We start from the raw sequence: 57,671 nt of genomic DNA, 5'->3' as shown, positions 1-57,671 counted from the left end.
CGGCAGCTCCAGCGTAAACTCCGGAATGAACTCGAACCGGCTGCCGTCGCGAGTAAAGCGGATATGCAGGGCGTCATGCCGGGCAACTATGGTTGCGAGCGCCTTGCGGAAGGCGGTCTCGTCAAGCGTGCCGTCGAGGGTGAGCGAGAAGGATTCATTGAAGGCGCAGGAGGCTTCGTCGCCGGCCTGGGCCGACAGCCAGACCTCCTGCTGTGCTTCGGTAAGGGGCGTGGATGCCGGCAGCGAGGGGGAGCTGCCGGCATCCGTCCCGCGCCAGCCGGGCGCGGCGGCGCCTCCGGCCGGAGCAAGAATGCCGACTGCTTGAAGCGAGTCGGCACTGTCGCGGAAGGCGGCGGCGATCGCCTGGAAGTCATCCTCGCTGTGAGCCGTCGTCAGGAAGCAAGGATAGCCCTCCAACGCATGAATGCCGCGCATCCGCAACTCCGGGAACATCAGGGCACCGAGCGGGTCGGCGTCCGCAAAGCGGGGGGTGAACCAGCTGGTGTAGCCAGGCAGCGTGCTCTGGATACCGCGGGCGGCCAGATCGTCCTCGATCTCCGTCACCAGCCGTCCGGTCCGTTCGGCAACCCGGCCATAGAGCGCGGCGCCTTCGCCCTGAATGTGCTGCAACACGGCGCGGCAGGCTGCCAGCACCACCGGATGGCGCACGAAAGTGCCGGCGAAGAAGGTCGGGGCGGTCATCGGCGCGCTGTCGTCGCCGTAGCGCCAGCAGCCGCCATCAAGCGCGTCCATATAGCGGCTGTCGCCGGCCAGGATGCCGATGGGCATGCCCCCGCCGACGACCTTGCCGTAGGTGGCCATGTCGCCCTTGATGCCCCAGATCGCCTGCATGCCGCCGGGGTGGACGCGGAAGCCGGTCACCACTTCGTCGAAGACCAGGGCATAGTCCCCTTCGGTAGCCAGGGTCCGCAACTCGCACACGAACTCCACCGGGCGCAGGTCCGGATGCCGGCTTTGCACCGGTTCGATGATCACGGCGGCCAGGTCGTCGGCGTTTGCGCGTACCCAGTCGAGGCTCTCCGGCGCGCCGTATTTCAGCACGATCATGTTGCCGACCGAGGTTGCGGGAATGCCCGGAGCAATCGGCAGCGCCACCGGTTTGTCGAGCCGGTTGCGGCCCTTGACCAGCACCTCGTCGAACTGGCCGTGGTAGTCGTTGGCGAAGACCACGATCTTGTCGCGCCCGGTGACGGCACGGGCAACGCGCATGGCCGCCATCACCGCTTCGGAGCCGGTATTGCAGAAGGTGACGCGCTCCAGACCGACCATCTGTGAGATCAGCTTTGCGACCTCGCCGGCCAGCGGCGTTTGCGGACCGATGGCAAAGCCGTCATCGAGCTGGGCCTTGATCGCCTCGACGACAAAATCGGGAGCGTGACCGAAGGCGGTCTGGCCCATGCCGTTGACCAGATCGATGTATTCGTTGCCGTCGATGTCCCAGATACGCGATCCCTTGGAGCGGTCGGAGACGACCGGGAACACCATTTCCTTCCAGTCGGGACGGAACCCGGATGCGGTGCGCGGGTCGGCCAGATGCGGCCGATTGGCGTCGGTAAAGGCCTTCGATCCGGCATTGCGGGCTGAGTAGGCGGAAATCAAACCCTCAATGTAGCGGATCTTCTCCGGCGTCATTTCCGGCGCGCCCGACCGGGTGCCGGGGCGGTAGATCTTGATGCGGTCGGCGCCGATCTCGGTGTCGTCGCCCGCTGTCGTCGTGGCCGGGGCGGGGGTGGCGTCTGCCGCTGCGGCCGAGGTGGGCGCGACGGGCACCGGGCTTGTCGGCTGCGCGAGTTGGGGGGTGGCCGACGGCTGAGTAGCGGTGCCCTGCAGCGCCTGCAACTGCTGGGCAAAGACGGCCTGCATCATCTGCATCTGCATGTGCATCACTGTTTCGACGCCGTTTGCCGAGCCGTTGGCAGCGGGAGCCGGACCGGACGGGGAGGTCATTGCCGGCTGGGCCGGAGCCATTGTCGCAGCGGCAGCCGGTGCTGCGGCAGGAGCGGGCTGCGCCACCTCCGGCGGCAGCTCGTGATCGAGATGGGCGGCAAGATCGGCGACACTGGGAATGTCGCTCAACAGCTCCCGGAACGAGAGCTTCACCTTGAACTGCTTTTCCAGCTTCTGGGCAAACTGGCCGATGAACAGGGAATCAAAGCCGAGTTCGAGAAAGCTTGCGGTCCGGTCCTCGGGTCCGAGGTCCTCGCCGGACATGTCCGTCAGCAATTCCAGCAGGGTCGTCTCAAGGCCGGGAATGCGGTCGGCGGCTGAAGTATCGATTCCACTCATGAAGGCAACTCCCTGATCGGGCAGTATGTTTACCGATGCGGTCGCAGCCGCATCCGCTGCGCCGTCCGGCATGGTCGGGGCCGGGATGGCGGTGGCAGTGGCAGACCCATCGCCGGCCCGCCGGGTCGGGGCGGGGGCGTCGATCCAGTGACGCTGGCGCTGGAACGGGTAGGTCGGCAGCCAGGTCTTGCCGGTGCCGGCCGGCAGCTCCGGAAAGGGCAGGGTGCAGCCGGCCGCCCAGAGCTTGCCGTGGGCCTGGGCGAGGGTTTCGGCGGCCTCTGCCGCCCGGTCATGCTCGGGCAGCGACTGGACAACGGCGGCCAGATCCGTGCGGGCAACGGTCTGGGCGGCGAAGACCGACAGGGTCCGTCCGGGACCGACCTCGATCAGCACCGGCTTGCGGTCGGCGCACAAGGTGGAAAGCCCGTCGGCGAACCGCACCGCGTCGCGGCAATGGCGCGCCCAGTAGTCGGGCGAGGCGCCCTGTTCGTCCGTCTGCCAGGTGCCGGTGACGCAGGAAATGTAGGGGATCGTCGCGGTGCCGTAGGTGACCTTGGCGGTTTCCGCGCGCAGGGCCTCGGCGGCGCCGTCCATCATCGCCGAATGGAAGGCATGGGAGGTGTGCAGGCGGCTGAAGGCGATCTCCGCCTTTTCCAGCGCGGCGCAGGTGGCGTCGATTGCTTCGAAGGTGCCGGAGATGACGTTGAGCGTTGGGGCGTTGATTGCCGCGATTTCCACACCGTCCCGCAGATGCGGGGCGATGACATCGGCAGCGGCGCGCACCGACACCATGGCGCCCTGGGGCAGGTCCTGCATCAGACGGCCGCGTGCGGCGACAAGGGCCAGCCCGTCCTCGAAGCCGATCACATTGGCGAGGGTCGCGGCGACGAACTCGCCGACGCTATGGCCGATCATCGCATCGGGCCGACACTTCCGGCTCATCCAGAGCTGTGCCAGCGCATGCTCGATGATGTAGAGGCAGGGCTGGGCGATGCGGGTTTCCCGCTGGGTCTCGGCCATCGCTTCGGGCACGGGGCCGGTGTGGCAGAGGTAATCGCGCAGATCGAGCCCGAGCGAGGGCTTCAAGAGCTCCGCGCCCCGGTCGATCCAAAGAGCGAACACCGGTTCGCAGGCATAAAGGGCGGCGGCCATGCCCACATATTGGGCGCCCTGGCCGGGGAACATGAAAACGACCGGAGGCGGGCTGTCCTCGGCGGCGGTGACCTCCACCCGGGCGGCGGAGAGGCGCTCGACCGCCTGTTCGGTGGAGGAGGCGACGATGGCGGTGCGCCGGGCGAAGGCGCGGCGGCCGCTCTGGAGGGTGCGGGCGACCTGCGAGAGAGGCAACTCAGGCTGGGCGCGCAGATGCTCCGCCAGCCGGTGGCGCATCGCCTCAAGCGCTTCCGGGGTGCGAGCGGACAGCGGCAGGATCAGCGGACGGGAACCGTCCTCGTCAAGGGCCGGTGCGGAGACCGCCGGCGCTTCTTCCAGCACCACATGGGCGTTGGTGCCGCCGACGCCAAAGGAGCTGACGCCGGCCCGGCGTGGGCAGCCGCTGTCCGGCCAGGGTTCCGCTTCGGTCAGGATGCGGAACGGGCTGTCATCTAGAGCAATGCGCGGATTGGGGGCCGCGTAGTTGGCCATGGGCGGCAGGGTGCGGTGATGGAGGGCGAGTGCCGCCTTGATCAGGCTGGAGACGCCGGCGGCGCAGTCCATGTGCCCGGTATTGCTCTTGAGCGAGCCGAGGGCGCAGTTTCCGCGTGGCAGCTCAGGGTCGGAAAAGACCGTGTTGAGGCCGTTGAATTCGATGGGGTCGCCCAAGGGGGTCGCGGTGCCGTGGCATTCCACATAGGCGACCGAGGCCGGGTCGCACTCCGCCTCCGCGAGCGCCATGGCGATGGCATCCGCTTGGCCCTGGATGCTGGGCGCGGTGAAGCCAATCTTGTCGGCGCCGTCGTTGTTGAGGCCGCAGCCGCGAATGACCGCGAAGATCCGGTCGCCCTCGGCCACCGCATCGTCATAGCGCTTGAGCAGCACCACGCCGGCGCCGCTGGCGAAGACCGTGCCGGAGGCATCGGCGTCGAACGGCCGACAGACGCCGTCGGCGGAGGCCATGCCGCCTTCCTGATAGATGTAGCCGCGCCGCTGGGGGATGGTGATCGACACGCCGCCGGCAAGCGCCATGTCACAGCCATAGGCCTGCAACTGCCGACAGGCCTGGGTGACCGCGACCAGCGAGGTGGAGCAGGCCGACAACATGGTGACGGCGGGGCCGCGCAGGTCGAGCTTGTAGGCGACCCGGGTGGCGAGTGCGTCCGGCAGGCCGCCCATCGACTGATTGAAACAGCCGATCTGATAGTTGGATGTGAAGTCTTCGACCTTTGCCCGGTCGGACAACACATTGTTCAACAGGTAGGTGGGCATCGAGGCACCGGCGAAAACCCCGATCAGGCCGGGATAGGTCTTGGGATCGCAGCCGGCCCCCTCCAGAGCTTCCCAGCAGATCTCCAGAAAGATGCGGTGCTGAGGATCGGTAAAGGAGGCCTCGCGGGGAAACATGCCGAAGAACTCGGCGTCGAACTCCTCGATTCCCTCAAGATGCGGTCGGGCTGCCACATAGTCGGGCGATGCCCGCTCCTCATCGGTAAAGGCGTCCTCGATCTCTGCCGGGGTGAGGGGCGCGAAGGCGTGGCGTCCGTCGCGGACCATCCGCCACAGATCATCGACCGAAGGCGCATCGGGGAAGCGCCCCGACATGCCGACGATGGCGATGGCGCCTGTTCCTGCAAGCGCATCGCCGACTTGCGGGGACCTGTCCCGTCCGGTGGTTTCGGTCATGACCTGTTCCTGCTGATCTGCGAAAGGGACTGGCGGCGGATGGCGGCGCGGTGCGTTGCGGTCATGGCCGAACGGGCGACCGGTCCCCTGCCTTCAAGAAAATTCGCGAGGCCGCGAATGGTCGGATGCGTGAACAGGGCCATCACATCGACGCTGCGCTGAAGCGCGCCCTCCAGCCCGACATGCACCCGCATCAACTGCAGCGAGGTGCCGCCAAGATCGAAGAAATTACGATCCAACGGGATCGCGTCACGGCCAAGGACATCGGACCAGAGGCGGGCAATCGTTGCCTCGATGGGGCTGCGGGAGGACGCCCTCGGCGAGGCCGGTGCATCATCCTGCAAGGAAATGGGGGCAAGCCTTGCCCGATCGACCTTGCCCGCCTGGGTCATGGGAAAGGCGTCAACGGCGACTGCGGCGCTGGGCACCATGAAGGCGGGCACCGCTGCGCGCAGCCGGGTCAGGGCCGCGCTGGCGAATGCCGGATGCGACGTGCCGGCGTCCCGTGGCTTCAGATAGGCGACGATCCGTTTCGAGGTCGGCGTCGCCTGGCAGGAGACGATGGCATCGTCGATCTCCGGATCCCGCCGCAGGGCCGCTTCGATCTCGTCCAGTTCGATCCGCTTGCCGTCGATCTTGACCTGGCGGTCGGCACGCCCCTTGAACGTGATCGTGCCATCGGGTTCGACCCGGGCGAGGTCGCCGGTCAGATAGCAGCGGCGCGGCCCCTGCCGGGTCTCGACCGTCCTGAACTTCTCATCGGTCAGGTCGGGTCGTTTGAAATAGCCGAGAGCGAGACAGTCGCCGGAAATGGCAAGCTCACCGACCTCGCCATCGGACAGTTCCCGGTTGCCTTCGCCAATGATGTGAATTCCGGTGCGGGCAATAGCCTTGCCGATCGGCACATCCGTGCCGGCGAAGTCGGGCGGCGGCGAAAAGCAGGTGACCATGGTGGTGGCTTCGGTCGGGCCGTAGCCGTTGGTGACGCGGCAGTGCGGATAGATCCGGTGGAACTTGCGGATATGGGTCGCCGAGGCGACCTCGCCGCCAAACAGAACGTGCGTCAGGCTCGGCATCGACCCGTCGACGGAATCGGCGAACAGGTTGAAAAGACCTGTCGTCAGGACGACGAAGTTCACGTTTTCCCGGCGGATGACGTCGCACAGCCGGGAAACGGAGAAGGTGGGGTCGGGCAAGCCTGCGAGGGTGCTGCCGTTCAGCAGCGCGCACCAGATCTCCATGGTGGCGCCGTCGAAGGAGATGGTCGCCGCATTGAGGACGACATCGCCCGGACCGACATTGACGTAGCTTTGCTCAAGCGCCAGGTCGGCAATGGCCCGGTGCGGGATCATCACCCCCTTGGGCCGGCCGGTGGAGCCGGAGGTGTACATGACGTAGGCCATGTCGCCGCCGCCGACGGGCACAGAGGGTGGTTCAATGTCGCGGTCCTCGATCTGGCGCAGCGCGTTGCCGAGTTCGACGATCTTGCCGCGAACACTGGCAATGGCCGCAAGCTTCGCGTGATCCGTGGCGGTGGTGAAGATCACCTTCGGCGCGCAATCGCCGATCACATAGTCCAGATGCTCAGCCGGATAGACCGGGTCGATCGGGGTGTAGGCGGCTCCGGCCTTCAGGATCGCCAGCATGGCGATCACCGTTTCCGCGGACCGGGGAAGGAACAGGCCGACCACGTCGCCCTTGCGCACCCCGAGCTCCAGCAGCCGGTGGGCGAGGGCGGAGGAGAGACGGTCGGCCTCGTGGTAACCGTAGGGCCGGTCGCCGAAGGTCAGGGCGACGCGGTCGGGCTGCGCGCGGGCGTGTTGGTGAAAGACGTCCTGAAGACTGCGGTTGCGGTCATACGCAACCATGTGATTTGAACGCGGTACGCAAAACGGATCGTGCTGCGCCGTGAGGGGATCCTTGCGGTTCATATCCATGCTCCGGGCCCGGTTTCCCCGCACCGGTCGGTGCGGGCCAAGGGAGAGAGCGAGATGGCCGCTCACCCTCTACACTTGCGGTTTTCCTCTCCGACAATTTTTCACGTGGGCCAAAAATGGATAGATGATCAAAGGGATGTACCGTGGGTAGGCGGCGTTGATCGATGGCTGGACGAAGGGCGGGAAATGACCGAAAGGCCGAGTTTGGCTAATCCGTCGTTCGACCAAAAGGATTAGCGGCCTGTAGGATGTCCTGCCGATGGGAGGGCGTGTCCCGACGCTTCGGGACGACCTGCGGCCACCGCTCGAACCGCGTTGGTATGGTTGCAAAGAGGGAGACGTGCGGAACGCCCCTTCGCCGACCTCCGCCCTTGCATGGCCGGATCGCGACCTTATATTGGCGCGGCAAGTGAGGACGACCTCCCCCGGCTCGGGACAATTCGTTCGGGACGACCCGAAGCAACACAGGGGAACCCATATGCGAACCACCGGGGATCGGATCCGTCACGCCCTCAGCTTCGAGATCATCGGACTGTTTACCATCGCGCCACTGGGTGGCTGGGTCTTCGGTGTCCCGCTGGAGGCCATCGGCCTTGTCGCTCTTGTCAGCGCGACCATCGCGACGCTGTGGAACTACGTCTACAATTTCCTGTTCGACCACGCGATGCTGCGGATTGCAGGCGATGTGCGCAAGTCGTTGGCGGTACGGGTGGGCCACGCCATCCTGTTCGAAGCGGGGCTGCTGGCACTGCTGATGCCGTTCATTGCCTGGTATCTGGACATCAGCCTGCTTCAGGCCTTCAAGATGGATCTGTTCTTCGCGCTGTTCTATCTGGTCTACGCCTTCATCTTCAATTGGGCCTATGACCTGATCTTCCCCATCCCCGATCCTCGACGCGCGGAAAGCCCGGCAGCCTGAGGCAGGCAGCCGGGCAGACTGCCTCCCGGCAATGCGGGAGGCATCGCTGGTGACGCTGAGGCGGCGCTACTTCTTGACCTGCAACGGGGCGGTCTGGTCATCAAGGCGGAAGGCCTTGACGTAGTCCACGTACATGAAGGACGGGTTGGGCACCGGGAAGGTTCGGGTGTTTTCCTTCAGCGCCAGATTCAGCAGCATGAACATCGGCTGGCGGGCTTCCGGCGGCGTCTTGGTCTTCCACATCAGCTTGCGATTGAAATACATGCGGATGAACTGGGCATCGACCTTGACGCCGTAGGTGTTGAACTCCTCCGGATCGTTCTCGGGAAAGACCTTGATGCGGTCGAAGTCCGAGTGGTGCCGCCCGTCCCGGTGCCAGACATGCACGGAGGCGGAATAGCCGTCCGGCTTGTAACCGTAATACTCCAGGACATCGATCTCGGCGGTGTATTTCGACCGGTCGATGCCGATCAGCCAGAACGCCGGCCAGACACCATCGCCCAGGGGCAGGCGCGCCCGCATCTCGAAGTAACCGTATTGCTGCTTGAAGCCGCGCCCCTTGGTGTCGACCGAGGCGAGCAGGCCGGAGGCCCAGACGCCGGTCGAGGTCCGCCGCGCCTCGATCCGCAAGACACCGTTCAGCAGGGTGAACGGGAACCCTTCCTTGGGGTTGGAAAACCGGGCGCCGCCGAAGTCTCCGGACCAGGGCGTGTGTGCGATCCAGCGCGTGCCCGGCCCCCAGGCCGAGACATCCAGCGTGTCGAAGGGCTCATCGAAACTGAGGGTCATGCGCTCGAAATCGAGCGCGTCGCCGGTGTCTGGTCCCGCCTCATTGGCGGAAGCCGACAGGGTGGCCAGCAGGAGTGTGGCGCCGGCAATCGCATCGCGAATGCAGGCGGTGGGGGAAGGGGGGAGGTTGTGCATGGTGACGGCTTCCATGTCAGTGGAAAATCAAGCCAAATTCTATTCCTCCGTGTAAATCTCAGCATATTCGTGAATTCGGGTATGCCGCTACTTCAAAATGCTTATGGGGCGATGGAATTACACCTGTAGGTGGCCATGCTACGATCCTGAAAGTCCATCGGGGAGCATCATGGCATGAGCCTGCAAGTCATGGGAATCCTGACATTTGCACTCGGTCTGCTTCTGATGGGCCGGCGGCCACACTGGATGTTCCTGTTCATGGCTGTGTCGACGGTGTTCGGGACGGCGGCGGCCATCAGCCTGCCGGCGCTGGGCGGCGCGTCCATCCTGGTGCCGAACTTGTTTCTCGTCTTCTTCTTTCTGCGCATGTACACGGGCTACGGGGAGGGGCCGATCTTCTCCGCCTTCGCGCCGCCGGGGCCGGGCTTCTGGCTCTTGCTTCTCACCGTCTTCGGCGTATTGAGCGGGATCTTCCTGCCGCGTTTGTTCGCCGGCATGACCGAGACCATATCGGTCACGCGCATGTTCGGCTCACGCAATTTCATATCCATGGTGCCCTTGCGGCCGACCGCGAGCAATATCACCCAATCGGTCTATGCCATCGGCGGTCTTTTGTGTTTTGCCGCCAGCTACACCTTCTTTCGGCAGACACGTTCGGTCACCGCGCTGATCAATGCCATGCTGGTGCTTGCCGCCATCGATCTGGCCTTCGCTCTGGCCGATATCCTCACCTACTTCTCCGGAACCGCGTGGCTGATGGATTTCTTCCGGACGGCGAACTACGGGATGCTGACCGATTCCGTGAAAGGCGGGCTGAAGCGGATCTCCGGCACCTTTTCCGAAGCCTCCGCCTTTGCGTCCTATACCCTTGCCCTGTTCGCGGTGGTCGCCAGCCTGTGGCTCGACCGGCTGCGGAACGCCTATGTGGGGCTTCTTGCCGGCGCCCTGTTCCTGGCGGTGCTCTTGTCCACCTCGGCAACGGGACTTGCCGGGCTTGTGGTTGTCGTCGGCTTCCTGGGCGTCCGGTCCCTTGGCGCCTCGCTGACCAACCCGCGCAACGGGCGTCCGAGCTTTCTTGTGATGGGGGGCATCGTCGCGCTGTTGGCCGTGCTCGTTGTCATGGTCGCGATGCCGCAGTTCGTCGATCGGATCGAGGCGTATCTGGACGAGATCCTGTTCTCCAAGGCCAACAGCCAGTCGGGGCGGGAACGGTTCCAGTGGAACGCGGCGGCCTTCCAGACGTTTCTCGATACCTCCTGGATCGGAGCCGGTCTCGGCAGCTCGCGGGCATCAAGTTTTCTGCTGGTGCTGCTGTCCAACATCGGGGTTGCCGGGGCATTGCTGTTCGCGGTGTTCGCTGGTTCCGTTCTGATGGCCCCGACAGGTGTCCTTGGTGCCGATCAGGGAGCGGGGGACGCGATCCGCGCGGTGCGGGCGGCGAAGGCCGGGTTCGCCGCGAGCCTGACGACCGCGATGATTTCCGGCACCGTCTACGATCTGGGGTTGCTTCCCTACCTCCTGGCCGGCGGGGCGGCGGCGTTGTCCCGCTCGGCGACCGAACGACAGCAAACTGATGCACGGGTGCCGCCTCTGGTGCCCTTGAACGGCGCGGCCTGGGCAAGCGGTGGCGGAACGGAGGGGCGCGGCGAATGAAGCTCGTTCTGTTCAACGTCAAGCATAGCGAGAACCTTGGCGACGGATTGCTTGCCAGCTGTCTGGAGGCGGCCTTGCGCCAGTGCGGCGACGATGTGGAGGTGGAGACGGTCGATCTGGCGGGGCGCAGCGAGGTCGGAACCGCCGTCCGGGCGAGGGGGTACGTTCTGGCGCTGCTCGGCTGGATGCCGGCGCCGGTGCGCCGTTTCGTGGTGCGCAAGGTGCTGGACCGCAGGCTTCAAGCCGTGTTGCCCGAGTGGAGCGCCCGGATCGCATCGGCGGACGTGGTGGTGGTCGGTGGCGGCAATCTGTTTCAGGATGACGATCTGAATTTTCCGCTCAAGGTCGGTGCGGTGCTGGGCTGTGTCCAGCGACAAAACCGCCCCCTGGCGATCTATGCGGTGGGGGTGAGCCGGACCTGGTCGTCGGAGGCCGCTGCGCTGTTCGGACGGCTGCGAAACCTGGATCTGGTGCATGTTTCGGTCCGCGACGAGATCGCGCGGGAAAACTGGATGCGCCACTTCCCCGAAGGCGAGCGTCCCCACCTGGTGCCCGACCCGGGGTTGCTGGCGGGTTCCCTGGACCTGCCGCGCCCGCTGGAGCGCTGTGTCGGCAACAATGCGGGGCTGTGCGTGACCAGCCCGGCGATCCTGCGGCGGCACGCGGACAAGCCGGCGCGCGACATTCCGATGCTGCGTATTCGCGATTATTGCGAGGTGATGCAGGTTCTGGAGACCCGGGGCTGGTGCATCACCCTGTTTTGCAATGGTGCACGCGAGGACGCGGCCTTTCTTGAGGCGATCCTGGCGGTGCCGTCCGTTCGCAAGATGATGGCCTCGGGGGTAGTTCAGGTCGCGCCTCGCCCGCAAACCGCCCGGGAGCTGATTTCGACAATCGACAGCTTCGATGCGATGGCCGCGCATCGCCTGCATGCCTGTATCGCCGCTTATGCGCTGGGCGTCCCCGTCGTCGGTCTGGGGTGGGACAGCAAGGTGGAGGGGTTCTTTCGCTCCACCCATCGGGAGGCGTTTCTTGTCTCCGACCGGCGTACGTCACCTGAGGAGATTGCCGGGCTGATCGATCAGGTCGCGACCAATGCGGTCGATCCGACGGAGTTGCGCGCGACAGTGGCCAGAGCCCGGGAAGGGGTGGCTCGGCTCCATGCCGATCTCAGGGCATTCCTTGATGCGGGAAGCTTCGTTTCTTAACCATGTCACTATATTCCTCTAGGGAAGTTTCCGTCGCTGCGGTGGCGCCTCCGAGCGGCTTCCGGTGCCCTGGAGGGCGGCCAGCGCCAGCCTCATGGCGGCGGATTCTGACCAATTGCAGCGGATGTCAGATCCGCTGACAAGAGTTTTGTCTTTGTTTCTTCGAGAGATTTTGCAAGGAGATGTGGCGGGTGCCAGAGATCTTGAGCATGCTCACGCGCGTGTGAATGGAGTTCACGGTTCGGTGAGAGAACGAATCGCCAATACCTGATTCTGCGTCGAAAACAAGAGTCTTTTTATATATATTCACCATTTATTAACCCATGTTAATGGGCGTTTTCGGCGAAGGCTGTAAAAAATACTGAAGTGGCGGTGGGCGGATGATCTCTCACGAACCGTGATTTTCGGTCCTGCGCCTCCTGGTCGAGGCGGGGTTTCCACGTTGGTGGCCTCGGTTTTAGAAGAAAATGACTGTGCAAAATAAAACAATCCAGGAGTATTCTCTATGGATGCGCAATACTTGAACCAAAATCAGAAAGATGTCGAAGCTCAACTGGAGGCGGTCTCCAGTTTTTGCAGTGCCTCCGCTGAGGAGCAGGCGGCTCCGATTTCAGGCGGTGAGGCGCGTGATTGCGCGCTCCTGATCGACCGGCGTGCGCTGGATCGGGATTGTCTGGCGAGGAGCCTTTCGGAACACGACCCATCACTCAATATTGTTCCGGTATCCTCGGTGGATCATTGGGAGGGGCTGGACAGTGACGATACGCCGTCGGTGATCGTGCTCGCCATTGGCGGCGGGTCGACCTATGACGCGACGGTGCGGGCGCATATCACCTCCGTGGTCGAGCGATTTTCCGACTGTCCGGTGGTGGTGATCGCCGATACCGAAGACCTGTGCCAGATGCTCAAGGCAATCGAATGCGGTGCGCGCGGGTTCATCCCGTCAAGCGTGGGCATCGGGGTTGCGGCGGAAGCCATCGCACTGGCCCGGGCCGGCGGTGTGTTCCTGCCGGCAAGCAACGTGTTGCCGATGCTGGAGATGATCGAATCCGCGGCGAAAAGCGCCAGTGGGCCGGGGGATATCTTCACCCCGCGCGAGGCCGAGGTGGCCGAGGCTCTGCGGCGCGGCAAGGCCAACAAGATCATTGCCTATGAGCTGCATCTTTGCCAGAGCACCGTGAAGGTGCATGTGCGCAACATCATGAAGAAGCTCAACGCCACCAACCGGACGGAAGTGGCCTACAAGCTGCTGGAGCTCATGCAGTAGCGAACGGCCTGGCTCCCGCTCACGCGAGCCGAGCGGCAATGGGGGGCGATGCCGGTGACGCGGCATGCCCCCTGTCTTCCGCTCAAGCCCTTGTCTCTCTCCGATGACGTCTCTCTCTGACGAAGGGAGGCGCCCATCTCATTTGCCCAGACCTGTGGTCGTAGTGATGTCTGGCCCCGCGCTGCGGGGCTGTCTCGTCTGCGCCGGTCTTTCAGAGCCCGGAAGGCGCGATCAGTGGATGGCGCCGAGGTTCTTCAGCCGGGGTGGCGGCGGGGTGATGATCCTGGGGTTGGGTTGACCAACCCGCCCCATATCCTGCGCACTCAGCTCTTCCTCGACGATGGCGCGGAAGCCTTCGCTGAAATTCTGTTCGCTGAAACGGGTGGCATGGGTGCGGATGCTTCCGGGCTGGAAGGTGCCCTCGCAGGTTTCGAATTCGATGATGGCATTGATCAGGGCGTCGACCGACTGTTCGGGGAAAAGAAGGCCGGTGCGGTTGTGAACGACCGTTTCAAGCGCGCCGCCGACCCCATAGGCAACAACCGGCCGGCCGCTGGCCATGGTTTCCACCGGGACGATGCCGAAGTCCTCCTCGCCTGGGAACACCAGTGCGCGGCATCGCGCCATATGCGATTTGAGCACCTGGAACGGTGCATGGCCGAGAAACTCGACCGTCGGCCCGGCCATGGCCTTGAGCCGCGCCAGCTCTGGCCCTTCGCCAATGACCACCAGCTTCTTCTTCATGCGGGTGAAGGCTTCGACCGCAAGATCCACCCGCTTGTAGGGCACCAACTGGCCGGCACAGAGATAGAAATCCTCGATCCGGTCCACGGGCCGGAACGCGCCGACCGCGACAGGCGGGTACAGCACGGTGGCGCCCCGGCGGTAGTATTTGCCGATCCGGGCGGCCACGTGGTGGGAATTGGCGACGAACCGGTCGACCCGTGCGCTGGTGGTCACGTCCCAGGCCCTGAGGGCCGGGGCAAGCAGCGGCATTGCGGTGCGTTGCAGGAAGCCGGCATTCGCCCGGTAGAAATGATAGTGGTCCCACAGATAGCGCATGGGCGAATGGCAGTAGCAGATATGGGCTGCCTGTGGCGGCGGGATGACCCCCTTGGCCGGACCGGACTCGCTGGAAATGACGAGATCGTAGCCGCGCAGGTCGAAGCTCTCCAGGGCAAACGGCATCAAGGGCAGCAGCGCCTGATAGTGGCGGGTGGCGCCGGGGAGCCTCTGCAGGAACGAGGGGGTGACCTTGTGTTCGCGGATCTTCTGCGACACGGCGGCAGGGTCGTAGACGAGGGTGAAGATGTCGGCCTGCGGATACAGATCGCAGAGCGCCTCCAGGACCTTCTCGCCCCCGCGCATCGACACGAGCCAGTAATGTACGATCGCAACGCGCATCGGTAACACTCCGGTTTTTCTCGCCGATAGTGTCTTTGAACCGCTCCCGGGTGAAAGAGGCAATGGGGGCGAAACGCCTATCCATTGGAGTGACCGTATTCCCCGAGTGGGGGAGGTGGCTGTCAAGGTTTTCAAAGGGGGAAGAGCAAGCCGTTCCCGGCCTGTCCTTTTGGGGAAGCCGATTAGAACGTTGCAGCCATTTGGATGAAGACGACTTGCACGGGTGGGGATTTACCCGCTGGCGGCAAAGTCAATGATGGAACCTGTCAGGTTCTGTTGTTGGCTTTGGGGGGATCTCGTGACCGCAGTGGATATGAACCGGAATTTCTCGGCAGGGGCCTTCTGGCTGCGCCAGGGGGGAGCGTGCGGCCGGGTCCGCCGGCTTGCCGGTGTTGTTCTCGCAGTCCTTGCAGGCCTTGCGTTGGCGCTGCCCTCTCGGGCCGCGAGCGGGCCGGAAGACTTCCGCCTGCTCCCTGAAACCCAGGTCAAGATTTCCGTGGTCGAATGGGTCGTTGCCCAGGGGGAATACCGGGAATGGACCGCACTGACCGGTGAATACGGCGTCTCGGTCAGTGGAACGGTGTCCGTTCCGCTGGTCGGCGAGATCGCGGCGGCCGGGATGGTGCCGGGAGAATTGGCAAAGGCCATCGGCACGGCGTTGCAGCGGCGCACCGGTCTGCAGGAGGTGCCGGCGGTCACGGTGCAGATCTTGCGCTACCCACCGGTTTACGTCACCGGCAACGTCGATCGTCCGGGGATGATTGAATACACGCCGGGGCTGACGATCCTGAAGGCGGTGTCGCTGGCCGGCGGGCGCGAGCGGCGCACAGGGATTGCCGACCGGTATTCGGATGTCGACCAGATCCGCTATGCGGGCGATCTGCAGCGCACCAACTATCAGATCAAGCAACAGATGGCCCGCCGGGCGCGGTTGCAGGCGGAGTTCCGCGATCAGGACCGCATCGTTTTCCCATCCGAATTCGAACAGGCAGCCCCCGGATCGGTTCTCGGGCTGCTGCGGGAAACGGAAAAGATCCAGTTCCGTACCCGGATCGATGCCCTGGCACGTCAGATGGCCTCGCTGCGCGATCTGGGGACGTTGCTGCGGAATGAGATTTCGGTCCTCGACGAGAAGCTCAAGACCCAGGACGAGCAGATCCGCATTGCCCGGGAGGAGTTGGAGGACATCACCCGGCTGGTGAGCCAGAAGACCGTCGTTCGCTCGCGGCAAACCTCGCTGGAGCGGGTGGTCGCCGACCTGCAAAGCAACCGGCTCGACATGGTGATCGCCTCGACACGGGCCAAGCAGAAGCTCAGCGAGACCGAGCGCGACGCGGTTCATCTCAAGGGGCAGCGGAAGATCGAGGTCAGTGCCAGCCTGCAGGATGCGGAAAGTCAGCTGGAAGACCTCAGGATCCGGCGCCTGACGACCCTTCAGCTCATGCAGGCGAACGGCATGCAGATGGCCGACGACAGCGCGCTCGATCTGCTGGAATACCGCATCGTTTCCGCGCCCGGAGCCGAGCCGGTGCAGGCCTCCGCCGGTACCCTTCTGTCCCCGGGGGACGTGGTGCAGGTGCGGTTCAAGCCGGTTGTCGAGGATGAGGGGAACCGGATCGCGGCGGCGGTCCAGAACTGAAGCCAGGGGTTTTTCAGACGAAAGCGGCGGTCAGTGCAATGGTCATTCACAGTATCAGCAATATCGTCAGCGGCGACCAGTTCGACGGTCTTCGGTCGGGTGAGGGGGAGTATGTGACGTTCCAGGACATCTGGGCGTTCTTCAAACGGCACCTCCGGCTGCTCGCGCTGACGACGGTTGTTTCGGCAACGCTCGGCCTTGTCTATCTCCACTACACGCCACCGCTTTATTCGGCGGTGGCGCAGTTGGTGATGGATCCGCAGCAGGCGAAGATTGCCTCGCAGGATGTTTCCACCGGAACGATCATCATCGAATCCGCCGAAATCGCCAGCCAGGTGCAGATCGTCAAATCGGAAGCCATCGCCCGATCGGTGATCGAAGAACTCGACCTTTTGAACGATCCGGAGGTGCGCACCAGCACCTCCTTGCGCGCCACCGTCCGCCGTTGGCTGCGGATGGGCCTGGCGGCGGTCGGTCTGTCCGGGAGCCGATCAGGGCAGGGCGAGGCCTCCGACACCGGAATGGGTCTCGCCGAGGCGGAAGCCCAGCGGGCCAGCGCCGAAGACGATCTGATGCGCCAGACAATGGCGGGTTTCCTCAGCCGGGTCGAGGTGCGACGGGTCGGCCAGTCCTATGTTCTGGAGATTTCCTACCGTTCGACCGATCCGCGCAAGGCGGCGAAGATCGCCAACACCATCGCCCACACCTACATTCGCAGCGGCATGGACGATCGTGCCAATTCGGCCCGGCGCGGTGCGTCCTGGCTGCAGGAGCGGCTTGTCGAAATTGGCCAGAATGCGCGCGAAGCGCAGACCGCGGTTGAGGAATTCCGTGCGCGCAATGGCATCACGCAGATCGGCACCGCCTCGCCGCTCGATCAGCAGCAGATCCTTGAGACCAACAGTCAGTTGCTGGCCGCGCATGCGGAAACGGCGATGGCGGAGGCCCGCTACGAGACCTTGTCGCGGCTGGTGTCCGGGGAAAGCGCGGATGAGCCCATCGAGGATCCGGGAACCAACGCCCAGGTCCAGAAACTGCGCGATGAGATCCGCCTGGCGACGTCCCGCCGGGAGATGCTGAAGGCCCGCTACACCGACGACAGCCCGGCGGTTGTCGCGGTGGAGGCGGAAATCGCCCGTCTTGAGCGTGAGATCCGTGCCGAATTCGTGCGGATGCAGAATGTCTATCGCTCGGAACTGGAGATCGCGCGGGCACGGGAGGCGTCCATCCGGGCCGATTTGATGGCCTCCAAGTCCCAGAATGTGGAGAAGAACCTTGCCCGGATCGAACTGGCGGAGCTGGAGAGCCGCGCCGCCACCTACCGGCGGATGTATGAAAGTTTCCTGCAGCAACTGATCGGTGCCTTGCAAAACCAGTCATTCCCGCTGGGGACCGCGCGGATCGTGACAGCGGCGGCAACACCGCTGATGGCGGAGTCTCCCAAGACCTCGGTCATCATGGCCCTGTCGGTGATGCTTGGGTTTGCCGGCGGCATCTTCATCGCCGCCTGGCGGGAGACCATGGACCGCAGGCTCAGCGCCGGTTCGGCATCGCGCCGGGAACTGGGGCTGGTGCCGCTCGGCTTCGTGCCGGAATTGCCGACGCGGACCTTTGTCATTCCCGCCCTGCAGCGGTTGCCGCTGCGGCGGCGGGGGCGGGTGTTCGACCCCTGGTGCGCGGTGCTCAATGCGCCTTATTCCGAATTCGCCGAGGCCCTGCGTAGCATCAAGGCGCCGATCGGGGTTGGCACGGCGACCTCCTCCGACAAGGGCAAGGCGATCGGCATCACCTCAGTGGATCAGGCGGAGGGCAAGACGACAATCGCGCTCAATCTGGCGCAGGTCTATCTCAACGAAGGGGTTTCGACGGTCATCGTCGATGCGGACTTCCTGACCGGAACGCTCAGCCTGCTGGCGACCAAGCATGGGGCCGACTATGGGCTGGAAGCCCGGGTTTCCTCGCCCCTGGGCGAGCGGGGGGAGCGTCCGAAGCTTGTTCTGGCGCAATCCCATGGAAATGCCGCTGCGGCCGCGTCTGAAATGGCGTCGTCGTCGGCGCCGGAGCCGGACATCGTCGGCAGCCCGGTGCTGCCGGTGTTGACCAGCAGCCGGATCCGCGGCGAGCGCCCGGTCCGCTACTCCTACGGCCATCTGGTCAGCCTGCGCCAGTGGCTCGACGACCTGCGCAAGACCTATCAGGTGGTGATCGTCGACATGGACGCTTTCGGCCAGTCGGCGGATGCCCGTTCGATCTGCACCATGGTGGATGGGGTGGCCGTGGTGGTGGATGACGCGCGCAAGATGACGATCGACCGGCTGTCCGAAGCCCTGTCCCTGTTCGGCAAAACCCAGATCAGCCTGATCGGCATTGTTTTCAACCGCAGCCGCAAGGAGCGCCGCCCGGTACGGGCGCGCCGATCGAACCGGCGGGAGAAAGGCCTATGACCTCGACACTCGATCTGCCTCGGAGCAGGGCTTCGCAGGCACGCGGTGGGCTCACCCTTTGCGTGGCGATCCCCAGTTCCAATCGCCGGGTCATTCTGGAAGAGACCTTGCCTGAACTGGCCCGGCAGGTCCGCCTGCCCGATGAAGTGGTGCTCTGCGCACCTTCGCGGCAGGACATGCCCGCCCAGGCACTGCGAAGTCTCCCCTGCCGCACCCGGCAACTGCTGTCGGAGCGGGGGCTGTGCCGCCAGCGGAATCATATTCTCGATCATCTGGATGGCGCCGATGTGGTGCTGTTTCTCGATGATGATTTTCTGATGTCACGGACCTTCCTGCACGAGCTTGAGCGGATCTTTCTGGAGGAGCCGGACATCGTGATGTGCACCGGAACGGTACACGCTGACGGGGCCACCAGCGCGGGGCTCTCCGTCGCCGAAGGCCGGACCATCGTGGCCGAGAGCGAATGCGACTGGGAAGGGCGCGGCCGGGCCTTGCATCCGGTTTATTCCGGCTACGGCTGCAACATGGCCTTTCGCGTTTCGGCGATTGCCCAGAGCGGTGCCCGGTTCGATGAGCGGCTGCCGCTCTACGGCTGGCTGGAGGACGTTGATTTCAGCCGACAGGTCGCCCATGCGGGGCGCTCGGTGCGGGCGGACGGGCTAAACGGGGTGCATCTGGGCACCAAGACCGGCCGCACCTCGGGGGTGAAGCTCGGCTACTCGCAAATCGCCAACCCGGTCTATCTGATGCGCAAGAAAACCATGGGCACCCGTCAGGCGGGCATGCAGATGGCGCGCAACATCGTGGCCAATACTACCCGGGTGCTGCGTCCCGAGCCCTGGGTCGACCGGCGGGGGCGGCTGAAAGGCAATCTGCGCGCCGTGGCCGATCTGGTGCGCGGAAAGCTGTCTCCGGAAAAAATCATGGCGATGGATTAGGGACGATGACCCGCACACCCGACAGGATCGTCATCCTCAACGACCGCTCCATCATGACGGGAGGGGCCTCCAATCTTGCTTGCCTGTCGGCGCAACTGCTGGAGGCGGCGGGCTGTGCGGTCACCTTCTTTGCCGGCGATGGCGAGGGGGCTTTCACCCCGGCCAGGCAGACGATCTGGGTCGGCGGGCGGCCGCTGACGGAGCAAAGCCGGCTGTCGGCCCTGTCGCGGGGGCTCTACAACCCGCGCGCTGCGGAGAAACTGAACAGGTTCATCACCCAGCATGATACGCCGGCGACCATCTATCATGTGCATGGCTGGTCGAAGATCCTGTCGCCGTCGATTTTCCGGGTCCTGGCCCGGGTGCGCGAGCGCACGGTGCTGCATGCGCATGACTATTTTCTCGCCTGTCCGAATGGCGGGTTCGTCAATTTCCGGTCCCAGACGGTCTGCGGCCTCGCGCCGCTGTCCGTGCGGTGCCTGGCCAGCCGTTGTGACAAACGGGGGCAGCACGAAAAGGCCTGGCGGCTGGCGCGGCACGAGTTGCGGGAGCGGTTCTTTCCGGTCCGGCGGCAGGCGGCGAACATCGTGCTGATCCATGAGGGCATGAGCGACTACTTCCTACGGGCGGGGGTCCGTGGCGGTCTGATGCGGGCGATCCGCAATCCAGTCGAGCCGTTTCTCTGGCCGACGGCGCGGCCCTGGGCAGGCGATGCGGTTTATTTCATTGGCCGGCTGGAGCCGGAAAAAGGGTTCGAGGACGCGGCCATCGCGGCGCGCCTGGCCGGAGCAAGGCTGCATGTGATTGGCGATGGCGCGGGACGAAGCCTGTTGCAGCGCAAGTATCCCGAGGTGGTGATCCATGGCTGGAAAGCCCGGTCGGAGATCGGGCCGCTGCTCAACAAGGCGCGCGCGGTGGTGGTTGCCTCGCGGGTGCCCGAACCCTTCGGGCTGGTCGCTGTCGAGGCCGTCGGCAGCGGTATTCCGGTGATCCTGCCGGATGCGGCCCTGCTTGCGCCGGAAATCGTCGATCACGGGTGCGGGTTGACGTTCAAGAGCGGGAATCCGGCGTCGCTGGCGGCGGCCATCGGTGAGATTCTTCGCGATGACGGCAAGGTTCGGCATATGAGCGCCAGTGCTCTTCTGGCGGCGCCTGGCATGGCGCTGACATCACGGTCGTGGGGCGAGGCGCTGACGAGTCTTTATGCGGAGGTGCTGGAGCGGACCCGCCCGGTTGCGGCGCAATCTGCCCCGCGCGCCGTGCCGATCCCCCCGTTCGAGACGGCGGGTCTGCCGGGGGGGCGATAGCCTACTTCCTATTCGGTAGCCGTTGTCAAACTGGGTGAATTGTTTTTGCCAGGGGCTGCTGGCAGCCTCGAAGGAGAACAAGCGAGGTCCGGTATGCCAGAGACAATCGCAATGCACGGCAGGTCCTCCCGACGGGCCGCAAAAGGCCGGATCGGGCAGGTGCACGGCACGCCGGGCCGGGGCAAACGTCTGATGGATATCGTTCTGTCGGCCTCGGCGCTTCTGTTTCTCGCCCCCGCCTTTCTGGTGATCGTGGCCGTTCTCTATCTGGCCGATGGGCGCCCCTTCATCTTCAGCCACAAGCGCATCGGCCGCGATGGCCGGTCGTTCTCCTGTCTCAAGTTTCGCACCATGCGGCGCGATGCGGATCAACGGCTGGCGGAGCTGCTCGCCAACGATCCGGAGTGCCGCAAGGAGTGGGAAGAAAAGCACAAGCTCCTGAACGATCCGCGCATTCATCGGGTGGGCAAGTTTCTGCGCGTCAGCAGCCTCGATGAGCTGCCCCAGTTCATCAATGTGCTGCGCGGCGAGATGAGTCTCGTCGGGCCGCGGCCCGTGGTGGCCAGCGAACTCGAACGCTACGGACGGGATGCGGACTATTACCTGGCGCTGACGCCGGGGATCACCGGCCTTTGGCAGATTTCCGGTCGCAACGACACATCGTACAGGGAGCGGGTCAAATATGATGTCGAATATTATGAAACGCAGTCGGTGTGGAAAGACATCGTCATTCTCTGGAAGACCGTCGGTGTGGTCCTGTTTGCCCGCAATGGATGCTGACCTTCTGAAAGGTCAGTTCAGGATCAGCCATCCGACGATGATCCAGATTGCAAGACAAAACAGGATTGTGACCCAACGGATGACGTATTTTTCGTTGTCTGCCGGCATGTATCTGTCCAAGAACCTGTCCACCGTTGTCCAGTCCGACCGTCGCCTTGACCGGCCCGAAAGCGCCTACCGCAAGCCGGCGACTCCCATGCCGTCACGGCAGTATCGCGAAATCGTGAGAGAAACAGAACCCCAATCTTTACGCCTTCTATCTCGGGGATGCGGCGAGAATGTGAGCGGCTTTGCGGAGGCCGCTCGTTCGGTCTTCGTTCACGGCGTCCTGTTGGCGTGCCGGAGCGGCTCGGCAGATCCGGGCAGAGGCCGATGAGGGGCGGGGGGGCATTGAAAGGCGCCGATTGGCGCAAGTGGCCGGTGATGCGTGCTCTGAGCCGCATTCGGGTTTCCGCATTGGTGGGGGGCGGTGCGTGGACGCTGTGCAGCAAGCTGGTGTCGCAAGCCTTGCAACTGGCGATGTTTATCGTCGCCGCCCATATTCTCGTGCCGGCAGAGTTCGGCTTCTATGCCTTTGCCTCCGCTTTCGCGGTGATTCTGGTGGTGTTTTCCGAATGCGGCTGGCGAGAGTTTCTGCTCAAGTCGGCCAAGTGCGAGCAGCGCAAGAACGAGGTGGCGACCATGTCGGCCGTCAGTGCGCTGTTGTTCACCCTGGTTGCGCTTGTTGCGGCCTGGGGGGTGGCGCATGTCCTCGGGCGCGTCTGGGAGGCCTGGCTGATTGCCCTTTATTCCCTATGGATAATGCCGGCGGCGCTCTCGGGTGTTTATGAAGGCGTTCTGATCTCGCGGGGACAGTTGCGTCGTCAGGCACAGATCCGGCTGCTTGCCGAGGGCTGCGGTTTTCTGTTCGCCATCGGCGGGTTGTGGAACGGTTGGGGAGCCTATGCGCTGGTGGCCGGGCGGCTGGTGATGCAGGGCGTATATCTGCTCGGTGCGGCGGTGACCGTTCGCTGGTGGTTCATCCCCCGCTTCGATCGCGGCTTTACCGCCGAACTGCTGGAGTATTCCCGGCATATCCTGCTCTTGCGGGTCATGCTGCAGATGCGCTCCTACGCCGGCACGCTGGCGATTGGCAGTTTTCTCGGACTGACCGACGCGGGCTTCTATCGTGCGGCCGAGCGCATCGTCGCTGCGGTCTCCGAACTCATCGCCGAACCGGCCCGCCTGCTCGCCTGGACGCTTTTCCGCAAGGCCGGGGGCAGGTCCGCGGGCGAAGAGGAGCCGCCAGCCGCCTTGGGGGTTATGGCGACCCGTTTCATGTTGATTCTTATGGCGGTGTCGCTGCCGGTCTATTTTGGCCTGGCGTTGGTGGCGGAGCGTTTCGTGCCCTTCCTGCTCGGCGACAAGTGGCAGCCGGCGGCGGTGCTGGTGGTGGTGCTGTCGTTCAAGCAGGTTTTTCTCGTTCCCAGTTTCGTCACTGAACCGCTGCTCTCGATCGCCGGCACCATTCGCAAGGCGCCGGGGGTGGCGCTGTTCAACGGGTGTGTATCCATCGTCATGATCGTCCTATGCGCGCCGTTTGGAGTGCTCGCCGCCGCGTTGGGGCAGATCGTGGCGGCGCTGATTGCGCTGGGCACCTCGATGTATCTGCAAGGCCGTTATGGCGGCCTGCATCTGCGGCCCGCGATCATGGGATGCGGTTCCATCTTCGTTGCTTGCGTGCCGATGGCCATCGGCGTTTCAGTGATTGGTTATCTGGCTGACGGAGCGGCAATGGCGCCAGTTTGGGGATTGGTCTTGCAGGTGCTTGGCGGTGCGGTGATCTATCCCGTGGTTCTCTACCTTTTGCGGAAAACGGCGATTGAAGCACCGTTGCCGGCGACGGTGCTGAAGGATGGCGGTGTCACGGGTGCGAAAGCCTGACCGGGCTTCGCCGGGAGGAAGGATGATGGCGACAGTGCATACGACAAGGCCGATCACGCCGCTGCTGCGCAGTGCGGTGGGGCGATTGCGGTTCTCGTTGCGCCCCTTGCAGGCGTTTGGCGGACGGTTGCGCTACCTGTTGCCGCGTCCCCGGCGCTTTTCCGGATGCTATCCCGATTATCAAACGGCGCTGGCGGCGGCGCGGGCGGCGGGCGCCATGCCGGGCTACGACCATGCGGAAGTGGCGCCGGTATCCTTCGACAGGATGTGCCGGGTCGCTCCCTGGGATTATCCTGTGCTCTTTTGGCTGCAACGGCTTTCAGGCGATATCCGGACACTGGTCGATGCCGGTGGGCATATGGGGACCAAATACCTGGCCTTTCGCGCGCAGCTGGCGACAAGCTGGCCGGACCGATGGATTGTCTATGACGTGCCGGCAATCGTCGAAGCCGGCCGCCAGCGGGCCGCAGCCGAGGGGCTGACGGGGCTCCACTTCGTCACGGATCTGCGCGAGGCCGGGCCGGCGGATCTGCTGCTCGGCTCCGGGCTGTTGCAGTATCTCGACATTCCCGTGTCGCAGTTGCTGCTGCGGATGGTAGCCCTGCCGCCGCATCTGATCCTCAACAAGGTGGCGTTTCGGAAAGGCGCGCCGCATGTGACGCTGGAGCGGATCGGGCCGGCGCTGGTGCCGTATCAGATGCGCAATGAGGAGGCGTTTCTCGACGAGATCACGGCGCTGGGCTATGAGCTGGTCGATCGATGGTCGATCCCGAGCCTGTCCCATGTCATCGACACGCATCCGGAAATGGGCGCAAGCGAAAGTGCGGGGTTTTATTTTCGCCTGCGCGAGGCACGGGGTCGGGGAGATGCGCCAGATTGAGAAACGGCCAGAGGCGCGCCGTCACCGGCACGGCCTATTTCATCAGCGGGCCGCCCTGATCGAGGTAGGCCGGATCGAAGGCGGCCAGTTCCACCAGGCGGTCGTGGTCATCGAAGGTGACATGCCCGCTGCGGAAGGTGACGAGCCCGTCCTCCCGCAACTGGCGCAGGACACGGTTGACATGCACCGCGCTCATGCCGAGCGCATCGGCCAGCAAGTACTGGGTGAGTGGGCAGGTGTAGCCGCCGCTGCCTCCCATGCCCACCAGGGACAGCCGGGCGCCCAGCTCCAGCAGGAAATGCGCCATCCGCTGGGAGGCGTCGCGCCGACCGAGATTGACCAGGTGTTCGACGATCATCGCCTCGTCGCGGGAGGCGGCCCAAAGGACGGCGGTTGCCAGGCGTGGGGTTCTGGAAAATACCTCAAGCAGGTCGCTGATCAGGACCTCGGAAACCTCGATCTGGGTGATCGGCTCGATGTTGTGGTCGGAGGCATGCAGCAGGACGTTGCGCAGCCCGAGAAAATCGCCGGGGATCTGGAAGTTGACGATCTGCCGGGAGCCGTCCGGCAGCAGCTTGTGGGAGCAGACCCAGCCGTCGATCAGAATGTATGCGGTCTGGTCGACCTGTCCCTGGCGCATCAGGTCGTGTCCGGCGGCGAAGGTCCGGCGGCGTTGCAACAGACTTGTCAGAACGGAAAGCTCGTCTTCGGAAAATGTGACGAAGGCTCCAAGCTTACGGACCAGAGGGAGTTTAAGACTTCCGGTCAACAAATCCTCCCTTGTATTTTTTATAGAGAAAAGGGGAAGACGCGAAAAGAAAGCGGTTTGGATCAAGCTCGATCAGTGCAGCATAATTTAAATTGTGCGAATATGGCTAGATAAATGAACTGGTCTGGTGAACGCCGTCGTCGCTCTTGCCAGGAGTATGGTTCGTGATGCCCCAACAGAACGAAATTTCCGGGATGGCGGCGCTGGCGATCTGCGAATCCCTGTTGCTTGCCATGAGCGATCACAAGCTGCTGCCTGAGAGCGAGATCGTCGGCATCCTCAAGGATGCGGCGGCCACCCATGAAAATGCGGCCGCGCTCGGGGAAGACCCCGAAACCCACCGGGCTGTGGCCGCGCTCATCCGGGGGATTATCGCCGGCGAACATTCGGTCCGCCGGTCGTGACCGACGGACCTTTCATTTTTCGAAACGATCTCTACCGGCCGACGGCGTAGGCCTGCATCAGGCGCGGGGTGGCGGCGGCCCGCAACAGCCCGTTGGCGTCACGCTGGGCAGCGGTCAGTCGGCCGATGGTCCAGGGTTCGGCCACCTCGACCGAATGCCCTTTGGCCCGTAAGGCGGCAAGGGCTGCTTCGCCAATGGTTTCCTCCACCATGACATGGCCGGGCTGGCGCTGGCGCGGGTAGAACGAACTGGGGAAATGGGTGGTGTGGAACAGCGGCAGGTCGATGGCCTCCTGAAGGTTCAGGCCATGGTGCACCAGGCGCAGGAACAGCGACAGTTGCCACTGGTCCTGCTGGTCGCCGCCGGGCGTTCCGAAGGCAAGGGTCGGGCGGCATTCGTGGAAGGCGAGGCTGGGAGTGAGGGTCGTGCGCGGGCGTTTGCCCGGCGCCAGCGATGAGGGAAGCCCTTCCTCAAGCCAGAACATCTGCGCGCGCGAATTCAGGCAGAAGCCAAGGCCGGGGACGATCGGTGAGGATTGTAGCCAGCCGCCTGAGGGGGTGGCGGAGACCATGTTGCCCCAGCGGTCGATGATGTCGAGATGCACCGTGTCGCCGCGTTTTTCCGACAGATGCGCCATGGTCGGCTCATAGACACCGGTGGAAGAAATTCCGGCGGCCTCGACCTGTGCCATGGTCTTTTGCACCTGCGCTTCGAAGCCCGGCAGCACGCCCGGCCGCAGGTCGAAGGAGGCGGTGTCGGTGATCAGGGCGCGGCGGGCGGCGTTGTAGTCCTCTGACAGGAGCTGGTCCATCGGCACCTGCGCAAACAGCGGGTCACCGTAATAGGCCTCGCGGTCGGCATAGGCGAGCTTCATGGCCTCGGTCACCAGATGCACGAATTCGGGCCCGGCCGGGTCGAGGCTGGTGATGTCGAAGCCGCGCAGCAGGGCGAGGGCCTGGAGCAGGACCGGCCCCTGGCCCCAGGGCTGGGTCTTGGCGACGGTCCAGCCGTGGTAGTCATCGGTCAGCGGGTCTTCGTAGCTTGCGCTCCAGCCGGCCATGTCCTCGGCGGTCAGCACCCCCTTGTGACGGGCACCGGAGGCGTCCATCACCTCCGCGCTCTCCAGATAGCGGCCAATGGTTTCGGCGATGAAGCCGCGATAGAAGCAATCCCGCGCCGCCTCGATCTGGTTTTCCCGGCCCGACTTCGTCTCCGCCTCATTGAGCAGACGGGTCCAGGTGGCGGCAAGCGCGGGGTTCTTGAACAGGCTGTCCGCCTCCGGCAGCACGCCGCCGGGCACCCAAGTCTCGTGGGAGGTGGGCCACTCGGTTTCGAAGAAGTCCTTCAGCCCGGCAATGGTGGCGCTGACCCGAGGCAATATCGGATGACCATGCTCGGCATAGTGAATGGCCGGCTCCAGCACGTCGCGCAAGGAGAGGGTGCCATGGTCGCGCAGCATCAGCATCCAGCCGTCAAAGGCGCCGGGAATGACCGTTGCCAACAGGCCATTGCCGGGGATCTGGTCGAGGCCTTCGGAGCGGTAATGTGCAATGGTGGCGCCCGCCGGGGCAGGGCCCTGGCCACAAACGACCCTGGTTTCGTTTCGCTCGGCGTTATGGAAAATGACCGGGAGGTCGCCGCCCGGGCCATTCAGGTGCGGCTCCAGAACCTGAAGCGCGAAGCCGGTGGCGACCGCCGCGTCAAAGGCGTTACCGCCTTTTTCCAGAATGCTCATGCCGACGGCGCTGGCGATCCAATGGGTGGAGGTGACGACGCCGAAGGTGCCCTTGATCTCCGGGCGGGTGGTGAACATGGTCATGGTGATCTCTTCGTTTGCAGCTGAGTGAAAAGGGCTGTCTTGGGCGGGGAGCGCGCCGGCGGATCTATCCGCTCTCTGGCAGATGGGCGGAGGATTGGAACAGGAGGCGCTCCTGCAACGCCAGAAGGTGTTGGCGCATGGCCAGCTCCGCCGTGATCGGATCGCGGCGTTCGATCGCGTCGATCACCTCCGTGTGCTGCGCCATGTAGAGGGTGAAGGTCTCCCGGGAGCGCAAGGCTTCACGCACATGACGCCAGTTGGTGTCCTGGCGCACCCGGTCGACCACGTCGAACAGGGTCAGGAACAGGGCATTGCCGGCAGCGCTGGCAATGGCCCGGTGCAGGGCGCTGTCCCAGAGCTCGCGGCTGTCCATATCTTCTGCCTGGGCCACGCGGGCGGCCAGTTCGCGCATGGCCGCCACGTCGGCGGGGCTCGCCCGCAGCGCGGCGAACTGGGCGAGGATCGGCTCGATGCGCAGGCGCACCTCCATCACCTCAAGCATGTTGCTCATCTGCGGGAGCTTGGCAATCTGACGCTCTGGATGGCCCGGCTCCGGCCCGATGAAGGTGCCCGCGCCCTGTCGCCGCCAGATGCGGCCTTCGGTTTCCAGCACGTCCAGTGCCCGGCGCACGGCCCGGCGGCCGACGCCGATCTCCTCGGCAAGCTCGCGCTCGGTCGCCAGTTGCTCGCGTCCCTCCCGCCGAGCCTCGTCAATGAGAACCCGCAATCGCTCCAGAGCGAGGCTCGAATTGCGCTGCGCCGGCCTGTCGGTTCCTGTCATCGGCTTCCTTTACGGTACCAATTTGAAATTGGTTCCATTATTGGGCCGTAACTTCAGCAAGGGCAAGCCCGGGTTTTTTGCAAAAAAATTTCGCATTTTGGGGAAAGGCAGATCTTTTCGACAAAAAGCCGGTCTGCGGAAGGCGGCTCATGCGGGGCAGGGCTTCATTTCCAGCCCGTCGCGCCTCCTGATGGCATTAAAATATATTCATATTATTCAATTTGTTATTCTGTTCTCTTCAAGTTTTGTCCGTGTGCTCATGTCCGGCAGGGGCAGGGAGCGTGACGCTGACTGAGGGCTGTGGATTTGGGAGACCACTTGGGCAAGGGCCGCGTGATCGCTTGGCGGCGAGCAGCGGTGCCGGCCTTGTCAGTTTTATCATTGATTTTATTTCGCTTTCGCCATCCGAACGCCTTTTCGGTGGGAATGTTTGGTGCCATGAGGATCTGTGTGCTCAAAAAATAGGCGGGCCGGAAAGCTGAGCAGGTCGCATTGACAAGCGATATCCGATCGCTCAGCATTACTTTCAAATAGCGGCAAGAGGTTCGCCGCACGGCAAATGCGCCCCGATCTTTCGCAGTCTTCTCGCAAGGCTGCGGGTCGGGGTTTTTTTATGTTTTGGCCAGCGATCCCGATTAGGGGGCTGGCCAGTGACAACAGGGCGCCCGGGCGCCACGAGACAGGGAGGGCAGGGGCAAGCAATGACGCGGCAGGAGATCCCGGTGGGCGTGCTGTTTTCCAGCGTCGGCCCTTATGCGGAGATCGGGCGGGAAGCGCGTGAAGGCGCGCGCGCGGCCATCGACGAGATCAATGCCAGTGGGGATTTCGGCTTCCGCTTCACCTGTGTGGAGGCGGACCCGCAGGGCGAGGCCGACCGCTACGCGGTGCTGGCGGAACGGTTGATGCGCGAAGAGGGCTGCCGGCACATCATCGGCTGCCAGACGTCGTGGAGCCGGAAGGAGGTGCTGCCGGTTCTGGAGCGCCATCAGGGGGTCCTCTGGTACACCGCGCCCTACGAGGGGTTCGAAAGCCACGACCGGGTTCTTTATACCGGCGCTTGCCCGAACCAGAACGTGGTGCCGCTGTTTCAGTATGCGGTTCCGGCCTTTGGCAATCGGGCCTATCTGCTTGGCTCCAACTATATCTGGGGCTGGGAGGTCAACCGGATCGCCCGGGAGTTGCTTGGGGCCGATGGCGGCTGCGTCCTCGGTGAGCGCTACATTCCCATTGGCGATGAACAGGTGGCCCATCTGATCGAGGAGATCCGGGAAAAGCGCCCCGACTTCATCCTCAACAATCTGATCGGCACCAGCAGCTATGCCTTTCTCAGAGCCTATCGCGCGCTGGGGCGGGAAGACCCGTTCTTCCTCCCCTCCCGCTGTCCGGTGATCAGTTGCAACCTGACGGAAGCGGAGCTGCCGGTGCTGGGCGCCGCGGCCGAGGGGGTGATCTCCACCTCCACCTATTTCGAAACGCTCGATACGGCGGACAACCGGGCCTTCCTGGCGCGCATGCGGCTGCTACGGGGCGCGGACGCGCAGATTTCGGCTATGTTCACCGGCCCGTATCTGGCCGCCTGGCTGCTTGCCCGGGCGATTGCCGAGACGGGCAAGGCCGATCCGCAAGGGATCATCGCCCGGCTGCCGGACCGTCCCAGGCCGACGCCGCTCGGGCCGGTGGTCATCGACCGTCAGACCCAGCACGCCCATCTGACGCCGCATATCGGTGTGGTCGAAGGGGCCGCGAGCGTGCGGGACCGCGCTCGCTTCCGGCTGGTGGGGACCAGGCCCGCACCGCTCGCCCCCGACCCTTATCTCGTTGACTACGATCCACATGCGGGCTTTGCCCGCGCGCCGTCGGGAGCCGCTAGCCTTGATCGGGAGACGGGGCCGCAATTGAGGCTGGTGACCTGATGGCCGCTGCGTTCCGCACCCCCAGTTTCCGTGGTTGGAAGGCCGTCGTGCTGCACCGGCCGCATACGGACCGGGACAATATCTGCCGGCAGCTCGAACGCCTCGGCATCGAGGTGGAATGCGTCTGGCCGGACCTTCGCAAGGAGCATTCCGAGGCGAACGTGGTCGTGTTCGATGCGGATATGGCGCATGAGGGGCAGTTCCCCTGGAAGCCCGATATCCAGCCGATGCCGATGATCGCGCTGATGGGCACGGAGGCGCCGGGACGGGTGGAATGGGCCATCCGGCGCGGGGCGGGCGCCCATCTCAACAAACCGATCGGGTCGAGCGGTGTTTATGGCGCGCTGGTGGTGGCGCAGCGCTCGTTCGAGGCCCGGTTTGCCTATGAAAACAAGATTGCGGACCTTGAGCAGCGCCTTGCCCGGCGTCCGCAGGTGGTCGAGGCCATTCTTACCCTGATGTTGCAACGAAACTGTGACGCCCACACGGCCTATCGCGGCTTGCGCGATCTGGCGATGGCCGGCCGGATCTCGATCGAGGATGCGGCCGATGAACTCAACGCACGACCTGGAGGGGCGGATGACGACAGACGCAAAGCCTGACGCCGTGGCGCTCCCGGCCGCCGGCCAGACGAGCCGCCAGACAGGCAACCAGACACGCCGCCAGGGCGCCCTGGAGCGGCTGCTGCGCCGCAAGCTGGCGATCATCGCTTTGGTGGTGATTACCATCATCGTCGGCGCGGCGCTGTTCGCGCCGCTGGTCGCCCCGTTCGACCCGTCGGAGCAGTTCTTCGAAGGGCTGACCCTGGAGGGCGCGCCGCTGCCCCCGGGCGAACGCTTCTGGCTCGGCACCGATCTTCTCGGCCGCGATGTGCTGTCCCGGCTGATCTACGGTGCGCAGACCTCGCTGATCATCGGCCTTGTGGCCAATGGCATCGCCGTTGCCGTCGGCGCGCTGGTAGGCATTCTCGCCGGTTTCTTTCGCGGCTGGGTCGAAACCGTGCTGATGCGCTTCACCGATCTGATGATGGCGTTTCCGGCGCTTTTGCTGGCGATCACGCTCGCGGCGTTGTTCCGCCCGAGTCTCTGGATCGTCGCCATGGTGATCGCCATGGTCAACTGGGTGCAGATGGCCCGTGTGGTCTACACCGAGACGCGCTCGCTCTCCGAACGGGAGTTCATCGTCGCCGAACGGGCAATGGGCGCCGGTCTGGGGCGGGTCCTGTTCCGCCACATCCTGCCGCACCTGCTGTCGTCGATTGTCGTCTTCGGAACGCTCGGGATCTCGACCACGGTGCTGCTGGAGGCCACGCTCAGCTATCTGGGCATCGGCGTTCAGCCGCCGACGCCGTCCTGGGGCAACATCATCTACGAGAACCAGACCTATTTCACCTCCGCGCCGTGGCTGGTGTTCTTTCCCGGCGTGGCGATCATCGCGCTGGCGCTGGCGTTCAATCTGCTCGGCGATGCGCTGCGCGAGGTGCTCGACCCGACCCAGAAGGGGAGGCACTGATGGTTTCCTACGTTATCCGGCGGCTGCTGCAATCGGCGCTGATCCTGCTCGGCGTCTCGCTGGTCACCTTCATCCTGCTCTATCTCATTCCCGCCGATCCGGCCCGGCAGATCGCCGGCCGCAGCGCCACCGCGCAGACGGTGGAGAACATCCGCGAGCAGCTCGGCCTCAACCTGCCGTTCTACGAGCAGTACGTCCGCTATCTGCTGAACCTGCTTCAGGGCGATCTGGGCCGGTCCTATCTGCAGAAGACCGAGGTGTCCGAGCTGATCGCCGCCCGCCTGCCGGCAACCTTGCTGCTGATGGCCGGGGCGATCTTCTGCGAATTGCTGATCGGCCTCACCATGGGGCTGGTCGCGGCCCTGAAGCGCAACACACCGACCGACACCACGCTGATGGTGCTGTCCTTCACCGGCGTTTCCTCGCCGCAATTCGTGATCGGCATCCTGCTGCTTTACGTCTTCGCGGTGCAGCTCGGCTGGTTCCCGATCGGCGGCTACGGCACCTTCATGCATCTGGTTCTGCCCTCGCTGACCCTGGGGCTTCTGGGGGCGGGCTGGTACGCGCGGATGATGCGCTCGGCCATGCTCGACGTGCTGCGTCAGGACTTCATCCGCACCGCCCGGGCCAAGGGGCTGAAGCGGGTACAGGTGCTGTTCGGCCATGCGGTGCCCAACGCGCTCTTGCCGATCATCGCCATGATCGGCATCGACATCGGCCTGTTCATGAGCGGCATCGTCGTGGTGGAGAGCGTGTTCGGCTGGCCGGGCATCGGTCAGCTCGCCTGGCAGGCGATCCAGCGGGTGGACATCCCGATCATCATGGGCGTCACGCTGGTTTCGGCCTGCGCCATCGTCCTTGGCAATTTCCTCGCGGACATGGTCGCTCCCCTGATCGATCCGCGCATCAAGCTGCGCTGAGGCCAGAGCCCCGGCGCGTGCCCAAGGCTGCCAGCAGAGCGGCCACATCGAACCGTGAAACCGAAGAACCGGAGGTTGGAGCATGAAAGTCAGATATCTTACGGGAGTGGCAAGCGCCGCTCTTCTCGCCGCCACCCTTGCCGTCCCGGCCAGTGCCGAGGACATCAAGCAGGGCGGCTCGATGATCGTCACCTACAAGGATGACGTCTCGACCCTCGATCCGGCGATCGGTTACGACTGGCAGAACTGGTCGATGATCAAGAGCCTGTTCGACGGGCTGATGGATTATGAGCCGGGCACCACCGATCTGACGACGGATCTGGCCGAAAGCTACACGATCTCCGAGGACGGCAAGACCTTCACCTTCAAGCTGCGCGACGGGGTGACGTTCCACAACGGCCGCAAGCTCACCGCCGAGGACGTGAAATACTCCCTCGACCGGGTGGTGAACCCGAAAACCCAGAGCCCGGGTGCCGGGTTCTTCGGCTCCATCAAGGGCTATGACGCGGTTGCCGCCGGCGAGGCGGAGAGCCTTGATGGCGTGACCGTGGTCGATCCGCTGACGGTGAAGATCGAGCTGTCGCGGCCCGATGCGACCTTCCTGCATGTGATGGCGCTCAACTTCTCCTTTGTCGTGCCCAAGGAGGAAGTGGAAAAGTGGGGGGCCGATTTCGGCAAGCACCCGGTCGGCTCCGGCGCGTTCTCGCTTGAGGAATGGACGCTCGGCCAGCGCCTTGTGTTCAAGCGCAACGCGGACTACTGGCGGGCCGGCACGCCGAAGCTCGACCAGATCACCTTCGAGGTCGGCCAGGAGCCGGTGGTTGCCCTGCTGCGCATGCAGCGCGGCGAGGCCGACATTCCCGGCGACGGCATTCCGCCGGCAAAGTTCCTCGAAGTCATGAAGGATCCGCAGTCCAAGGATCTGATCATCGAGGGTGGTCAGCTTCAGACCGGCTACGTGTCGATGAACGTCAAGATGCCGCCGTTCGACAAGCTCGAGGTGCGCAAGGCCGTCAACATGGCGATCAACAAGGAGCGGATCGTCAGGATCATCAACGGCCGTGCCGTTGTCGCCAACCAGCCGCTGCCGCCGTCGATGCCCGGCTACGACAAGGACTACAAGGGTTATCCGTTCGATCCGGAAGCGGCGAAGAAGCTTCTGGCCGAGGCCGGCTATCCGGACGGTTTTGAGACCGAGCTCTACGTCTACAACACCGATCCGAACCCGCGCATCGCCCAGTCGATCCAGGCGGATCTTGCCGCCATCGGCATCAAGGCGGAGCTGAAGGCGCTGGCGCAGGCCAACGTGATCGCCGCCGGCGGTGAAGCCGATCAGGCGCCGATGATCTGGTCCGGCGGCATGGCCTGGATCGCCGACTTCCCGGATCCGTCCAACTTCTACGGCCCGATCCTTGGTTGCGCGGGTGCGGTCAAGGGCGGCTGGAACTGGTCCTGGTACTGCAACGAGGAACTGGACAAGCTCGCGGCGGAAGCCGACAGCATCACCGATCCGGCCCGCAAGGAGGAACGGGAGAAGCTGTGGGGCAAGATCTTCACATCCATCATGGATGACGCGCCCTGGGTTCCGGTCTTCAACGAGCTGCGTTTCACCATGCGCTCGGATCGCCTGGGTGGCCCGGACGCCATCTTCGTCGATCCGGTCCATATTCCCGTCAACTACGATTATGTGTGGGCGAAAGATGTGCAGTAACTGCAAGGCCGCGAGCTATACGATCCACGCGGCGCAACATCACTTTGGCTGGGACAATTCGATTGCCCCGGTCAAGACCGTGGCACCGGGAACGGTGCTGGAATTCGAGTGCATCGACAGTTCCGCCGGCCAGTTGACGCCGGAAAGCACGGTCAAGGATGTTACCGAGATGGATTTCGGCAAGATCAATCCGGTCAACGGTCCCATCCATGTGGATGGGGCCGAGCCGGGGGATGCGCTGGTGGTGCGGATCCATCAGTTCAAGCCTTCCGACTTCGGCTGGACGGCCAACATCCCGGGCTTCGGGCTTCTGGCCGACCAGTTCAAGGATCCGGCGCTGCACGTCTGGTCCTATGACAAGGACAAGCCGACGGTTTCGGCCTTCTCCCCCTTTGGCAAGGTGCCGCTCAAGCCCTTCGCCGGAACGATTGGCGTGGCGCCGGCGGAAACCGGCCTGCATTCCATCGTTCCGCCGCGCCGGGTCGGTGGCAATCTCGACATCCGCGATCTGGCGGCGGGAACGACGCTTTATCTCCCCGTCGAGGTGGCCGGTGCGCTGTTTTCCATCGGCGACACCCATGCCGCCCAGGGTGACGGCGAGGTGTGCGGCACGGCCATCGAAAGCCCGATGAACGTGGTGGTCGAGCTTGACCTTCTGAAGGGCGAGAACCTCAAGATGCCGCGCTTCGAGACGCCGGGTCCGGTGACCCGTCATCTCGACGAGAAGGGCTATGAGGTGACCACCGGCATTGGCGAGAACCTTTACGAAGGGGCTCAGGCGGCGCTGTCGAACATGATCGACCTGCTCTGCGCCCGGCACGGCTACAACCCTGTCGATGCCTATATGCTGTGTTCGGTCTGCGGCGATCTGCGGATCTCCGAGATCGTCGATGCCCCGAACTGGGTGGTCTCGTTCTACTTCCCGAAAGTCGTTCTCGACTGACTGCCCGCGGCCCGGCGCTCCCTGAGAGGGTGCCGGGTCGTATCCCGTTTCCACCGACAGTGCGACCCGAGATGACCCAGACACCTGACCTTGCCGCCGAGATTGTCCTTTCCGTCCAGGACCTGAAGACGGAGGTCGCCACGCCCGATGGCGCGAAGACCGTGGTCGACGGGCTGTCCTTCGATCTCCGGCGCGGGGAGACCCTGTGCATTGCCGGGGAATCCGGCTCCGGCAAATCCATGACGGCGCTGTCGATCATGCGGCTTCTGCCCGAGCCGATGGCCCGCGTCGCCAGCGGGTCGGTGCGCCTGGGCGGGCGCGATCTCTGCCAGCTTGGCGAAACGGAGATGTGCGCCATTCGCGGTGGCGACATCGCCATGATCTTTCAGGAGCCGATGACCTCGCTCAACCCGGTGCTGACCATCGGCCGGCAATTGCGCGAGGCGATTTTCGTTCACCAGGATGTCTCGCGGCGGGAAGCGGAAAAACGGGCGCTGGAAACCCTTGAGGCGGTGCGCCTGTCCGAGCCGAAGCGGCGGCTGAAGCAATATCCGCACGAGCTTTCCGGCGGCATGCGCCAGCGGGTGATGATCGCCATGGCGCTCGCCTGCAATCCGAAGGTGCTGATCGCTGACGAACCCACCACCGCGCTGGATGTCACCATTCAGGCGCAGATCCTCCAGCTCATCCGCGATTTGCAGCGCGACTTCGGCACGGCGGTCATTCTGATCACCCATGACATGGGGGTCGTCGCGGAGATGGCCGACCGGGTGGTGGTGATGAACCAGGGCAAGATCGTCGAACATGGTGCGGTGTCCGAGGTTTTCGAACGGCCGAAGGATGCCTACACCCGCGAGCTGCTGGATGCGGTGCCGAAGCTGGGTGCCATGACCGGCCAGGACGCCGTGATCTCCGCTGCTGGCGCCGGCCCGGAACCGGTGCTGGAGGTGAAGGACCTGACCGTGCGGTTCGATCTGCGCGGCGGCATTCTCGACCGGGTGGTGTCGCGGGTGCATGCGGTCGAGGGCGTGTCCTTCTCCTTGCGCGCCGGCGAAACCCTTGGGCTCGTTGGCGAAAGCGGCTGCGGCAAGTCGACCATCGGCAAGGCACTGATGAACCTGGTGCCCTGGGAGGGCAGCATCCGCGTGGCGGGCCGTCCGATCCCGCACGGGCGCGGCGAGGCGGACCGTCTGTTCCGCCGCGATCTGCAGATGATCTTCCAGGACCCTTATGCCTCCCTCGATCCGCGCATGCGGGTGGGGGATCTTGTGGGCGAGCCGCTGGTCATTCACGGGCTGGCCAAGGGGCGGGAGCTTCGCGACCGGGTCGCATCGCTGTTCGAACGGGTCGGGCTCACCCCCGACCAGATGGACCGTCATCCGCATGAGTTTTCCGGAGGGCAGCGCCAGCGCATCTGCATTGCCCGGGCACTGGCGCTATCGCCGAAGGCCATCATCGCCGATGAAAGCGTTTCGGCACTGGATGTCTCGGTGCAGGCACAGGTGCTGGACCTGTTGCAGGAGCTGCAGAAAGAGCTGGATCTGTCCTTCCTGTTCATCTCCCATGACATGGCGGTGGTGGAGCAGGTGTCCCACCGGGTGGCGGTGATGTATCTCGGCCAGATCGTCGAGGTGGGCACCCGCCGCCAGGTGTTCGAGAACCCGCGCCATCCCTATACCCAGCGGCTGATGGAGGCAGTGCCGATCCCCGATCCGGCCCGGCGGCGCGATGTGTTCAAGGTGCCGATCGGCGATATTCCCTCGCCCGTCCGGGCCCTTGGCGAAAGCGTCGAGCGGGTCCGCTACGTGGATGTCGGGGATCGCCATCTGGTCGCCGAACCGGCCTGAAGCGACTTGCGGGGGATGGAAGCCTTGTCCGTTCTCGAAGGTGGTCAGACGCAATGCCCGGTGATGAACAAAGCTCTGAAGGCTCACAGCGAGAGGAGCTGATCAGCGGGCAATTAGCGCGACGTCATGGCCAGAGAGCGCAGTTCACGCCCTCGATGTTTTGTGGCAAACTACAACCCTCTTTTGAGCTTTTGAGCCATGGATGAGGCGCAGCGGCACCGACAGCGCGCGTCGCGCGTCTCTGGGTGCCCGTACGCGGAATGCGTACCGCTTCACGGCGGGGGCGGCTATCAGGCGTAGGGACCAGTTCATATGTTAGGTTCCCGGGAGCCTCCCGGGAACGATCGTTCGAGCGACATGTCGCGTCGACGCGGCTCCAGTCGATGGAGGCCCCTGATGTTCGCGCTGGGTAGATCGGTTCATTCAGTCTTGCTTGGTATCGCTCTCATCGGATTCCCGGCGAGTTTGTCGTTGCCGGCCTTCGCCCAGAAGGCAGATCGGGCAGGGGTGTGGGGAAGCAAGACTGGCACCAGGGTTCCAGCCGCCAAGCCTGTTGGCGGGATTGCCTCCTCAAGCGCAGATGAGGCGGTGTCCGGCACGGACGGAAAGAGCCTCATCGGCGAGTGGGCGGGCTCCGGCGAAGGCCGCGTTACAGCCAATGTTCGCGCAGATCCGAACCGGCCCGGGCATTTCCTGGCCGAGATCAATACCCAGGCCGGCGCATGTACGGGGAGCGTCGAGGTCGCTGGCGAGTTGGGGAACGTCGCGGTCGCTACGGCGGAGCTTCCGTACGAGCAGGGAGCGGTCTGCAGGATCGAACTCAGGCTCATCGGGGCGGATCGTCTGCGCGTTAGCGAAGTGGATAATTGCCTGAATTTTCACGGAGCGGCGTGTGGCTTCACTGCAGAGTTGACGCGGCGCGGGATGGAAGCAGCGGCGGCCGCACCGCGCACAGCCGGGCGGCCGCCGCCTCCTGCGGGCGGGCGAGGCGGGCAGGTGCCCTGGGCGCCGGAGTGCGAGTTTCTCAGACTTGATCCTGCGTTCGCCCCGGTCGAAGTCGCCGCGACCGCTTCCCCTGAGGGGATTGACTGCTACGCCATCAAGCCCATCGCCGGGACGGATGTTACGATCGAGATTGCGGAGGGACGAAACGTTGTTCTCTCGATCAGCGGCCTTGTTGATGCTGTCGACCGGCATCGCTTTCGGGCGAGCGGCTTCGGCTATCGGGTGACGGTCGGCCAGTTAATGCGCTCGATGACGCAAGAACCCTACCGTATTACGTTTTCCAGCGGAGCAATCCTGCCTCTGTCCGAAGCTGCAAGCGCCAGCAAGGGCTGGAGCGTGTACGGCAACGCTGGCGAGGGTAGGCTTGGTGCACAAGGGCTTGCCAAAGATGGTGTGACGACCGTGTCGATCGGGTGCAATCGCTTGCTCGGAAAGACGCTGGGCGGATCCCTTGATGGCTACACAGGCAATGGACTGACACGTGTTGACGACGAAACTGATACGCTGGTGTTCGAATTCTTGGACGCAAGGGGGAGACGGGCTTCCTTCGAAAGCAAGGTAAATTATTTCGCCCCGGACAAGGCTTGGGCTTTCAGAGATTTTCCAGAAAAGATGTTGGCTCCCTTCGCCCGTGGCAGCAAACTTAGTTTGCGCAACGGGAGGGGGATGCTCATCGCCGAGTTCGGGCTCAAAGGCACCGCGCGCGCTGTGGCCGCCATGCGAACGGAATGCGGGTTCTAGCCGCGGCTCGTGATCAGACTTTAAACGGAACGGCCTGATCAGAAACCACAGTCGATACCAGTCGCCAGCAAAGTCACTTGCCTGACTGAGGCTTTCACGGCGCGAATTGACCCGCCAGCCTTGCCTGCCAATTAGGCCGGGCAGTGCCACGCGGGTACTTTTCGAGTCCAAATTTGTCACTTGGAGTCGAAGGCACGTCCAGAATTTGCGCAGCCCCTCGCCAAGGTGTGCGGAGAGTGCAAGAGCGTCTTGACGAGATCAAGACCGGATAGATGCCTTGAGAAAAAATGGCTGGGGAACCTGGATTCGAACCAGGACTAACGGAGTCAGAGTCCGCGGGTCTACCGTTAACCTATTCCCCAAAGCCGTGACCGCTGTTTCGAAAGTGGCAGAGTCTGCCGGGAAACGCGGGTCGTCGCCGCCGGAGCAGCGAATGTGAGGGGTTTTTATGAAGCTGATGGCTTGCTGTCAACCCTCGCAAAAGAGAATTCCGGCACGGGCTGTGGACGAGCGCCAGGGGGCAAGCTCATAAAAGGGCGCAGACTCATAAATGAGTTCGAAATGGTTTGAGACGGATTGCTCCTGATCGAGGTGCGGAAGCGCAGGAAATGTGGTGCATTTTCAAGCCTTTCGCGACGCATGAGCAGGCGCAATCCGGTCAAATCCTTCAGGACATGGCAATGGCTTTACCCTCGCATCGTCAGCGCGGTTGACCGGGCAACAAGCCCGCTCCACACGCCCTTCCTCGCAGTCTCTCGTCATTTCCCGCGCCATGTCAGCCTCATTCATGGGCGAGGACCCTGGAGCCGCACGGATTGCGGCTGGCCGTCAAGCTGCTAAACTGCGGGCAACAGCCATAGCCGCAGCGCCGCCCGGTAGGGGTAAGGAGGCTGCGCAGCAGAATCAGGCGCGCCAGGCGTGCCGGCAAGGGATAAAGGTGAGCGAATCGGGACAGTTCGGTTCGGGCAAGGACCGACCGGATCCCGACGCGGCAACGGAGGGCACGCCGCAGCGCAAGGGCGCACGGCGTCGCTCCCGCAGAAGGCGCAAGCAGCGGTCCGAACAGGATCCGGTGTTTGGTGCGGCGGGCTCCGCGGATCGTCAGGCGACATCCGCGCCGGGTCGGGAAACGCGAATGACCGGTCCACCGAAAGATGGGCCGCAACGAAAGGAAACGCTTGAGCGCCGGGACTTGCGGGAGACGCAGGGTCACCGGGCCGGCGAGGGGAAATCCGCGACAAACTGCAAGAAGCGACGGCGGCCGAATCGCGCCGAACGCCGGGCCGGGAAGTTTTCCCCCGCAGGTGCTGCCGAGGGCAGCGCAGGCCGGGAGACCGGGCGGGGCGCCGGCGACGCGCAGGAGGGCGCCAACCGGTCCGGGCGACGCCGGTCCTCGGAAAAGCTCTCCCGGGCGGCCAGACCGTCCCGGGGAGAAAGAGCCGGCCGGGCGGAGCGCACCGGGCGCGGGGGCAAGGCGTCCGGAGGCCCGCAAGGCGCGGTGCCGGCCGGTGCGGCTCCCTCGCAGGGCAGTGGTCCGCATGGAGAGGCTTCGCGCGGCGCTGTGCCAAAGGGCGGCCGTGCGCCGCGTGAGGGCCGCGAGAGTGGTGGGGCGGGCGCCTCCGGGAGTGCCGAGCGTACGCGCGGACGGTCTCCGACCCGCTTTGTCTCGCCGCAGCGGCTTTATGCGGCGCTGGATCTGGGCACCAACAATTGCCGCCTGCTGGTGGCCCGGCCGGAGAGCCGGGGCTTCCGGGTGGTCGATGCCTTTTCGCGGATCGTCCGGCTGGGCGAGGGGCTGGGGCACAACAACCGGCTCGGCGACGCGGCGATGGACCGGGCGATCGAGGCGCTGGCCAGTTGCCGCGACAAGATGCAGGACCGGGGGGTGGCCCGGGCGCGGCTGATCGCCACCGAGGCCTGCCGGGCGGCGGAAAACGGGCCGCTGTTCATCGAGCGGGTGCGCGAGGAAACCGGGCTGGCGCTGGAAATCGCCTCGCGCGAGACAGAGGCCCGGCTGGCGGTGGCCGGCTGTGCGTCGCTGGTCGATCCGGATGCCAACGGGGTGGTGCTGTTTGACATCGGCGGCGGGTCTTCGGAGATCGTCTGGCTGGATCTGCGCAATCGCTGCGGCGCGCGCGGGTTCGCCTTGACCCGCTTTATCCGGTCGTGGATCTCCCTGCCGGTCGGCGTGGTCAATCTGGCGGAGCGGCACGGCGGGCGGCATGTGTCGCCCGATGCCTTTGAGGCGATGGTGGATGACGCCCGCCAGCATCTGGAGGCGTTCTCGCTCGGACGGGAGCTGACCGAGGCGATTTGCGGCGGCAAGGTGCATATGCTCGGCACCTCCGGCACGGTCACCACCCTGGCCGGCGTGCATTTCGGCCTGAAGCGCTACGACCGGCGCCGGGTGGATGGGGCGTGGATGGAAACGGCGGATGTGGCCGCGATGATTGAGCGGTTGCGCGCCATGCCCTATGAGGAGCGGGTCGGTAACCCTTGTATTGGCGCTGATCGTGCCGATCTTGTGCTTGCCGGCTGCGCGATTCTGGAGGCAATTCGCCGGCGCTGGCCCTGCCAGCGGCTGCGTGTGGCCGACCGGGGATTGCGCGAGGGAATCTTGATGGAACTGATGGCGGCCGATCAGGTCTGGCGCCGGGATGGTCCGGCGCGCCAGTCGCGGCGTGGAAGGAAGAACGGATGAGCGGATCGGGGCGCGGCCACGGTGACCGCGGAATGTTCGAGCGGGTGAAGACCGCGAAGCGGCGCAAGACCTCGTCGACGCGCTGGCTGCAGCGGCAATTGAACGACCCTTATGTGCGTCGCTCCAAGATCGACGGCTATCGCTCGCGCGCGGCCTACAAGCTGTTGGAAATCAACGACAAGCACAAGCTGCTGAAGCCGGGTATGCGCATTGTCGACCTGGGCGCGGCCCCTGGTGGCTGGTGTCAGGTCGCCGCGACGATCACCGGATCCACCGACACCGATCCGCGCATTGTCGGCATCGACTATCTGGAAATGGAGCCGCTGCCGGGTGTGCGGCTGCTGCTCAAGGATTTCCTCGACGAGGATGCGCCGCAGATGCTGATGGAGGCGCTTGGCGGTGAGTTGCCAGATCTGGTGATGTCGGACATGGCGGCGCCCACCACGGGCCATCGCCAGACCGATCACCTGCGCACGACTCACCTGTTCGAGGTGGCGGCGGAATTTGCCCGGGAGAACCTGGCGCCGGGCGGTGCATTCCTGTCCAAGGTGTTTCGCGGCGGTACGGAAGGCGGGCTGCTCGCCGAGCTGAAGCGGGACTACCAGAGCATTGCCCATGTGAAGCCGCCGGCAAGCCGCAAGGAAAGCCCCGAGCTCTACGTTCTGGCGAAGGGATTTCGCGGACGGGACAGCGAGGGCGAATAGCCCTGAGGCCAGCAATTCCGTGGCTGGCGGGGGCCGTTCCTGCCTCCCTGAAGGGCGCGTCTTCCACAGCAGGTGGCGGGCTCGCGCCGCTCCTGATGCAGCAAGGCGGCACCTGAAATCGCCCGCGCGCCGCGCCCCTGGGATGCGGCGCGCGTGCTTTCCTTTTCCCATGCATCCGGGCGAGGTGCGCCGGTTGCATGGCTGCCCCGCATCAAGCTGCTTTCCTTCCTGTCACCGGCGTGTTAATGACCCGCGCCAACTTCTCCGAACCGTGACCGCCTCCTGTCTGACCGTTCAGGTTCGACACCGGGAGGCCTTTCCTGAAAAGGGAATTGGCCCATGCCCTCATTTTTCCAGCCTTCCCACGGCGCCGAAGCCTTGACCTTCGACGACGTTCTTCTGTTGCCCGGACACTCGCAGGTGCTTCCCGGTCAGACCGAGTTGCGCTCTCGGGTGACGCGCGGGATCGAGTTGAACCTGCCGATCCTGTCCAGCGCGATGGACACGGTCACCGAGGCGCGTCTGGCGATTGCCATGGCTCAGGCTGGCGGCATTGGCGTTGTCCACCGCAATCTCAGCATCGACCAGCAGGCCGAAGAGGTCCGGCAGGTCAAGAAATTCGAATCCGGCATGGTGGTGAACCCGCTGGTGATCGGTCCCGACGCGACCTTGAAGGACGCGCTCGACCTGATGCAGCGCTACGGCATTTCCGGCGTTCCGGTGGTGGAAAACGGCGGCCTGGGCGGCCAGTTCGTCGGGCGGCTGGTGGGCATCCTCACCAACCGCGATGTGCGGTTCGCGTCCGAGCCGGAGCAGCCGGTGCGGGAGTTGATGACCCATGAGGGGCTGATCACCGTGCGCGACACGGTCAGCCAGGCCGAGGCCAAGCGGTTGCTGCACCAGCATCGCATCGAGAAGTTGCTGGTGGTCGACGAGAGCGGCAATTGCGTTGGCCTGGTGACGGTCAAGGACATGGAGAAGGCGCAGCTCAACCCGAACGCCTCCAAGGACGATCAGGGCCGGTTGCGCGTCGCCGCCGCCACCACGGTCGGTCCGGAAGGCTTCGAGCGCGCCGAGCGGCTGCTCGACGCCGGCGTTGACCTGCTCGTCGTCGATACCGCCCATGGCCATTCCGAGCGGGTTCTGGAGATGGTGCGACAGGTCAAGAAGCAGTGGAGCGGTGCTCAGGTGCTGGCCGGCAACGTGGCGACCGTCGACGGCACCAAGGCGCTGATCGACGCGGGTGCGGATGCGGTCAAGGTCGGCATTGGCCCGGGCTCGATCTGCACCACCCGTATCGTTGCCGGTGTCGGCGTGCCGCAACTCACGGCAATCATGGAGGCCTGCGAGGCGGCGACCAAGCTGGATATTCCGGTGGTGGCCGACGGCGGCATCAAGTACTCCGGCGACCTGGCCAAGGCGCTGGCCGGCGGGGCATCCTGCGCCATGGTCGGCTCGCTGCTGGCCGGCACCGAGGAGAGCCCCGGCGAGGTCTATCTGCACCAGGGCCGGTCCTACAAGTCGTATCGCGGCATGGGCTCGGTCGGCGCGATGGCGCGCGGATCGGCGGACCGGTATTTCCAGGCCGAAGTTCGCGATGAGCTGAAGCTGGTTCCGGAGGGGATCGAAGGGCAGGTGCCCTACAAGGGGCCGCTCGCCAGCGTGCTGCATCAGCTTGCCGGCGGCCTGCGCGCGGCCATGGGCTATGTCGGCGCGGCGTCGATCACCGATTTCCAGGAAAAGGCGCGGTTCATCCGCATTTCCGGCGCGGCCCTGCGCGAGAGCCATGCCCATGATGTGACGATCACCCGGGAGAGCCCGAACTATCCGTCGAACATCTGAGCGGACCAATCTCCGGCGCATTGAAAGAACGGGCGCGGGTCTCATGACCCGCGCCCGTTCTTTATGTCGGCCCTTTGTTGATGATTGCGCCCGGCGCGCCGTCTCAGGTCGAGGGGGAGGCGGCAAGGTTCGTTTTGGACGCTACTGCCAGCGACGGGGTGCCGCCCTCCGCCGCACTTTTTTCATGCGCCATCTCAAGAAGGCGATGGGCGCAGGCGACAAGCAGTTCCGGTGAGTTCCCCCGCAAGTCCTCGGCGGCATAGGCGAAAAAAGCTTTCCAGGCCCGAATTTCCTTGTCCGGGTCAAGTGTTGCACTGGTGTCGATTGTGCCTTGAGTAAGATCCTGCATGGCTACGGCCTCCGGTTTCATGCAGGAAACGTCATTTGTCGTTATGTGATCGTTATTTTGTAGTAACGGCATAACACGCTATGGTTGAGTTCTTGGTGTGCATTGGTATTATTTGCGATTTCATATCGACCCTGAGTTGTTTTCTCTTTTTCTCTTCGTGCGGCTTCCGTGCGGTTGGGGGGCGTGTGGTGCGCGCGGGCGTTGGCAAGGGCGCGCGGATGGGATAGGTCAGGTCCTGTATTCCGGATCGAAAACATAAGAGACCCGACCGGACGCCCGCTGGCGGTTTGCTGTCATGGGGCGGGCCGCCCTTTCGACTGCCCGGGTGCCGGGTGGAACGGGATGTCGGGTGATCAAGCAAGGGCCGCGCCCGGAGCGCGGCGGTGCTGACTGAAGGAACGAGTGCGACATGAAGGATGGAGGCCGGCTGGCCGCGGCGATTGATGTCCTGACCGAGGTCGATACCTACCGGCGGCCCGTACAGGATGGGCTGAAGGAATGGGGGCGCCGCAACCGCTTCGCCGGTTCGGGCGACCGGTTGGTGATCGGCAACCTGGTGTTCGACGCGCTGCGGCACAAACTGTCGCTGAGCCACATCATGGGCAGCACCGGGGCGCGGGCGCATATCCTTGCAACCTATGCGCTGACCTGGGAGTTCGGCGTCGACGGTCTCGTCGCTGCCCTTGCGGACGACCGTTTCGCACCGGAGCCGGCAACGGCGGAGGAACGGGCACGGCTCGAATCTGCCGATCTGGACGGTGCGGCGGATCATGTTCGCGCCGATGTTCCCGAGTGGCTCTGGTCACAATTCGCGGCCGCCTATGGCGCGGATGCGGTTGCCGAGGGGCAGGCGCTGGCCCGGCGGGCACCGATCGACCTGCGGGTCAATCGGCTCAAGGGCGACCGCGACCGGGTGATCCGGCGCATGGGGCATCTGCCGCTGGAGCCGACGCCGATCTCGCCGGTGGGCTTGCGCCTGCCGCCGGCACGGGCCAAGGACAAGGCCCCGCATGTGCAGGCCGAGGAAGGGTTTCGCAAGGGCTGGTTCGAGCTTCAGGACGAGGCAAGCCAGCTCGCCGCCCTGGTGGCGACGTCGCTGGCGCCGACCCAGGTGCTGGATTATTGCGCCGGTGGCGGCGGCAAGACGCTGGCGCTGGCCGGAGAGCTGGGCAACCGCGGGCAGATCTACGCGCATGACGCGCTGAAGCTGCGGCTGGCGCCGATCTATGAGCGGCTGCAGCGGTCCGGCGCGCGCAATGTGCAGGTTCGCGATCCGCAGGCCGCGACACTCGACGATCTGAAGGACCGGATGGATCTGGTGTTCCTCGATGTGCCCTGCTCGGGCACCGGGGTGTGGCGCCGGCGTCCCGATTCCAAGTGGCGGGTGACGGAAAACGCCTTGCAAGGCCGGCTCAGGGAACAGAGCCAGGTGCTCGATGCCGCTTGCGGTTTCGTCCGTCCCGGCGGGCATCTTCTCTATGCCACCTGTTCGCTTCTGCCTTGCGAGAATCAGCAGCAGCTTGGCGCCTTCCTGGCTCGCAACGCGGCGTTCGAGCCGGTATCGCTGGGGGAGCGCTGGGGCGCGCTGTTCGGCGAGGATGCGGCCCGGCCGCGCTTTTCCGAAGAGGGCTATGCCACGCTCAGCCCGGCAACGACCGGCACCGATGGCTTCTTCATCGGCCTGTTGCGCCGGCGCGAGGAGGGGTAACGGTCGCGCGGCCGATTGCGCCTCGGCGCTGATCCGCAGAGCATCAACAGGCGGGCCGGTCTCCGGCCCGTGAGTGTGATGACAAAGCTCTTTCAGGGCGTCATCCGGCCCCCGAGCCGGGATCGGAGAGGCACGGCCTTTCGGTTTCAGTCTATTGAAAACGCGCGTCTTTCGGCTCTCCGATCCCGGGTCGCGCCAAGGCTTGCCCGGGATGACGCGGAAAGTGCCGTAGCCTTTTGTCAGCAGTCTGGCGGGCCGTTTTCCGGCCCGTCATGCTTTTTAGGGGCGCCGCTCAGTCTTCGGGAAAGAGCGGCAAGGTCTCCGGCTCACCAGTGGTCTCCCAGGGGGTCTGCCGCCGGCCATCCTCTTCGGCCTGAACTGGCTCCGCGGCGGGGATATCCTGGTCGCCTTGCTCCGGCGCACGGTACTCTGGAGCGGCGTCGTCCGCTTCGAAGGTGGCGGCTGCAGTGGCTTGCAAGGCTTCCTCGCGCGCCTTGGCCTCGTCCTCGAGTAATCGCGCCTGCAGGGCACCAAGCCCCGACCACAGGTGCGCGGGCAGCTTGCTCCGGTCCCCGCCCGCCATCAGGACTTCCCGAGCGCCCTTGGCTTCGCCGGCGGCAGCAAGGGCGGCGCCGAGCGCGTTGCCGGCGGTCTTGTCCATCGGCGCCAGCGTCCAGGCGCGCTGCGCGTGGTGGATGGCGCCGGCCAGATCGCCCGAGCGGCGGCAGGCAAGGCTCATCTGCACCAGCGGCGCGGGATTGTTGCTGTCGCGGTCGAAGGCGGCGCCAAGCGCCTCGACGGCGGCCGGCCAGTCTTCGCGCGCCATCAGGATTGCGCCAAGCAGGGCGAGCAGCTCCGGGTCGTCCTTCTGCCGCTCGATTGCGCGGCGGGCGTAGCTTTCGGCCTCCTGCAGCCGGTTCTGGTGATAGAGCGTGTCGGCGAGCCCCTTCAGGGCCGGCAGGTATTGTGGGTCGACGCGCAGGGCATGCCGGTACTGGGCGATGGCCCCGGCGGTGTCGCCATGGGGCGCGCGGGCGTCGGCGTCCAGGGTCAGGGCCGCCGCGCTGTCGGGCAGAACCTGCAGCAGCCGGGCGGTGAGGGGAAGGGCGCGGCCAGGATCGCCGAGCCGGATCAGGATCGTTGCAAGGCCGAACAGCGCGTTGCGATTGCCCGGATCGAGATCGAGAACGGCGACGAAGGCGTCGCGCGCCGGTTCCGACTGGCCGAGCAGCAAGAGGGCATTGCCGAGATTGGTGCGGGCGGGCAGGTGATCGGGGGCGGCGAACACCACCTGACGCAACAGAGTGACCGCATCCTCCAGATCGCCCCGGCGCATCAGGGCGGTGCCGGCGCGGTACTTGCTATCGATGGCCTCCGGATCGTTCTGGGCAAGGGTCAGATAGATCTTGAGTGCCGCATCGAAATCGCCGTTGCGTTCATGCGCGGCCGCCTGTTCCAGGGCATCGCTCTCGGACGTGTAGGGAAGCGGAGAAGACATGTCGGGGTCTGGTCCTGTGCCGGGGAGGGGCTGGGGTCGCCCGGCTCGCCGGCGAGTCGGCGCGGTCGGGGAATCCGACTCGTCGCATGGCAAAGGGTAGGCGGCGCGTGTCGCCCGGTCAAAGGTCTTGGCACCCGGCTTCGGCGAATCTGTGGCCAGTTCCCCGCGTTGCACAACAATCATGGCGGGACCGCGCAAATTTCGGTTCAAAACGGTGTGGGCATTGGGTAGAAGCAGCACATGACAGACAGCGTCCTCATCATCGATTTCGGCTCCCAGGTGACCCAGCTGATCGCGCGCCGCGTGCGCGAGGCGGGCGTCTATTCGGAGATCGTTCCGTTCCAGTCGGCGGAGGAGGCGTTCGGGCGTCTTTCGCCGAAGGCCGTCATTCTTTCCGGCGGTCCCGCGTCCACCACGGAAATGGGCAGTCCGCGCGCGCCGCAGGCGGTGTTCGAATCCGGCTTGCCGGTGCTTGGCATCTGCTATGGCGAGCAGACCATGTGCGCCCAGCTTGGCGGCAAGGTCGAAGGCAGCGACCATCGCGAGTTCGGTCGCGCCTTCCTCGAAATCGCGGATGAATGCCCGCTGTTCGAGGGGGTCTGGGGCAAGGGTACGCGCCATCAGGTGTGGATGAGCCATGGCGATCGGGTGACGGCGCTTCCGCCGGGCTTCCGCGCGGTGGCGACCTCGACGGGCGCGCCCTTCGCGGCCATCGCTGACGAGGCGCGCAATTACTACGGCGTGCAGTTCCACCCGGAGGTGGTGCACACGCCGGACGGCGCGAAGCTCTTGTCCAATTTCGTGCACAAGATCGCCGGCCTCAAGGGCGACTGGACCATGGCCGCCTATCGCGAGCAGGCTATCGAGGCGATCCGTGGCCAGGTGGGCGATGGCAAGGTCATCTGCGCGCTGTCCGGCGGCGTCGATTCCTCCGTCGCCGCGCTGCTGGCGCATGAGGCGGTTGGCGATCAGCTGACCTGCATCCTCGTCGACCATGGCTTGATGCGCAAGGACGAGGCGGCCGAGGTGGTCGCCATGTTCCGCGAGCATTACAATCTGCCGCTCATTCTGGTGGATGCCGCCGATCGGTTCGTCGGTGAGCTGGAAGGCGAGAGCGACCCGGAAAAGAAGCGCAAGACCATCGGCCGTCTGTTCATCGAGGTGTTCGAGGAAGAGGCGAAGAAGTTGGGTGGCGCGGATTTCCTGGTGCAGGGAACGCTTTATCCGGACGTGATCGAGAGCGTCTCCTTCACCGGCGGCCCGTCGGTGACGATCAAGTCCCATCACAATGTCGGCGGCCTGCCCGAGCGCATGAACATGCAGCTCGTCGAGCCCTTGCGCGAATTGTTCAAGGACGAGGTGCGGGTGCTCGGCAAGGAACTCGGCCTGCCGGATCACTTCATCGGCCGGCATCCGTTCCCGGGACCTGGGCTTGCTATCCGCTGTCCGGGCGGGGTCACCCGCGAGAAGCTCGACATCCTGCGGGCCGCGGATGCGATCTATCTGGACGAGATTCGCAAGGCCGGCCTCTACGATGCCATCTGGCAGGCCTTTGCCGTGCTCTTGCCGGTGCAGACGGTCGGCGTGATGGGGGACGGGCGCACCTATGAGTTCGTCTGTGCGCTGCGTGCGGTGACCTCCATCGACGGCATGACGGCGGATTTCTACCACTACGACATGGAATTCCTCGGCCGCGCCGCGACCCGCATCATCAACGAGGTCAAGGGCATCAACCGCGTCGTCTATGACGTGACCTCCAAGCCGCCGGGAACCATCGAGTGGGAATGAGGTTTCGCGCTGAGGGCGCTGGTTTGCAGCGCCCGGCCTGAAACGTCTGTCGGTTCGCGGGGCTGCCGTCCGGTTGCCCCGCGTTTTTTACGCGCCTCGCACCCTGTCTCTCATGCCCGGCGCGCGGTTCGCTCTGCTGGTGTGCCGTTCAGACGCGAACTGAGCCGCAAGCCGGATGGCGGCCCTACCAATTCACCGAAGGCCCCTTACTTCCGGTTGCAACCTCCGGCGTGCTGGGACAGTGTCTGCTTGGTGTCGTTCCAAAGTTAAAAAACCAGGAACTGCAACAAGGGGAAACGTCCATGCTGAACTTTCTTGCCCGGCCGCTGGTGCGGCTGGTCGACCGGTATTTGCCGGATCCATTCATTTTCGTGATTTTTCTGACAATTATCGCGGCGCTCGCGGCGATGCTCCTGCAAGGTCAGGGGCCGCTCGTCATCGTGAGCATGTGGGGCGACGGGTTCTGGAAGCTCCTGACCTTCTCGATGCAGATGCTGCTGGTGCTGGTCACCGGTTTCATGCTGGCCAGCACGCCATTGGTGCGGCGCGCGCTGGAACTCCTGGCAAGCTGGGTGTCGAGCGCCGGCGGTGCGATCATCCTCGTCAGCGTGGTCTCGCTGCTGGCAAGCTGGATCAACTGGGGTTTCGGCCTGGTGGTCGGCGCCTTCTTCGCCAAGGAACTGGCCCGTCAGGTGCGGGTTGACTATCGCCTTCTGGTCGCCAGCGCCTATTCAGGCTTTCTGATCTGGCACGGGGGGCTCGCCGGGTCGGTGCCGCTGTCCATCGCCACGGAAGGCCATCCGTTCGTGGATGTCACCGGGGTGATCGGCACCGGGCAGAGCATCTTCGCCCCCTTCAACATTGCCATCGTGGCTGCGCTGTTCATTGCGGTGCCGCTCCTCAACTGGTTGATGTTGCCGGCGGAAAAAGACAGCGTGCATGTGGATCCGGCCTTGCTCGACCCGCCCGCCGCGGAGGTCGATCTGGACCCCACGACGCCCGCGCAGCGCATGGAAAACAGCCGGATCCTCTCCGGCTTCATCGGGCTTGCCGGTCTGTTGTACCTTGCCAATTACTTCCTGACCTCGGGCGGGCTGTCGCTCAACTCGATCAACATGACCTTCCTGATGTTCGCGATCGTGCTGCACGGCACGCCGCGCCACCTGCTGGACAGCTTGCAGGAAGCGATGAAGGGCGGCGCAGGCATTGTCCTCCAGTTTCCCTTCTACGCCGGCATCATGGCGATCATGGTGCAGTCGGGCTTGGCCACGACCATCTCCAACGGTCTGATTTCGCTGGCCACGACCGAGACCCTGCCGTTCTGGACCTTCCTGTCCGCCGGCCTGGTCAACATGTTCGTGCCGTCGGGCGGCGGCCAGTGGGCGGTGCAGGCGCCAGTGGTCATGCCGGCGGCGCAGGAGCTGGGCACCGACATGGCCCGGGCGGCCATGGCCGTTGCCTGGGGCGATGCCTGGACCAACATGATCCAGCCGTTCTGGGCCCTGCCGCTGCTGGGCATTGCCGGCCTGCGTGCCAAGGACATCATGGGCTATTGCCTGATGCACCTGATTGTCTCCGGTGTCATCATCTCAGCCCTCTTGACCTACTTCTAAGGCTCGGGCGCGGGGGCATCCCCCGCGCCTCCCTTTCCGTATTTCTTGCCTGACTTCTCTGCCCGCTGGTGAAGGGCGTCTCGCAGGCTTCCGACCTTGGAAGCCGTATCCGAACGCACCGCAGCGCCTCTTTCCTCCGATCATTCCTGCCTGCCGAGACCCGTTCGCCCTGCGCTTCGGTGCCCGATCTGTCATGCGGATCGGGAGCTGGAACAGAGGGCTTCGGTTTGGCTTCTGTTTCCTTGCGAAAGAGCCGAGTGGTGCATTTCGCAGTAACGGTCGGCCTGTCCGGAATATTGCGCATTTTTTCCTGATACTAGGTGCCTATGCGTCACATATGATTCCTCAATCCATTAGAAAAGGAGCGTGAACCTTAGACATTTGTGGGGGTGAAATGACAAATGTACCTAATTCAACTGCGATAAGTGGCGCGTCAGGTCGGATTTTACCGCTTGCGCCCCTGTCATTCTTTGCAATGACACTTGGTTTCGCCGAGACGGGAAACGCTTGGAGATGGGCGACGGAGTCGCTGCAGCTCAGCGCCATCCCCGGCGAAATCCTGCAAGGACTGGCCGTCGTTTCCTGTGCCTGGTGGCTCCTGCTTTATCTGAACAAATGGATCAGCTATCGCGCGCAGGCGGTCGCCGAGCTGCGTGACCCGGTGCAGGCCTCCTTCTTCGCGCTGCTGCCGGAATCGCTGTTGCTGACCGCCCTGTCGCTGGCCCCGTATGTTCCGGAGTTCGCTCTGATCACCTTCTGGGTCGGGTCGCTCCTCAACATTCTTTACGCCTCGATCCGCTTGTCCCGGTTCTGGGTCAGCGATCGCAGCAAGGAGCATACAACGCCGTCGATGCATCTGGTGTACACCGCAAGCGTGCTGGTCAACTCCCTTGCCGCGGCGCATTTCGGCTACATGGAATTTGCGTGGATCCTGTTCGGCATGGGCGCGATTTCCTGGCTCATTCTGGACTCGGTCATCACCGATCGCCTGTTCACCGCCGGCCTGGATGTCCGTTTCAGGAATTTCATGGGCATCTACATGGCCCCGTCGGCGGTCGCCTTCGTCGCCTATCAGGAAATTGCCAAGGCGGATCTCAACCTGATCGTCGTCTATGCGCTGCTCGGCTATGCGGTGTTCACGGCCGTCACGGTGGTGTTCTCGCTCGCCTGGCTGCGGCAGCAGGCCTTTGCTCCGGGCTACTGGGCTTACACCTTCGGGATGTCGACGCTGACGCAAGGGTTTCTGATGCTCTACCGCACGGCGCCCAACCCCTGGCTCTACTATTCGTCGATTGTCCTTCTGACGCTTTCCACCGTTCTGCTGCTTTATGTGCTGATCGGAACTATCTCCATGTTGGTTCAGCGAAAGTACTACCCGGTGCCCAGCTAATTTTCTGAATTTCACATATGCGACGAAAGTAAATTCTTCGGAGGTCTGGAATGAAGACACTCACGCATATCAACGGCGCGCCCGTCATTGACAACGCCAATGTGCAAACTGCGGGGCCTCGCGGGCCGGCTCTGATCCAGGATGTCTGGTTTCAGGAAAAGCTGGCGCATTTCACCCGCGAGATCATCCCGGAGCGGCGGATGCATGCCAAGGGCAGCGGCGCCTATGGCACCTTCACCGTCACCCATGACATCACCAAATACACCAACGCCAAGCTGTTCAGCGAGTTGGGCAAGGAAACGGAGGTGTTCGTTCGTTTCTCCACGGTGGTAGGCGAGCGCGGCGCGGCCGATGCGGAGCGGGATGTGCGCGGCTACGCGGCCCGCTTTTACACAGAGGAGGGGAACTGGGATTTCGTCGGGCTGAACACGCCTGTGTTCTTCCTCCGGGATCCGATCAAGTTTCCCGATCTCGGCCATTCGCAGAAGCGGGACCCGCGCACGGGCCTGAGGTGCCTGAACAGCACCTGGGACTTCTGGACACAGAGCCCGGAAGCCCTGCATCAGATCACGATCCTGATGAGCGATCGCGGAATTCCGCGCACCTATCGCCACATGCATGGCTTTGCCAATCACGCCTTCAGCTTCATCAATGCGGACAACGAGCGCGTCTGGGTGAAGATCGTCCTGAAGACCAACCAGGGCATCGAGAACCTGACCGATGAGGAAGCCGGCGAGCTGATCGGGCGCGATCGGGAAAGCCATGGCAGGGATCTGTTCGACGCGATCGAAACCGGCGATTTCCCCTCCTGGACCATGTACATCCAGGTGATGACCGAGGAGCAGGCGGCGGCGAGCAAGCAGAATCCGTTCGATGCGACCAAGGTCTGGAGCCAGAAGACATACCCGCTGATCGAGGTCGGGCAACTGGTGCTTAACCGCAATCCGGAGAACTATTTCTCCGAGGTGGAGCAAGCCGGTTTCACGCCGGCGAACATCGTGCCGGGGATTGGCTATTCCCCCGACAAGCTGTTGCAGGGGCGGCTCTTCGTCTACGGCGATGCGCTGCGGTATCGCATCGGCACCAATCTGCATCAGATCCCCGTCAACCGGCCACGCTGTCCGTTCGCGAGCTTCCACCGGGACGGCGCCATGCGGGTGGACGACAATTTCGGCGGTGAGGTCGGTTACGCACCGAACAGCGACGGCGTCTGGGGGGACCACCGGGACCGGATGCCGCCGCCGATGTCCGTGGGCGCCGAGGCCACCCATTGGGCCTTCGCCGAGGATGACAGCGACTACTACTCCCAGCCGCGGGCGCTGTTCAATCTGATGACCGCCGAACAGCGTGCCGAGTTGTTTTCCAACACGGCACGAAGCCTGAGCGGTGCGTCCAGGGATATTCAGAAGCGCCATATCGAAAATTGCGCGAAGGCGAGCCCCGACTACGCCAAGGGGGTCGAAGAGGCCCTGAACGCAATGTGACGCCAGACAGGTGCCGCCCGCTCCAGCCGGTTGGCGGCAGGGGCGGGCGTGACCGGAGGGAGTGCCTTTCAAGACTTCATCGATCCTGGGGAGGATGACATGACCAAGCTTTATCATACCCGTGAGAGTGCAGAAGCGAGCTTTCCGACCGGGAGCTGGCAGTCCGTCGTGTACAAGGAACTTGTCAGCCAGTTGACGAGCGACCTTCGGCCTTTTCCGTGCACCTTCGCCATCAACGGCTATCGCAATGACGACCTGCGGTTCCTGTTTCAGGAGACGCCGAATATCCCCGAGTTCGGGGAGCAGCTTGCCATGTTCCTCGATGAGGCGCGGTCCATCGGCCAGAACGCGGCGCTGCTCTATCTGACCGGCATGGAAACCGTCGAGCCGCTGGAGGACTACTCGGCGCGGTTCTGGACCATTCTCAACGAGTTGGCCAAGGTCGACCGCAAGCCCTGGCCCGAGGATATTCCGCAGGATCTCGACAGTCCGGAGTGGGAGTTCTGCTTCAACGGTGAGCCGATTTTCGTGGTGTGCACCAACCCGGCGCATGTGAAACGCCAGAGCCGCCGCTCCTCGACCTTCGCGATGTCCCTGCAGCCGCGATGGGTGTTCGACCGGATCCTCTTTTCCGATCGCGCCGCCAACATCGTCTTCAACAACATCCGCAAGCGCATGCAGCCCTATGACGCGCTTCCGCCATCGCCGGCACTCGGGCGCTACAAGGACCCGAATGTTCGCGAAGCCCAGCAGTATGTGTTGTCTGAGGACGACAGCATTTTGCGGTGCCCCTTTCATCAGCTTGAAAGCAGACAGGCTGAGGATGCGTAATGTCCGCCTGTAGAGCGGGCGCCCGTTGATAGCTGAAAAGGTAGGATGCTAGATGAAACTGATTGGCATGCTGGATTCCCCCTATGTCAGGCGAACGGCGATTTCGCTGAAGAAGATGGGGGTGCCGTTCGCTCTGGACCAACTGTCGGTGTTTGGCGGCTTCGATGCCTTTGAGGCGGTCAATCCCGCCGTCAAGGCGCCGACGCTGGTGACCGATGAGGGCGAGGTTCTCATGGATTCGTCGTTGATCATCGACTTTGCGAAGCGGCGCCTGGCAACGACGGAAGAACCCGACGGCACGACCAGCGCGCTGGCGCACCATCATCGGGTGCTGGCGCTTGCGCTCGTTGCCAGCGAGAAATCCATTCAAGTGGTCTACGAGCGGAGCCTGCGTCCGGCGGAAAGGATGCACCTGCCATGGCTGGAGCGGGTGGAGCGGCAGTTGGCGTCCACCTACAAGCTGCTTGAAACGGAATATGGGAACGGCGCGTCCGAGAAGGCCCCGGAGGACCTGTCCCAGCCGAACATCATGAGCGCCGTTGCCTGGCGGTTCAGCCGGGAGATGATTCCCGACCTCGTCCGGGAGCAGGATCATCCTGCGCTGGCGGCGCATTCGGCCCGCTGCGAAGCGACGCCGGAGTTCAAGGCGTATCCCTATCCCACCGGGTAGGTGCGCCTCGGCCACGCAGGAGTTCCCTCAGCTCCTGCGTGGCTGGCTTGGTCTGCTCCGGTTGACCGTGAACAGCTGGCGATAATTGCTCGGGGCAATCGAAATCCGCCGCATGAAGGCCAGCCGCATGTTCTCCGTCGAGCCGAAGCCGCATTCATAGGCGATTTCCTTCATCGACCTGCTTGTGGTTTCCAGCTTCATTTTCGCGATTTCGATGCGGTGAAGCTCCAGGTATTCCAGCGGGGTGACCTTCATCTCCTTCGAGAAATAGCGGCTGAAGGTGCGGATCGTCATGCCGGCGACAGTTGCCAATTCCGCGTTCTGGATACGCCGGTGGGTGTTCTGATGAATGTATTCGATCACCTTTTGCATGGGCGAGCCATCGGCGGGGGCCGGGGTCAGCAAGGGGCTGAACTGGGATTGCCCGCCTTGTCGCTGTGCGACCACCAGCAGCCTCTTGGCCACCTGAAGGGCGATGTCGGCGCCATGATCTTCGCGTACAAGGGCCAGGGACAGGTCGATCCCGGCTGTCACTCCGGCGGAGGTCAGGATGTTGCCGCTGCGCACATAGATCTTCTCCGGCTCCAGCAGGGTGTCCGAGAAAAACTCGCGAAAGCGGTCCGTATGCAGCCAGTGGGTGGTCGCCTTCTTGCCGTCCAAGAGCCCGGCGTAGCCGAGAATGAAAGCGCCAGTGCATATGGAGCAGCAGCGCTCGCAGCGCGGCTGAATCTGGCGCAACCAGTCGAGGGCGACGGTATCGTCAAAGCCGAACGGGATCTCGGGGCCGCCCGCAATGATCACCATGTCGAAGGGTTTGTGATCCTGGCCGATGACCACGTCCGGCACCAGCGTCATGCCATTGGAGGCAACGACCGGGTCTGGCCGCGAGGCAATGGTCAGGAGTTCATACCCTTTTTCGGGACCGAGCAGGGTGTTGACCTCCGAGAAGACGTCCAACGGGCCGGACACGTCCAGGCTCTGGAAATTGGGGAAGATCATGCAGGCAATGGTTTTCATACGGTCTGAACTCCGGTCGTTGACGGCGCAGTTCCGACATCAAGTGCAAGGCCGAACGCCGTTGCCTGCGGCGATCTGTGTGAAGCGTTGTCTCCCTCTGCTTGTCAAACAGACAGGCGGGAGCGCTCTTCGCCAAGGCGCGGCGGGTTATATATCACCCTCGTAAAGTTGATAAGGTTATTTTTTGAACTTATGCGTGTGGGTGTGGGTGGCCCCGGCGGCAAAAGGGGGCGAATTCGCGCAGCGGAGGCGGCTGGCAAGGCACAGATCTGATGCAGAAATCTTGAAGGATCGAAGCAGGAATTACTCTTATCAAGGGGCGGGTTTCTCCAGAGACTCAGTCTGACCTTACGTCATGTTTTGTTGCCGAGGCGTCGCGCCCTCAGGCGCGAGATGCCAATGCGTGGCGCACCAGGTTCGCGGCGGCGAGGCCGGCAGTCTCCATGTAGGAGGGATCGCGGTTGAGCAGCACCGTGGAGAAGGCGCCATCGAGAAGCAGGAGGATCTGGCGGGCGAGGGTTTCGCTCTCCGCTGCCAGTCCGCCGGCGGTTAGCTCGACAGCCAGCCAGTCTTCCACGCGTTTCTTGTGCGCCCGCGCAATCTCCATCGCCGGATGGCCGGGCGTCTTCACCAGTTCCACCGTCGTGCGCAGAAAGCCGCAGCCCTTCCATTTGGGGTGATGGGCGGCAACGGCGAGGTGACGGAAGATACCTTCCACCTTGTCGGCCAACGTGCCTTCGGTCGCATCGAACCATTGCTTGAAGGTCTCAAGGTTCGGCATGTCGCGCGCCTCCAGATAGGCGGCGATGATCTCGTCCTTGCTGCGGAAGTGGTAGTAGATCGTTCGCTTGGTCAGGCCCGCTTCGGCGGCAACCATGTCCAGACTGACATCGCGAATGCCGATCCCGCGAAACAGCTTTGCGGCCGCATGGACGATCACGTCCCTGGTGGGGCGCTTGTTGGCTTGCGTGGGGCGTTTGTTCGGTTGCATGCGACCATTGTATACTCACTAGTGAATGTACTCAAGGGGCGCGTGGGCGTAGCCTGACGGACATGCACGACAATGTCCTTCACCTGAAACCGATTGGCTGCGAAGAGATCACGATTCCCTGCAAGGACGGGGTCGTTCTCGGCGGCCATCTCTGGCGGGGCGCCGACAACGGCCGCTGCGGCCAGGTGATCATCAACCCGGCCACCGGGGTTCTGGCGCGCTACTATCATCGCTATGCCCAGTTCCTGGCCGGGCGGGGCTTCGATGTGCTGACCTATGACTATCGGGGGATTGGCGCGTCGCGGCCGGCCGATCTGAAGGCCTGCGATTACCTGTGGCGCGACTGGGGCGA

General features: G+C 64.2%; 42 protein-coding genes, 1 tRNA gene and 1 pseudogene (1 of these 44 running past the window's edge). 32 read left to right on the top strand and 12 right to left on the bottom strand.

The genetic code is table 11. The features are described from left to right. Together IEV83_RS12915 and IEV83_RS12910 are read right to left on the bottom strand one after the other, a co-directional pair. Positions 1-5,145, bottom strand: the 5' portion of a protein-coding gene (locus tag IEV83_RS12915; RefSeq protein WP_181759931.1) for a non-ribosomal peptide synthetase/type I polyketide synthase. The gene continues 2,961 nt to the left of window position 1, outside the view; 5,145 of the gene's 8,106 nt are visible here — the first part of the coding sequence; the start codon lies at positions 5,143-5,145; its stop codon lies off the left edge, out of view. Continuing rightward, complete coding sequence (locus IEV83_RS12910; protein ID WP_181759932.1) at positions 5,142-7,076, bottom strand: non-ribosomal peptide synthetase; 1,935 nt, start codon at positions 7,074-7,076, stop codon at positions 5,142-5,144. Before IEV83_RS12910 ends, IEV83_RS12915 begins: the two co-directional genes overlap by 4 nt. Positions 7,077-7,560: 484 nt before the next feature. Here IEV83_RS12910 and IEV83_RS12905 point away from each other — a divergent pair, with 484 nt between their 5' ends. After that, positions 7,561-8,001, top strand: a complete 441-nt coding sequence (locus tag IEV83_RS12905) for a PACE efflux transporter (RefSeq protein WP_181759933.1) — start codon at positions 7,561-7,563, stop codon at positions 7,999-8,001. A gap of 66 nt (positions 8,002-8,067) precedes the next feature. On the opposite strand, the gene IEV83_RS12900 is transcribed toward IEV83_RS12905, so the two are convergent. Then, entirely contained in the window at positions 8,068-8,925 is an 858-nt protein-coding gene (locus IEV83_RS12900; protein WP_181759934.1) for a glycoside hydrolase family 16 protein, read from the bottom strand. A 174-nt stretch (positions 8,926-9,099) separates the two neighbouring features. On the opposite strand from IEV83_RS12900, the gene IEV83_RS12895 reads away from it, so the two are divergent. The 3 genes from IEV83_RS12895 (at position 9,100) to IEV83_RS12885 (ending at position 13,053) form a co-directional block, all read left to right on the top strand. Next, positions 9,100-10,578 carry a hypothetical protein gene (locus IEV83_RS12895; RefSeq protein WP_181759935.1) on the top strand — a complete coding sequence of 493 codons (1,479 nt, stop codon included), beginning with the start codon at positions 9,100-9,102 and terminating at the stop codon, positions 10,576-10,578. Further along, a complete protein-coding gene (locus IEV83_RS12890) occupies positions 10,575-11,786 on the top strand; it encodes a polysaccharide pyruvyl transferase family protein (RefSeq protein WP_181759936.1) in 1,212 nt (403 codons plus the stop codon). The genes IEV83_RS12895 and IEV83_RS12890 overlap by 4 nt, the downstream gene beginning before the upstream one ends. Before the next feature lie 520 nt (positions 11,787-12,306). Continuing rightward, on the top strand, positions 12,307-13,053 hold the full coding sequence (locus IEV83_RS12885) for a response regulator transcription factor (RefSeq protein WP_244628178.1): 747 nt from the start codon (positions 12,307-12,309) through the stop codon (positions 13,051-13,053). A gap of 231 nt (positions 13,054-13,284) precedes the next feature. Here the strand turns inward: IEV83_RS12885 and IEV83_RS12880 are convergent, their stop codons facing one another. After that, on the bottom strand, positions 13,285-14,457 hold the full coding sequence (locus IEV83_RS12880; protein ID WP_181759938.1) for a glycosyltransferase: 1,173 nt from the start codon (positions 14,455-14,457) through the stop codon (positions 13,285-13,287). A 298-nt stretch (positions 14,458-14,755) separates the two neighbouring features. Here IEV83_RS12880 and IEV83_RS12875 point away from each other — a divergent pair, with 298 nt between their 5' ends. The 7 genes from IEV83_RS12875 to IEV83_RS12845 all read left to right on the top strand — a co-directional run bounded on the left by IEV83_RS12875 (position 14,756) and on the right by IEV83_RS12845 (position 24,368). Further along, on the top strand, positions 14,756-16,096 hold the full coding sequence (locus tag IEV83_RS12875) for a polysaccharide biosynthesis/export family protein (protein WP_181759939.1): 1,341 nt from the start codon (positions 14,756-14,758) through the stop codon (positions 16,094-16,096). 38 nt (positions 16,097-16,134) lie between these two features. Beyond that, positions 16,135-18,540, top strand: a complete 2,406-nt coding sequence (locus IEV83_RS12870) for a GumC family protein (RefSeq protein ID WP_181759940.1) — start codon at positions 16,135-16,137, stop codon at positions 18,538-18,540. Further along, positions 18,537-19,478: a glycosyltransferase family 2 protein gene (locus IEV83_RS12865; protein ID WP_181759941.1), complete on the top strand. Its 942-nt coding sequence runs from the start codon at positions 18,537-18,539 to the stop codon at positions 19,476-19,478. The genes IEV83_RS12870 and IEV83_RS12865 overlap by 4 nt, the downstream gene beginning before the upstream one ends. A gap of 5 nt (positions 19,479-19,483) precedes the next feature. Then, positions 19,484-20,785, top strand: a complete 1,302-nt coding sequence (locus tag IEV83_RS12860; protein ID WP_181759942.1) for a glycosyltransferase family 4 protein — start codon at positions 19,484-19,486, stop codon at positions 20,783-20,785. 192 nt (positions 20,786-20,977) lie between these two features. Continuing rightward, positions 20,978-21,565, top strand: coding sequence for a sugar transferase (locus tag IEV83_RS12855; RefSeq protein WP_244628177.1), 588 nt, complete (start codon positions 20,978-20,980; stop codon positions 21,563-21,565). A 390-nt stretch (positions 21,566-21,955) separates the two neighbouring features. After that, positions 21,956-23,488, top strand: coding sequence for an oligosaccharide flippase family protein (locus IEV83_RS12850; RefSeq protein WP_181759944.1), 1,533 nt, complete (start codon positions 21,956-21,958; stop codon positions 23,486-23,488). Between the two features lie 25 nt (positions 23,489-23,513). Continuing rightward, positions 23,514-24,368: a methyltransferase, TIGR04325 family gene (locus IEV83_RS12845; protein ID WP_244628176.1), complete on the top strand. Its 855-nt coding sequence runs from the start codon at positions 23,514-23,516 to the stop codon at positions 24,366-24,368. 34 nt (positions 24,369-24,402) lie between these two features. On the opposite strand, the gene IEV83_RS12840 is transcribed toward IEV83_RS12845, so the two are convergent. Then, positions 24,403-25,047 carry a Crp/Fnr family transcriptional regulator gene (locus tag IEV83_RS12840; protein WP_280514001.1) on the bottom strand — a complete coding sequence of 215 codons (645 nt, stop codon included), beginning with the start codon at positions 25,045-25,047 and terminating at the stop codon, positions 24,403-24,405. A gap of 257 nt (positions 25,048-25,304) precedes the next feature. Between IEV83_RS12840 and IEV83_RS12835 the strand changes: the two genes are divergently transcribed. Continuing rightward, positions 25,305-25,541 (top strand): hypothetical protein, encoded by a 237-nt coding sequence (locus IEV83_RS12835; RefSeq protein WP_181759947.1) that lies wholly within the window; start codon positions 25,305-25,307, stop codon positions 25,539-25,541. A 31-nt stretch (positions 25,542-25,572) separates the two neighbouring features. Here IEV83_RS12835 and IEV83_RS12830 read toward each other — a convergent pair whose 3' ends face one another. Together IEV83_RS12830 and IEV83_RS12825 are read right to left on the bottom strand one after the other, a co-directional pair. Next, positions 25,573-27,360 (bottom strand): gamma-glutamyltransferase family protein, encoded by a 1,788-nt coding sequence (locus tag IEV83_RS12830; protein ID WP_181759948.1) that lies wholly within the window; start codon positions 27,358-27,360, stop codon positions 25,573-25,575. 64 nt (positions 27,361-27,424) lie between these two features. Next, positions 27,425-28,141, bottom strand: a complete 717-nt coding sequence (locus IEV83_RS12825; RefSeq protein ID WP_181759949.1) for a FadR/GntR family transcriptional regulator — start codon at positions 28,139-28,141, stop codon at positions 27,425-27,427. Between IEV83_RS12825 and IEV83_RS12820 the strand changes: the two genes are divergently transcribed. The 9 genes from IEV83_RS12820 (at position 28,074) to IEV83_RS12780 (ending at position 38,733) form a co-directional block, all read left to right on the top strand. Continuing rightward, complete coding sequence (locus IEV83_RS12820; RefSeq protein WP_181759988.1) at positions 28,074-28,436, top strand: hypothetical protein; 363 nt, start codon at positions 28,074-28,076, stop codon at positions 28,434-28,436. The two genes, IEV83_RS12825 and IEV83_RS12820, sit on opposite strands and share 68 nt — an antisense overlap. 406 nt (positions 28,437-28,842) lie before the next feature. Continuing rightward, positions 28,843-30,054 (top strand): transporter substrate-binding domain-containing protein, encoded by a 1,212-nt coding sequence (locus IEV83_RS12815; RefSeq protein ID WP_181759950.1) that lies wholly within the window; start codon positions 28,843-28,845, stop codon positions 30,052-30,054. After that, on the top strand, positions 30,054-30,656 hold the full coding sequence (locus IEV83_RS12810; RefSeq protein ID WP_181759951.1) for an ANTAR domain-containing response regulator: 603 nt from the start codon (positions 30,054-30,056) through the stop codon (positions 30,654-30,656). Before IEV83_RS12815 ends, IEV83_RS12810 begins: the two co-directional genes overlap by 1 nt. Continuing rightward, entirely contained in the window at positions 30,634-31,566 is a 933-nt protein-coding gene (locus IEV83_RS12805) for an ABC transporter permease (protein ID WP_209003147.1), read from the top strand. The genes IEV83_RS12810 and IEV83_RS12805 overlap by 23 nt, the downstream gene beginning before the upstream one ends. After that, on the top strand, positions 31,566-32,486 hold the full coding sequence (locus IEV83_RS12800) for an ABC transporter permease (protein ID WP_181759952.1): 921 nt from the start codon (positions 31,566-31,568) through the stop codon (positions 32,484-32,486). Before IEV83_RS12805 ends, IEV83_RS12800 begins: the two co-directional genes overlap by 1 nt. A gap of 82 nt (positions 32,487-32,568) precedes the next feature. After that, the gene (locus IEV83_RS12795) at positions 32,569-34,197 is read left to right on the top strand and encodes an ABC transporter substrate-binding protein (protein ID WP_181759953.1); all 1,629 of its coding nucleotides are present in this window, start codon (positions 32,569-32,571) and stop codon (positions 34,195-34,197) included. Continuing rightward, on the top strand, positions 34,187-35,140 hold the full coding sequence (locus IEV83_RS12790) for an acetamidase/formamidase family protein (RefSeq protein WP_181759954.1): 954 nt from the start codon (positions 34,187-34,189) through the stop codon (positions 35,138-35,140). The genes IEV83_RS12795 and IEV83_RS12790 overlap by 11 nt, the downstream gene beginning before the upstream one ends. Positions 35,141-35,211: 71 nt before the next feature. After that, positions 35,212-36,987, top strand: a complete 1,776-nt coding sequence (locus IEV83_RS12785) for an ABC transporter ATP-binding protein (RefSeq protein WP_181759955.1) — start codon at positions 35,212-35,214, stop codon at positions 36,985-36,987. Positions 36,988-37,383: 396 nt separating this feature from the next. Then, positions 37,384-38,733 carry a hypothetical protein gene (locus IEV83_RS12780; RefSeq protein WP_181759956.1) on the top strand — a complete coding sequence of 450 codons (1,350 nt, stop codon included), beginning with the start codon at positions 37,384-37,386 and terminating at the stop codon, positions 38,731-38,733. Positions 38,734-39,021: 288 nt separating this feature from the next. Here the strand turns inward: IEV83_RS12780 and IEV83_RS12775 are convergent. After that, a tRNA-Gln gene (locus tag IEV83_RS12775) sits at positions 39,022-39,095 on the bottom strand. 1,199 nt (positions 39,096-40,294) lie between these two features. Between IEV83_RS12775 and IEV83_RS20075 the strand changes: the two genes are divergently transcribed. The 3 genes from IEV83_RS20075 to guaB all read left to right on the top strand — a co-directional run bounded on the left by IEV83_RS20075 (position 40,295) and on the right by guaB (position 43,980). After that, the gene (locus IEV83_RS20075; protein WP_371873447.1) at positions 40,295-41,434 is read left to right on the top strand and encodes a Ppx/GppA phosphatase family protein; all 1,140 of its coding nucleotides are present in this window, start codon (positions 40,295-40,297) and stop codon (positions 41,432-41,434) included. Then, the gene (locus tag IEV83_RS12765; RefSeq protein ID WP_181759957.1) at positions 41,431-42,138 is read left to right on the top strand and encodes an RlmE family RNA methyltransferase; all 708 of its coding nucleotides are present in this window, start codon (positions 41,431-41,433) and stop codon (positions 42,136-42,138) included. Before IEV83_RS20075 ends, IEV83_RS12765 begins: the two co-directional genes overlap by 4 nt. Before the next feature lie 339 nt (positions 42,139-42,477). Beyond that, positions 42,478-43,980 carry an IMP dehydrogenase gene (gene guaB / locus IEV83_RS12760; protein ID WP_181759958.1) on the top strand — a complete coding sequence of 501 codons (1,503 nt, stop codon included), beginning with the start codon at positions 42,478-42,480 and terminating at the stop codon, positions 43,978-43,980. 103 nt (positions 43,981-44,083) lie between these two features. Here the strand turns inward: guaB and IEV83_RS12755 are convergent, their stop codons facing one another. Continuing rightward, positions 44,084-44,329, bottom strand: a complete 246-nt coding sequence (locus IEV83_RS12755) for a hypothetical protein (RefSeq protein ID WP_181759959.1) — start codon at positions 44,327-44,329, stop codon at positions 44,084-44,086. Positions 44,330-44,738: 409 nt separating this feature from the next. Between IEV83_RS12755 and IEV83_RS12750 the strand changes: the two genes are divergently transcribed. Next, on the top strand, positions 44,739-46,037 hold the full coding sequence (locus IEV83_RS12750; protein ID WP_181759960.1) for an RsmB/NOP family class I SAM-dependent RNA methyltransferase: 1,299 nt from the start codon (positions 44,739-44,741) through the stop codon (positions 46,035-46,037). A gap of 292 nt (positions 46,038-46,329) precedes the next feature. Here the strand turns inward: IEV83_RS12750 and IEV83_RS12745 are convergent, their stop codons facing one another. Beyond that, positions 46,330-47,535, bottom strand: a complete 1,206-nt coding sequence (locus IEV83_RS12745) for a tetratricopeptide repeat protein (RefSeq protein ID WP_181759961.1) — start codon at positions 47,533-47,535, stop codon at positions 46,330-46,332. A 240-nt stretch (positions 47,536-47,775) separates the two neighbouring features. Between IEV83_RS12745 and guaA the strand changes: the two genes are divergently transcribed. From guaA to IEV83_RS12715, 6 genes are all read left to right on the top strand, one after another. Next, entirely contained in the window at positions 47,776-49,323 is a 1,548-nt protein-coding gene (gene guaA, locus IEV83_RS12740) for a glutamine-hydrolyzing GMP synthase (RefSeq protein ID WP_181759962.1), read from the top strand. A 302-nt stretch (positions 49,324-49,625) separates the two neighbouring features. Beyond that, a complete protein-coding gene (locus IEV83_RS12735) occupies positions 49,626-50,936 on the top strand; it encodes a short-chain fatty acid transporter (protein ID WP_181759963.1) in 1,311 nt (436 codons plus the stop codon). Between the two features lie 394 nt (positions 50,937-51,330). Then, on the top strand, positions 51,331-52,326 hold the full coding sequence (locus IEV83_RS12730; RefSeq protein ID WP_280513999.1) for an SLAC1 family transporter: 996 nt from the start codon (positions 51,331-51,333) through the stop codon (positions 52,324-52,326). Between the two features lie 50 nt (positions 52,327-52,376). Then, positions 52,377-53,810, top strand: a complete 1,434-nt coding sequence (locus IEV83_RS12725) for a catalase (RefSeq protein ID WP_181759965.1) — start codon at positions 52,377-52,379, stop codon at positions 53,808-53,810. 99 nt (positions 53,811-53,909) lie between these two features. Further along, positions 53,910-54,641, top strand: a complete 732-nt coding sequence (locus IEV83_RS12720; RefSeq protein WP_181759966.1) for a YqcI/YcgG family protein — start codon at positions 53,910-53,912, stop codon at positions 54,639-54,641. A gap of 52 nt (positions 54,642-54,693) precedes the next feature. Beyond that, the gene (locus IEV83_RS12715) at positions 54,694-55,311 is read left to right on the top strand and encodes a glutathione S-transferase (RefSeq protein WP_181759967.1); all 618 of its coding nucleotides are present in this window, start codon (positions 54,694-54,696) and stop codon (positions 55,309-55,311) included. Between the two features lie 27 nt (positions 55,312-55,338). On the opposite strand, the gene IEV83_RS12710 is transcribed toward IEV83_RS12715, so the two are convergent. Beyond that, complete coding sequence (locus IEV83_RS12710) at positions 55,339-56,328, bottom strand: GlxA family transcriptional regulator (protein WP_181759968.1); 990 nt, start codon at positions 56,326-56,328, stop codon at positions 55,339-55,341. A gap of 382 nt (positions 56,329-56,710) precedes the next feature. Then, positions 56,711-57,319, bottom strand: a complete 609-nt coding sequence (locus IEV83_RS12705) for a TetR/AcrR family transcriptional regulator (RefSeq protein ID WP_181759969.1) — start codon at positions 57,317-57,319, stop codon at positions 56,711-56,713. 62 nt (positions 57,320-57,381) lie between these two features. On the opposite strand from IEV83_RS12705, the pseudogene IEV83_RS12700 reads away from it, so the two are divergent. After that, positions 57,382-57,671 (top strand): annotated as a pseudogene (locus tag IEV83_RS12700) (alpha/beta hydrolase family protein); the annotation flags it as partial.

The sequence above is a fragment of the Stappia taiwanensis genome (genome assembly GCF_014635285.1).
Lineage (GTDB): Bacteria > Pseudomonadota > Alphaproteobacteria > Rhizobiales > Stappiaceae > Stappia > Stappia taiwanensis.
The sequence above is the reverse complement of the archived record's forward strand: the minus strand, read 5'-3'. Positions and strand labels throughout refer to the sequence as shown.

Excerpts from the sequence above, each read along its gene's own strand:
- IEV83_RS12910 (WP_181759932.1), bottom strand. The coding sequence starts at position 7,076 with ATGAACCGCAAGGATCCCCTCACGGCGCAGCACGATCCGTTTTGCGTA.
- IEV83_RS12905 (WP_181759933.1), top strand. The coding sequence starts at position 7,561 with ATGCGAACCACCGGGGATCGGATCCGTCACGCCCTCAGCTTCGAGATC.
- IEV83_RS12900 (WP_181759934.1), bottom strand. The coding sequence starts at position 8,925 with ATGCACAACCTCCCCCCTTCCCCCACCGCCTGCATTCGCGATGCGATT.
- IEV83_RS12895 (WP_181759935.1), top strand. The coding sequence starts at position 9,100 with ATGAGCCTGCAAGTCATGGGAATCCTGACATTTGCACTCGGTCTGCTT.
- IEV83_RS12890 (WP_181759936.1), top strand. The coding sequence starts at position 10,575 with ATGAAGCTCGTTCTGTTCAACGTCAAGCATAGCGAGAACCTTGGCGAC.
- IEV83_RS12880 (WP_181759938.1), bottom strand. The coding sequence starts at position 14,457 with ATGCGCGTTGCGATCGTACATTACTGGCTCGTGTCGATGCGCGGGGGC.
- IEV83_RS12870 (WP_181759940.1), top strand. The coding sequence starts at position 16,135 with ATGGTCATTCACAGTATCAGCAATATCGTCAGCGGCGACCAGTTCGAC.
- IEV83_RS12865 (WP_181759941.1), top strand. The coding sequence starts at position 18,537 with ATGACCTCGACACTCGATCTGCCTCGGAGCAGGGCTTCGCAGGCACGC.
- IEV83_RS12860 (WP_181759942.1), top strand. The coding sequence starts at position 19,484 with ATGACCCGCACACCCGACAGGATCGTCATCCTCAACGACCGCTCCATC.
- IEV83_RS12855 (WP_244628177.1), top strand. The coding sequence starts at position 20,978 with ATGGATATCGTTCTGTCGGCCTCGGCGCTTCTGTTTCTCGCCCCCGCC.
- IEV83_RS12845 (WP_244628176.1), top strand. The coding sequence starts at position 23,514 with ATGGCGACAGTGCATACGACAAGGCCGATCACGCCGCTGCTGCGCAGT.
- IEV83_RS12835 (WP_181759947.1), top strand. The coding sequence starts at position 25,305 with ATGCCCCAACAGAACGAAATTTCCGGGATGGCGGCGCTGGCGATCTGC.
- IEV83_RS12830 (WP_181759948.1), bottom strand. The coding sequence starts at position 27,360 with ATGACCATGTTCACCACCCGCCCGGAGATCAAGGGCACCTTCGGCGTC.
- IEV83_RS12820 (WP_181759988.1), top strand. The coding sequence starts at position 28,074 with ATGAGAACCCGCAATCGCTCCAGAGCGAGGCTCGAATTGCGCTGCGCC.
- IEV83_RS12825 (WP_181759949.1), bottom strand. The coding sequence starts at position 28,141 with ATGACAGGAACCGACAGGCCGGCGCAGCGCAATTCGAGCCTCGCTCTG.
- IEV83_RS12815 (WP_181759950.1), top strand. The coding sequence starts at position 28,843 with ATGACGCGGCAGGAGATCCCGGTGGGCGTGCTGTTTTCCAGCGTCGGC.
- IEV83_RS12810 (WP_181759951.1), top strand. The coding sequence starts at position 30,054 with ATGGCCGCTGCGTTCCGCACCCCCAGTTTCCGTGGTTGGAAGGCCGTC.
- IEV83_RS12805 (WP_209003147.1), top strand. The coding sequence starts at position 30,634 with ATGACGACAGACGCAAAGCCTGACGCCGTGGCGCTCCCGGCCGCCGGC.
- IEV83_RS12800 (WP_181759952.1), top strand. The coding sequence starts at position 31,566 with ATGGTTTCCTACGTTATCCGGCGGCTGCTGCAATCGGCGCTGATCCTG.
- IEV83_RS12795 (WP_181759953.1), top strand. The coding sequence starts at position 32,569 with ATGAAAGTCAGATATCTTACGGGAGTGGCAAGCGCCGCTCTTCTCGCC.
- IEV83_RS12790 (WP_181759954.1), top strand. The coding sequence starts at position 34,187 with ATGTGCAGTAACTGCAAGGCCGCGAGCTATACGATCCACGCGGCGCAA.
- IEV83_RS12785 (WP_181759955.1), top strand. The coding sequence starts at position 35,212 with ATGACCCAGACACCTGACCTTGCCGCCGAGATTGTCCTTTCCGTCCAG.
- IEV83_RS12780 (WP_181759956.1), top strand. The coding sequence starts at position 37,384 with ATGTTCGCGCTGGGTAGATCGGTTCATTCAGTCTTGCTTGGTATCGCT.
- IEV83_RS12765 (WP_181759957.1), top strand. The coding sequence starts at position 41,431 with ATGAGCGGATCGGGGCGCGGCCACGGTGACCGCGGAATGTTCGAGCGG.
- guaB (WP_181759958.1), top strand. The coding sequence starts at position 42,478 with ATGCCCTCATTTTTCCAGCCTTCCCACGGCGCCGAAGCCTTGACCTTC.
- IEV83_RS12755 (WP_181759959.1), bottom strand. The coding sequence starts at position 44,329 with ATGCAGGATCTTACTCAAGGCACAATCGACACCAGTGCAACACTTGAC.
- IEV83_RS12750 (WP_181759960.1), top strand. The coding sequence starts at position 44,739 with ATGAAGGATGGAGGCCGGCTGGCCGCGGCGATTGATGTCCTGACCGAG.
- IEV83_RS12745 (WP_181759961.1), bottom strand. The coding sequence starts at position 47,535 with ATGTCTTCTCCGCTTCCCTACACGTCCGAGAGCGATGCCCTGGAACAG.
- guaA (WP_181759962.1), top strand. The coding sequence starts at position 47,776 with ATGACAGACAGCGTCCTCATCATCGATTTCGGCTCCCAGGTGACCCAG.
- IEV83_RS12735 (WP_181759963.1), top strand. The coding sequence starts at position 49,626 with ATGCTGAACTTTCTTGCCCGGCCGCTGGTGCGGCTGGTCGACCGGTAT.
- IEV83_RS12730 (WP_280513999.1), top strand. The coding sequence starts at position 51,331 with ATGACAAATGTACCTAATTCAACTGCGATAAGTGGCGCGTCAGGTCGG.
- IEV83_RS12725 (WP_181759965.1), top strand. The coding sequence starts at position 52,377 with ATGAAGACACTCACGCATATCAACGGCGCGCCCGTCATTGACAACGCC.
- IEV83_RS12720 (WP_181759966.1), top strand. The coding sequence starts at position 53,910 with ATGACCAAGCTTTATCATACCCGTGAGAGTGCAGAAGCGAGCTTTCCG.
- IEV83_RS12715 (WP_181759967.1), top strand. The coding sequence starts at position 54,694 with ATGAAACTGATTGGCATGCTGGATTCCCCCTATGTCAGGCGAACGGCG.
- IEV83_RS12710 (WP_181759968.1), bottom strand. The coding sequence starts at position 56,328 with ATGAAAACCATTGCCTGCATGATCTTCCCCAATTTCCAGAGCCTGGAC.
- IEV83_RS12705 (WP_181759969.1), bottom strand. The coding sequence starts at position 57,319 with ATGCAACCGAACAAACGCCCCACGCAAGCCAACAAGCGCCCCACCAGG.